The organism is Streptomyces sp. NPDC054757 (genome assembly GCF_053612185.1).
Genome location: NZ_JBSHBW010000018.1, coordinates 1 through 47,166 on the forward strand (window position 1 = coordinate 1; position 47,166 = coordinate 47,166).

The window sequence follows — 47,166 nt, forward strand, 5'->3', positions numbered from 1 at the left end:
CGGCCGGGCGCCTCGTACGGCGCACAGGGGTCGTGCCGTGACTACCTCAGAGCAGCCCGTCCCACATCTGCTCAAGCAGCACCGACCACCAGCTCTCCGGCGAACCGAGCGCCGCCGCGTCCAGCATCATCAGCTGCGCCTGGAAGTCGACCGTCCACCGGCCCGCCTGCTCCGGCGTGAGTCCGAAGCGCAGCCGCCACATCCGGCCCAGCAACGCCAGCGACCGGACGAACTCGGGCAGCCCGGAGTTCACGAACTGCGGCGCCACCGGCCGGCCACCGGGCCCCGCCTCCACCGGCACCGCCACGATGTTCGCGGTGCCGTACTGCACACAGAGCGCCCGGCCGAAGTCGGAGCCCATCACCAGATACGACCCCGCGTCGGACGCGGGCTGCACCTGCCGCTGCGCCGCCAGCTCGGCCAGCGTCGGCACCGGCTGACCCGGCACCGCCTGCGCCCAGAAGAACGGTCCGAAATCGACCGGCAGCCCCGCCCACACCAGCGTCTGCGCCACGATGTCCGGCACACCCTGCCGGGACACCGCCCGCTGGTCGAACCGGAAGACACCCTGCGGCCCGAACGCCTGCGCCAGCTCGTGCGCCACACCCTGCGGCGGCAGCGGCGGCGCCGGCTGCACCGCGGGCAGCGGGGCCCGCACCGGAGCGGGCCGCGCCGGACCGTCCGCGACCTGGTGCAGCTCGCCCTGGTGCGTCAGCAGATGCTGCATCCCCTGCTGACGGCTTGCGTGATCACTGCCGTACGGGGCGACGCTGGTGATCCGTACCTGCGGCCAGGTCTCCCGGATCATCCGCGCACAGTACCCACCCGGCAGCTCGCACGACTCCAGCTCGGTGTGCAGCTCGATGACCTGCTGCGGCGGCACGTTCATGGCCCGCAGCTCGTGCAGCATCTGCCACTCCGGGTGCGGGGTGCCGGGCGCCGAACGGCGGATGAGCTGCTGCTCGGACCCGTCCTGCGCGCGGTAGCGCAGTACGGCCTGATAGCCGGGGCCCACCGTCGGCAGCCCGCCGGGGGGCTGCTGCGGATACCCGTACGCGGCACCCTGCGGCGGTGGTACGGGACCGGGCGGCGGGGTCCGGCCGGGCGGCGGCGTCCCCATCCCGGGTCCTGCCAGCATGGTGGCCGCATGGTGCACGTCACCGCCCATACTGCCCCCGGGCGGCGGAGGCGCGGGCGGACCCGGCTGACCGGGCGGCTGCGGCGCCCCGGCACCGGGGACACCGGGCGGACCCGGCGGCTGCGGCGCACCGGGCGGGCCGGACGGCCTGGCACCGCCGAGACTGCCCTGACCACCCAGACTCGGGCCGGCCAGCATCGTCGCCGCATGGTGCACATCGGCACCCGGACCACCGCCGGTGCTCCCGCCGTTCGGCGGCGGCATCGGCGGTCCCGGCGGCTGCGGCATGCCCGGCTGACCGGGGTGCTGCTGCCCGGGGACCTGGGGTGCGCCCGGGGCGCCGGGGCCGAGGTGCGGGGCCAGCTGTGTCCGTACGTAACCCTCGGGCGGCACACCCGGCGGCAACGGCGGAGCCCCACCCGGCCGCGCACCCGGGGTCCCGGGGGCACCGGGCGGGGGCGGCGGCGGAGGCGGTGTCGCTCCACCACGCGCCGCGCGCGGGGGCGCCATGGCCTTACTGGTCGCGGCATCCGAGATGTCACCGGGACCAGGACCGGGTCCGGCCGCAGGGCCGACGCCCTGGCCCGGGGTCTGACCGGCGGCAGGGGGCAGCGGCGCACCGGCGCCCTGCGGCGGAAGCGGCGGAGGCATCCGCTGACCGGCCGGCGGCTGCGGCAACGACTGCGGCGGCTGCTGGCCCCCTGCGGGCGGCTGCGGCGGCCCGCCGACCGGCGGCGGCTGGGCGGGGGCCGAAGGCGGCGGAGTCTGCTGCGGAGGCGGAGCCTGCTGGGGCTGCGGAGCCTGCGGAGCGTGCTGGGGCTGCGGAGCCTGCGGAGCGTGCTGGGGCGGGGGGAACCCGTCGAGCGCGGGCGCCACGGTCGTACGCGGCAGTCCGCTGCCACCCGACATCAGCGCCGTCTTGGCCTCGGGAGCCACCCCCGGCGGCGGGGCCCCCTCATCGTCCGAACCGGCCAGCGGCGGCGCGAACACGGTCTCGGGCAGCGGCACCGAACCGTCCTGGCCACCCGGCACCGCATTGGTGTCGGTCCCCGCCCAGGGCGTCCCGTCCGCGGGAACACTCCCCCGGGCCACGGACTCACGATCCCCGGCCGAACCGGCCGAACCACCGGAACCGGCCGAACCACCGGAACCGACGGAATCACCCGAACCCCTGGACCCATCGGAACCACCGGCCGCACCCAATGCGCCGGACCCACCAGCAGAACCAGCCCCGGCGAGAGACCCGGCCCCACCGGAAGAGCCGGTCCCAGCGAGAGACCCGGCCCCGGCAGAGGCCCCCTCCCCCGACCGTCGGTCAGGGATACCCAGCTTGTCCGCCGCGTCCTGCAGCCACTCCGGCGGAGTCAGCAGGAACGACGTCTGGTTCAGATCGATCCGCTGCGCCGCCGGCTCCGGCGCAGCCGCCACGGCATCCGCCGCCCCGTACTCCTCCTCGTACCGCCGGACCACCTCGCCCACCGGCAGCCCCGGCCACAGCGTCGCCTCACCGCCGTCCCGCGCGATCACCAGCCGCTGACGGCCGCCACCGCCCGAAGGCCCCTCCGCGCGGTCCTCCGCCCACACCACGAAACCGAGCTCGAACTCCCGCACCCGCACCTCACGGTGCTGATACGCGGGAACGTCCCCGTTGACCCACTCTTCCGCGCGCTCCTGCGCCTGCGCAAAGGTCACCATCGGCTCTTCACCCCTCGGCCGAGACCGGGACGGCCTGCGCGAAGCCGCCGTCCACCATCAGGTTCGCCACTGTCTCCAGCTCCGGCGGATTCCCCGCCAGCCGCTCCAGGAACGCGTCGAAATCATCACCGCACGGCAGCAGCAGCCGCTCCACCCGCTCCGCGGGCGGCCACGCGTCCTGATCACGGGCATCGTCGTACGCACAGAACCAGACCGTGCCCACCGCACCGCCCTTGACCTTCACCGCGACTATCCCGCCCTGAACAAAACCCACACCCAGGTAATCCTTCGTCAGATGGTCCCGCAGGCACTTGTTGACGTACACCAGGTCATTGACGGCCGCCTCGTCGCGCACCGTGAAGAACGGCTGGTCCACCAGCAGCCCCAACTCCGCGTCCAGCGCCGTCCCGACCGGCGCACAGCCACCCGCTGCCTTCAGGAACGACCGGTACGCGCCGGGCAGCCGGTACCCCAGATCCTCCTCGGCGGCCAGCACCAGCTGCTCCCCGACCGCCACCGAACCCCGGGGCAGCCCGAAATGGGCGGGCCGGGTGTCCTGCAACGGACGCGTACCCCGCTTCTCCTGGTCGACGGCCGCCGTCGCGAGTCCGCCATGGTGCCGCAGCAACGCCTTGACCTCGACCGGCACCAGTTCCAGTCGGCGCGTACCCGGCACGTGGTGCCAGGTCCAGCCGTGCGGCGTGGCAACAGCCGGGATCGTGTCCCACAGTTCGTGCCCCGACGCCGCCAGCGCCGCATTGGCCGACACATAGTCCGTCAACCGCAACTCGTCGACACCGAACCCCTCAGGGGGCTCCGCGATCTCCGCGGCGGCGCGCGCGTACGGTGAGAAATCCGGGAATCCGTTCCCGTCCACCCGCACACCGCGGGGGTGGCGCGCGGCCCGGACCGGGTCCGGGAAGCTCACGAGCTGCCCGGCATAGGCCGCGTTCGGTGGCGCGGCTTGCTGCCCGAGCCGACCTGTCGTCATGGCGGTTGCCCCCTGCTGCGAATGGCTTGGAACGACAGCCTATGCGGTGGTGCAAGAGCCGGTCCCGCCCCGTTCACCGCAGACTCGGGCCCCTCCACACCGACGTAACGGACGGTCACGTTCGAGTGACCCGCAGCCGACACACCACCCCGATCACAGGCCCCAGCTTCCCCACTCGGCGCCCCATTTGGCAGGCTGACCCCGCAACACGGGGGCGCGACACCGGCGGCAGCCGCCGCGGGGCGGGGAGGGGCAGCACGACCATGCACACCGCACAGACACCACACACACCACACACATCGCACACAGCACAGCCAGCGGCGGGGGCAGCACAGACGGCTCAGACGGCCCACACGGCGGGGACAACGGGGGCGCCGCAGAAGGCAGCACCGCCGCGCACAGCACACGCGCCACAGGCACCGGCTCAGGCACCGGCTCAGGCACCGGCACCGGCCGTACACGCACCGCAGACTCCGCCCGCCGGCGACCCACGCCTGCGCTGGAGCAGCACCGCGTCCCGCCCGCCCGAACTCCGCCACCGCAGGGACGGCATCCTCCCCACCGTCGCCGCCGCCCTCTCCGTACGCGGAGCCGACACCCTCACCTCCACCGCGGGCAAAGCCGACCAGCCCCCCGCGCTCCACCCCCTGGTCCAGGACTTCCTCACCACACTCACCAGCGGCCAGCGTGAACGATTCACCGGACGCTGCCCCGAGGCGATCCTGCTCTCCCGCCACCTCACCGCCGCCGAAAGCACCCGCTCCAAACGGGCCTCCCGCAAACCCCTCACCAACGGCGAAGCCCGCCGCACCCTCAAACACGCCAAAATCACCGCACGTCACATCCGCGAGGACGGCGACCCCCTCCACGGCAGCTACGCACCCCCCTGCCGCTCCTGTACGGCGATGCTCGCCCACTTCGGCGTACGCGCAGTCGACCCGACCACCGAGAAGGGCTGAACCACCGCCCATGCCGCCCCACCCGCAGGACACGCCGGACACACCCGCCGCCCCCGGCACCCGCTTCACCGAGACCGTGGACACCGCACTGCGCGAAGCAGGCTGGCAGCCCGGCCGCTGGGACATCCGGGGCGCCGAACAGTGGGCCGACACCCTGCGCGCCCACGTCTCACCCGCCGGCCACCAGCACGCGGTCTTCCCCGCGGCAGTCGAAGCCTGGGCCGAATTCGGCGGACTGCGCATCACCGGCCCCGCACCCGGCCGCCAGACTGCACCCGCCCCTGTCACGATCGACCCGCTCAGCGGCCTCCACCTCGCCCGCACCCTCGGCGACCTCGGTCGCGCACTCGACACCGAGATCGCCCCGCTCGGCGACGAAGGGGACGGCCGGGCGCTCCTCGCCATCGACACCGAAGGCCGGATCTACAGCGTCGACCACACCGGCGACTGGTACCTGGGCCCCGACATCGACCAGGCCCTCACCACCCTCGTCACCGGCCTCCAGCCCGTCCGACTGGGCTCGTAACAGACAGGGCGCTCGTGCGGGACCGGGCATGCAACGGACCGGCCCCGGACACGGAAAGCAGCAGAAGACAGCACGGAGCGGCAGGGGAACGCGGCGAACCCAGGTAGCAGCACACGGGAGGCAACAGAGGAGGAACGCGCAGCGCCCCCGCCCCTCACTCCCCCTCAGCGGGCCGCCGCTCCGGCAGCACCGCCGACACCCGGAAACCCCCGGCCTCCGTCGGCCCCGAAACGAACACCCCTCCCAGCGCCATCACCCGCTCCCGCATCCCCACCAGCCCGTTCCCACCACTCGGCAGCCCCGCATCGGCCGCACCCGCATCCGACGGACCGTTCTCGACCTGCAACGCCACCTCGGCCCCGCGATGCGCCAGCCGCACCCGCGTCCTCGCCCCGGCCGCATGCTTGTGGACATTGGTGAGCGCCTCCTGCACCACCCGGTACGCCGTCTGCTCGACCAACGCGTCATACGACCCGGCGGCGCCCTCCACCGACAGCTCCACCACCATCCCCGCCGCCCGCGACTGCCCCACCAGCACATCCAGCTCGTCCAGACACGGCCCGTCCTCCACCGCGGCCGCCGCGGCAGCCGCAGCCGCCACCCCGACCGCAGCCAGCGGAACCGCCGCCGGAGCCCGTACCGACCCGCCCGAACGCAACACCCCCAGCATCTCCCGCAACTCCGTCAGCGCCTGCCGCCCCATGTCTCCCACCAGGGCAGCGTTCTTCGACGCCTTCACGGGATCTTTCAACGCCACCGCCTGCAGAGCCGCCGCATGCACCACCATCAGACTCACCCGGTGCGCCACCACGTCGTGCATCTCCCGCGCGATCCGTGTCCGCTCCTCCGTACGCGCCCACTCGGCCCGCTCCTCCGCACGGTCCGCCAGCAGCGACAGCTCACGCTCCAGACTGTCCGCACGCTCCCGCAGACTCTCCATCAGCCTGCGCCGCGCCCCGGTGTACAGGCCGAACAGCACCGGCGGAGCCGTCAGCCCCAGCGACATGAAGACGGACGCGAGCACCACGAACACCGGGCCCGGAGTCCCGTCCTCCGCACCCACGCCATGGCGCAGCCGTACGAACGTCACGATCAGCGTGCCCAGCGTCGCCATCACCGTCAGCGCACCGGTCAGCCGGCGCGGCACATCGGATGCGGCGAGCGTGTAGAGCCCGACGATCCCCATCAGGAAACCCATCTGGGCGGGCGTGGTGGCGATCGACACCAGCACCACCGCGATCGGCCACCGCCGCCGCAACACCAGTACGAATCCGGCCAACAGCCCGAACACCACTCCGAACGGCACCGGAAGCCCGGCCTGCCCGGAGAAGCCCACACCCTCCAGCGCGCATTCCAGAGCCGAGACGACGCCCAGCCCCACATCCAGGGCGGCACCGCGCCGCCGCTCCCACCACCACCAGCCACGGGCGGTCAGCCCCGTGGCCGTGGTGTCGTACGCCCCCGTTGCGGTCATGGCAACCAGCGTACGGGCGGGCAGAGCCCTGCCCCACGAATTTCGATACGGGAGGTTACGCGCAATACGCCCTGATCACTCGATCCAGTGAATCGAGCATGCTTTCGAACCGGACGTCCGCATTCCGGACGATGCTGTTGCCGTGACCGATATCCGCAGCAGAAACAGCAAGTACGCCGACTTCGAGGGCCTGCGCGAACAGGCCATCGCGTTACGCAGGGAGGGCCTCAGCCGCCGCCAGATCCGCGACCGGCTCTTCGTCGACAACAACGACATCCTCAACCGCCTGCTGGAGGGCGAGCCCGCACCCGAGTGGACCAGACGGCCGAACGCGAAGGACGACCTGCGGGCGAAGGCCCGCGAGCTCCGGGCGCAGGGGATGACGTACGACGGGATCCAGGTGGAGCTGGGGTGCTCGAAGAGTTCGATCTCGCTCTGGGTGCGGGACATGCCGAAGCCGCCCCGGCGCACGCGAGAGGACGCATCGGCGATCGCCAGGCGCGGCTGGGAGGCCACGCTGCAGCGTCGCGAGGTGGAACGCCAGAAGACCAAGCGGGCGGCCAGTGACGAGATCGGCGACCTTTCCGAGCGGGAACTGATGATCGCGGGGGCCGCGCTCTACTGGGCCGAGGGAACCAAGAGCAAGCCTCACCGACCCCAGGAGCGGGTGGCCTTCATCAATAGCGACCCCGACATGATCAAGGTCTTCCTCGCATGGCTGCGCCTGCTGAAGGTCGACCCGGCCAACCTGAGGTTCCACGTACACATTCACGAGACGGCCGACGCCTCCGCGTCCGAGCGGTACTGGGCCGATGTGGTGGGCGGGGTCGGCTCGTTCGGCAAGACGACGGTCAAGAAACACAACCCGTTGACCAACCGCAAGAACACGGGCGAGCACTATCACGGCTGCCTGGTGGTCCGCGTGAACCAAAGTGCCGACCTCTACCGTCGCGTCGAGGGCTGGTGGTACGGCATAGTAGGGGCTGCCTGATCGCCTGATCACTTGAATCAGACATAGAGGGCAGTTCATCCCGGATCGTCTAAAGGCAGGACAATCGGTTTTGGTCCGATGAATGAGGGTTCGATTCCTTCTCCGGGAGCACAAGGTTCGGGTCCTGACCCTCCAGGTCAGGACCCGCCCCCGTTTCCACCCCCCGGCCCCCCGGTATTCTGCGGATATCCACCCACCCGCACCCGAAGGGCACCACCGTGAGCGCCACTCCCCCCCAAGGTCTCGGATCCGCGCAAACAGGGGGAAGGGCTCCCTCGGCTGCCGCCGTCGTCGTTCTCGCGGCGGGTGCGGGGACCCGGATGAAGTCGGCCACCCCCAAGGTCCTGCACGAGGTCTGCGGGCGCTCGCTCGTCGGCCATGTCGTGGCCGCCTCACGCGAGCTGGGGCCGGAGCAGCTCGTCGTGGTCGTCGGGCACGAGCGTGAGAAGGTCCAGGCCCATCTCGCGGAGACCGACGCGGACGTACGGACCGCCGTGCAGGCCGAGCAGAACGGCACCGGACATGCCGTGCGTACCGCGCTCGAAGAGCTGGGCGCGCCCCCCGATGGCACCGTTCTGGTGGTCTGCGGTGACACGCCGCTGCTGACCGGGGCGACGCTGGCCGCGCTCGCCGCCACGCACACCGCCGATGGCAACGCGGTGACCGTGCTGACCGCCGAGGTGCCGGACGCGTCCGGTTACGGGCGCATCGTGCGGGATCACGCCAGCGGTGCGGTGATCTCGATCGTGGAGCACAAGGACGCCTCCGAGGCGGAGTTGGCGATCCGGGAGATCAATTCGGGGGTGTTCGCCTTCGACGGGCGGCTGCTGGCGGAGGCGCTGGACAAGGTGCGCACGGACAACAGTCAGGGTGAGGAGTACCTGACCGATGTGCTGGGCATTCTGCGGTCGGCCGGTCACCGGGTGGGGGCGTCGGTGGCCGATGACCACCGGGAGATCGTGGGGATCAACAACCGGGTGCAGTTGGCGCAGGCACGTGCGCTGCTGAACGCCCGGCTGCTGGAGCGGGCGATGCTCGCCGGGGTGAGCGTGGTCGATCCCGCGTCGGTCTTCGTCGATGTGTCGGTGACGTTCGAGCCGGATGCGGTGGTTCATCCGGGTACGCAGTTGCTGGGTGCGACGCATCTCGCGGAGGGTGCGGAGGTCGGGCCCAACTCGCGGCTGAAGGACACCGTGGTGGGTGCGTTCGCGCGGGTGGACAACACGGTGGCGGACGGTGCGGAGGTGGGTGAGCACGCGACCGTGGGTCCGTACGCCTATCTGCGGCCGGGTACGCGGCTCGGTGTGCGGGGGAAGATCGGGACGTATGTGGAGACGAAGAACGCGACCATCGGTGAGGGTTCCAAGGTGCCGCATCTGTCGTACGTGGGGGACGCGACGATCGGTGAGTTCAGCAATATCGGTGCGGCGAGCGTGTTCGTGAACTATGACGGACAGGACAAACACCACACAACGATCGGGTCGCACTGCCGCACCGGTTCGGACAACATGTTTGTGGCTCCCATCACGGTCGGGGACGGTGTGTACACCGCTGCGGGGTCGGTGATCACGAAGAGCGTGCCGGCCGGTGCGCTGGCCGTCGCCCGGGGCCAGCAAAGGAATATCGAGGGTTGGGTGGCCAGGAAGCGGCCGGGAAGTGCCGCCGCGCGGGCCGCTCAGGCCGTGTCCGACGAGGCCGGTGGCGAAAGCTGACCGGAAACACGTGCGTTCATCTGCGCGTACCGTGATAGACGCATGCTCGGCTTACGGGCCGGGACTCCGGGGTACGCCCCGGTACATACCTCCGGCTGGCTCGCCCAGCAGCAATCAACACGTCTGAGGAGACTGTGCTGTGACCGGGATCAAGACGACCGGCGAGAAGAAACTGATGCTCTTCTCCGGCCGCGCCCACCCCGAGCTGGCCGAGGAGGTCGCCGCCCAGCTGGGGGTCGACCTGGTGCCGACTAAGGCCTTCGACTTCGCGAACGGTGAGATCTACGTTCGCTTCCAGGAGTCGGCCCGCGGCGCGGACTGCTTCCTGATGCAGAGCCACACGGCTCCGATCAACCAGTGGATCATGGAGCAGCTGATCATGATCGATGCGCTGAAGCGGGCATCGGCCCGGAGCATCACCGTGATCGTGCCGTTCTACGGTTACGCGCGGCAGGACAAGAAGCACCGGGGCCGTGAGCCGATCTCGGCTCGTCTGATCGCGGATCTGATGAAGACGGCGGGTGCGGACCGCATCCTCACGGTGGATCTGCACACCGATCAGATCCAGGGGTTCTTCGACGGCCCGGTGGACCATCTGTTCGCGCTGCCGATACTGGCGGACTACGTGGGCGCCAAGGTGGACCGTTCGAAGCTGACGATCGTCTCGCCGGACGCGGGCCGGGTGCGGGTGGCCGACCGCTGGTGCGACCGGCTCGGTGCGCCGCTGGCCATCGTGCACAAGCGCCGTGACAAGGACGTCGCCAACCAGGTCACGGTCCATGAGGTCGTGGGTGAGGTGAAGGGGCGGGTCTGCGTCCTGGTGGACGACATGATCGACACCGGTGGCACGATTGTCGCCGCGGCGGACGCGCTGTTCGCGAACGGTGCCGAGGATGTGATCGTGACGGCGACGCACGGGGTGCTGTCGGGTCCTGCCGCGGACCGTCTGAAGAATTCGAAGGTGAGTGAGTTCGTCTTCACGAACACGCTGCCGGATCCGGACAACCTGGAGCTGGACAAGATCACGGTGCTGTCGATGGCGCCGACGATCGCCCGTGCGGTGCGGGAGGTCTTCGAGGACGGTTCGGTGACCAGCCTCTTCGAGGAGCAGGCGTAGCCGCGGGCCTGCTGACAGCGGCCTGAAGATCGATTTCTGGGACGGCCTTCCCGCCGGGTAGACTCACGGAGTTGCTCGGCGAGGGAGGCCGTACTCATGGGTACGGGACTCCGTTATCGACGCGCTCTTCGTAGCAGGCCGCGATACGTGGCCGGGTGACCGATCCGTTTCCGTCACCTCTGAGGAGTGCCACATGGCTGAGGTCAAGCTCGCCGCTGAAGTCCGTACCGAGTTCGGCAAGGGCGCTGCCCGCCAGATCCGTCGTGAGAACAAGGTTCCCGCGGTCATCTACGGTCACGGTGCCGACACCGTGCACATCACCCTTCCCGGCCACGAGCTGATGATGGCGCTGAAGACGGCGAACGCGCTGCTGCGTCTGGACATCGGTGGCCGTACGGAGCTGGTGATCCCCAAGGCGATCCAGCGTGACGCCATCAAGCGCAACCTGACCCACGTGGACCTGCTCGCGGTCAAGCTGGGTGAGAAGGTCACGGTCGAGGTCTCGGTGCACGCCGAGGGTGACCTGGCGCCGGGTGCCAACCTGCTGGAGTACGTGCAGAACACGCTGACCGTCGAGGCCGAGGCCACGCACATCCCGGAGTCGGTCACGGTGTCGGTCGCGGGCATGGACGCCGGTGACTCGATCCTGGCGAAGGATGTTCCGCTGCCGTCCGGCACGACTCTTGCCACCGACGAGGAGGCCGTGGTCATCCAGGTCGTGGCCGCGCAGGCCGAGGAGCCGGCTGCGGAGTCCGACGAGGCTGCTGAGGGTGCCGAGGCCTGAGCCTCGCGCTGAGGTGTTTCCGCCGGTTGTTCCGGCGGGTCCGGGGCCGTGGTGTTCCGGAGTGTGTGTGAGTCCGCCGTCCGTGCCGCAAGGCGCGGGCGGCGGCTGGCTGTTCACCGGCTTTTACCGGTTCACCGCGGTTCGGCGGGGGCCGGACACGTGCAGAGGGAGACGTGCAGATGACGACGCCCGATCCGACGGCTCCCTGGCTGGTTGTGGGCCTCGGTAACCCTGGCCCCGACTATGCGGCCAACCGCCACAATGTGGGCTTCATGGTGGCCGATCTGCTGGCGGAGCGTATCGGGGGCCGTTTCAAGGCGCACAAGGCGCGCGCTCAGGTGGTGGAGGGCCGGCTGGGTCCGCCGGGGCCGGGCAGCCGGCGGGTGGTGCTGGCGAAGCCGATGTCGTACATGAATCTGTCGGGCGGGCCGGTCACGGCGCTGCGGGATTTCTACAAGGTGGGTACGGCGAACATCGTCGCTGTCCATGACGAGCTGGACATCGGTTACGGGACGCTGCGGCTGAAGCTGGGTGGCGGGGACAACGGGCACAACGGTCTGAAGTCGATGACCAGGTCGCTGGGGGCGGACTATCACCGGGTGCGGTTCGGTATCGGGCGTCCGCCGGGTCGGATGCAGGTTGCCGATTTCGTGCTGAAGGATTTCTCGTCGGCGGAGCGCAAGGAGTTGGGGTACTTCGTGGACCGGGCGGCGGATGCGGTGGAGGCGTTGGTCATCGAGGGTCTGGACCGGGCGCAGACCACGTACAACTCCTGAGGCGGGCTCGGAGGGTTGACCCGGTGTGGTCCGATGGCCAAGGATCGCGCCCCATGAAGCGGAGTCGCGGCGTCCTGCTGTATGCGGGCAGGGCGGCCATGGGGTGTGTCGCGGTGCTGGTCCTGGTGGCCGGTTTCTGGTCGTCGTGGGGCACGGCGCAGCATGTGCTGCTGGCGAAGGGCCGTGATCACGGGACGCTGACGGTGGTGTCGTGTTCGGGGGGTACGTGTACGGGCCCGTTCGTGCCGTCGGCGGGTTCGGCCGCGCACCGGGGGCTGGTCATCGACAAGTCGACGGCGGCCGAGAAGGGCGAGCGGTTGCCGGTGGTGGTCCGCCCCGGCAGTGATGAGGCGATCAGGACGGGCTGGGCGGGCGCGCTGCATGCGTGGGTTCCGTTGGGCGGCGCGTTGTTGCTGGCGGCTCTGGTGATCGGTGGGGGTCTGCGGATGACGCGTACGGCGTGGGCGGCGGGGGTCGCGGGTGCGGGGCTGCTGGTGGCGGCGTTCGTGGCGCTGTGATCCGGCCTCACCGGGTCCGCGCGGCAGCCCCGCCCGCGCATCTCGAGCCCGTCCGGCGATTGAGGACCGAGTGCCGGGCGAGCCGACTCTCCGGCCACCGATTCAAGCCCTCGCCCCGGTCCGCGCATCAAGCCCGTTCAGGGGGCGCTTCCCAGCGAGTCGATGGGCCGGATCACCGGGGGCGGGGAACCGAGGCGACGTCTGCCGCCCCGGGCCCCTGCCCCCGGCCGGAGGTCACCCCGTGTTGCGGAGCCCGGCGGCGACTCCGTTCACGGTGAGCAGCAGGGCCCGTGCGAGGGTCGGGTCCGCCTCCTCGCCGTTTTCGGCCGCTGCCCGCTGGCGGGCGAGCAGGGAGACCTGGAGGTAGGAGATCGGGTCCAGGTAGGCGTCCCGGATGGCGAAGGTCTGCTGGAGCGCGGGGTGGGAGTCCAGGAGCTGCTGGCCGCCGGTGATGCGCAGGACCTCGCGGACGGTGAGTTCGTGTTCGGCCTCGATGTCGGCGTAGACGTGCTTGAGTTCGTCGGGCACGAGGGTGTCGACGTAGTGCCTGGCGATCCGCAGGTCGGTCTTGGCGAGGGTCATCTCGACGTTGGAGATGAAGTTCCGGAAGAAGTGCCACTGTTCGTGCATTTCGTCCAGGACGGTGTCGAGTCCGGTCTCGCGCAGGGCCTTGAGGCCGGAGCCGACGCCGTACCAGCCGGGGACGATCTGCCGGGACTGGGTCCAGCCGAAGACCCAGGGGATGGCGCGCAGTCCGTCGAGCGAGACGCCCGAGCCGGGGCGGCGGGAGGGCCGGGAGCCGAGGTGCATGTCGGCGAGCTGGTCGACCGGCGTGGAGGCGAGGAAGTACGTCGGCAGGTCCGGGTCCTCGACCAGCTTGCGGTACGCGGCGTGCGCGGCGTCGGAGACGACGTCCATGGCCGCGTCCCAGCGGGCGAGTGCTTCGTCGGACTGGCGGGGCGCGGTGTGCAGGGCGGATGCCTGGAGGGTTGCCGCGACGGTCAGTTCGAGGTTCTCGCGGGCGAGTGCGGGGACGAGGTACTTGTCGGAGATGACCTCGCCCTGTTCGGTGACCTTGATCTCGCCTTCGAGGGTGCCCCAGGGCTGGGCGAGGATCGCGTCGTGGGAGGGGCCGCCGCCGCGGCCGACGGTGCCGCCGCGGCCGTGGAAGAGCCGCAGGCGTACGCCGTAGCGGTGGGCGACGTCGCGCAGCCGGCGCTGGGCGCGGTGGATCTCCCACTGGCTGGTGGTGATGCCGCCGAACTTGGAGGAGTCGGAGTAGCCGAGCATGACCTCCTGGACGTCGCCGCGCAGCGAGACGAGGCGCCGGTAGGAGGGGTCGGCGAGCATTTCGTCGAGGATGACGTCGGCGGCGCGCAGTTCGTCGGTGGTCTCCAGGAGCGGCACGATGCCGATCTTGGCCCAGCCGCCGTGCAGGTCGAGGAGGCCGGCTTCGCGGGCGAGTACGGCGGCGGCAAAGACGTCGTCGGCGCCCTGGCACATCGAGATGATGTAGGACTCGATGACTTCGGGGCCGAAGCGTTCGAAGGCCTGCTTGATGGTGTGGAAGACGCCGAGTGTCTTCTCGCCTGCCGCATCGAGGGGGGCGGGGCTGGGTGCGAGCGGGCGCCGGGACCTGAGTTCCTTGGCGAGGAGCTTCTGGCGGTATTCGCGGGGCATGTCGGCGTAGCGCCAGGATTCTTCGCCGAGGCGGTCGAAGAGCTGGCCGAGTGCGTGGTGGTGGGCGTCGGCGTGTTCGCGTACGTCCATGGTGGCGAGCTGGAGGCCGAACGCGGCGAGGGTGCGGATGGTGCGGTCCATGCGGCCGTCGGCGAAGAGTCCGCCGCGGTGGTCGCGGAGGGATGCCTGGATGAGGGTCAGGTCGCTGAGGAGTTCGGAGGTGCCGAGGTAGTCGCGGCCGACGCGGTGGGGGGTGCCCTTGGCGAGGCGTTCGCGGGTGTTGACGAGCTTCTGCCGGATGCAGGTGGCCTTGAGGCGGTAGGGCTCTTCGGCGTTGAGGCGCTTGTAGCGGGGGCTGATCTCGGGGAGGCGTTCCAGGTCGAGCTGGAGGGAGTCGAGGAGTTCCTGGGTGGCGCCGGTGTAGCGGATGGAGTTGGAGAGCAGTCCGCGCAGGTAGTCGATGAGGTCGATGGCGTCGGTGATGCCGTGTTCGTGCTGGAGGATCAGCACGTCCCAGGTGACGGCGGGGGTGACGTTGGGGTTGCCGTCGCGGTCGCCGCCGATCCAGGTGCCGAAGGAGAGCGGGCGGGTGCCGGGGGGCAGTTCGACGCCGACGCGGTCGAGTTCGGCGGCGAGGTCTTCGAGGACGTCGCCGACGGCTCCGGCGTGGAGTTCGTCAAGGTAGTAGATCGCGTTTCGCGCTTCGTCCGCGGGTTCGGGCCGTACGACGCGGAGCTCGTCGGTCTGCCAGATGAGGTCGATGCTCTCGGCGAGCCGCAGGTCGTGGCGGCGCCGGTCGGCCTCGATGACCGGGGTCTCCAGGAGCTCGGCGATGCGGCGCAGCTTGTTGAGTACGGAGCGGCGTGCGGCTTCGGTGGGGTGGGCGGTGAAGACGGGCCGTACGTTGAGGTTGCGTACGGTCGCGCGCAGGTGGTCGGGGTCGGCGTCCTTGAGCCGGTCCGCGGTGCGGGCGAGGAGTCCGCCTTCGGCGGCGCGTACGGCGCGCATCTCGCGGCCGCGGTGTACCTGCTCGGTGACGTTGGCCAGGTGGAAGTAGGTGGAGAAGGCGCGCACCAGCTTGGCGGCGGTCTCCAGCCCGGTGTCTCCGAGCAGCTCGGCGGCTGCTTCGCCGTCCTCGCGGGTGAGGGCGCGGACGCGTTCGACGAGTTCGAGCAGTTCGGGGCCCTCCTGGCGTACGAGGGTCTCGCCGAGCAGGTCGCCCAGGCGGCGGATGTCCGCGCGCAGCTCGGGGCTGGCGGTCGGGGTGGGGGTCAGATCGGCACTGCTCACAGGTGCGGCTCCTTGCAGTGTTGGCACGACTGGCGAAGGGGTCTGGGGGTCATTCCCAGAAGTCACAGAACGGACCGCGCTGTCCGACGACACGCACACAGGATAGGTGTCCGGTTGTCCGGCTCGCCGGGGCGTCCACAGCCCTCTTGCCGCGAGGCTGCTCGCTGACATACTTACGAGGCCGTAGGTTACGGAACCGTAGCCGGGCATCAGCCGCATTCCTCACCCCACGGGGGACGTCCCTTATGACCATTGGTCCCGATCTGATCGATGAAGCCCAGACCCCGACCGGTCCCACCACCCGCTCCGCGACGCTGGGCGGGGACAGCAAAGGCTCCGTGGAGCAGTTCGGTCTGCTGCTCTTCATCGTCGTGCCGTTCCTCGCTCTGGTCGCGGCGGTGCCGCTGGCCTGGCGGTGGGGCGGTGTGAGCTGGCTCGATCTGGGTCTGCTCGTGGTGATGTACTACGTCGGGTGCCATGGCATCACGATCGGTTTCCACCGGTATTTCACCCATGGCGCTTTCAAGGCCAGGCGTCCGCTGCGGATCGTGCTGGCCATGATGGGCTCGCTGGCGGTCGAGGGGCCGCTGGTGCGGTGGGTGGCCGATCACCGCAAGCACCACAAGTTCTCCGACGCGGAGGGCGACCCGCATTCGCCGTGGCGGTACGGCGATACGTTCCCGGCCCTGCTCAAGGGGTTGTGGTGGGCGCACATGGCGTGGATGTTCGACGAGGAGCAGACCCCGCAGCACAAGTACGCACCGGATCTGATCAAGGACCCGGCGATCCGCTGGATCTCGCGGAACTTCATCTACTGGACGGGTGCGTCGCTGGCGATTCCGCCGCTGGTGGGCGGTCTGGTGACGATGTCGTGGTGGGGCGCTTTCACGGCGTTCTTCTGGGGCTCGCTGGTCCGGGTGGCGCTGCTCCACCATGTGACCTGGTCGATCAACTCGATCTGTCATGCGGTGGGCCGGCGGCCGTTCAAGTCGCGTGACCGTTCGGGCAATGTGTGGTGGCTGGCGATCCTGTCGTGCGGGGAGTCCTGGCACAACCTGCACCACGCGGACCCGACGTGCGCCCGGCACGGGGTGCTGCGGGGCCAGCTGGACTCCAGCGCGCGTCTGATCCGCTGGTTCGAGCTGCTGGGCTGGGCGTACGACGTGCGCTGGCCGTCGGCTGAGCGGATCGATGCCCGGCGCAAGAGTGAGCTCACAGAGACGGCATGATGACAGACGTGGCGATCGAAGGCAGCAGTACCAGCGGTGGCAAGAACCGCCCGCCCGCGGCCCGGCGTGCGCGCCGGGTCCGTATGACGGGGAAGGAACGCCGCGAGCAGCTGCTGGACATCGGCCGCACTCTCTTCGCCGCGAAGGGTTTCGAGGGCACGTCGGTGGAGGAGATCGCGGCGAAGGCCGGGGTCTCCAAGCCGGTGGTGTACGAGCACTTCGGCGGCAAGGAGGGCCTGTACGCGGTGGTGGTGGACCGGGAGATGCGTCAGCTGCTGGACCTGGTGACGGGTTCGCTGACGGCGGGCCACCCGCGTGAGCTGTGTGAGCAGGCGGCGTTCGCGCTGCTCGACTACATCGAGGAGTACACGGACGGTTTCCGCATTCTGGTGCGGGATTCGCCGGTGGCCCAGTCGACGGGGACGTTCGCGTCGCTGATCAGCGATATCGCCACGCAGGTGGAGGACATCCTGGGCATGGAGTTCAAGGCGCGGGGCTTCGACCAGAAGCTGGCGCCGCTGTATGCGCAGGCGCTGGTCGGCATGGTGGCGCTGACGGGCCAGTGGTGGCTGGACGTCCGCAAGCCGCCGAAGGCGGAGGTGGCGGCGCATCTGGTGAACCTGGCGTGGCACGGGCTGGACGGCCTGGAGCCGAAGCCGCGGCTGATAGGCCACCGGAAGGGGTGAGCGGCCCTTGGCCAGGGCCGTGGCCTCACTCGTTGTGATGACTCACACGCTTTTCGGCCGCTGGTGTGGTGGGACAGGGCGAGAATCCGCCCATGGCAGAACCCATGGCCGCCGAGCTGCCGGGCGGTGACCGTTTCCGCCGGCCCGTACCACCACCGGACGGACACACCGTGGACGACCTGTTCACGCTGCCCGGTCTCCCGCCGCACACCGAGCTGATCGACGGGAGCCTTGTCTTCGCGCGTCCTCAACGGAATTTCCACAGCACGATGGTCGACCTGTTGATGGCCGGGTTGCGCAGCACAGTGGCCGGGCATCTGAAGGTCATTCGCCAGATGACGGTCGTCCTGGACCGCCGCGATGGACCCGAGCCCGATGTCTCCGTCGTCCACGCGAGTGCTGTCACCAGCCTTGAGCAGAACAGCTTCGTGGCGGCGGATGTCTTGCTCGCTGTCGAGGTCGTCTCCCCCGACTCGGAGGCCCGCGACCGCGACACCAAGCCACGCAAATACGCGGCAGCCGGCATCCCGCATTTCTGGCTCGTCGAGATGGCGGGAGCGAACCAGCACCCCGTGGTCCGTGTCTACGAGCTCGACCCGGTGACCAAGGCGTACGCGCTGAACGGCATTCACCATGATCAGCTGAAACTCGGGGTTCCGTACGACATCCGTATCGACATCACACTGGACGCGCTCAAGCAGCTCTGAACGGGCCCAGGGAGGCGTCAGGCCCCGGTGATGTCGCTGCCGATAGCGAAGCCCTTCGCCGGGCCTTCGGGGAGCACCGCGTCCGTGCCGTAGGGGACGCGGTGCTCGTCCGTGTAGACGGCCTTCTTCGTGTCGGGTGAGGTCAGCAGGACGACCGTGCCGTCGCCGTCGTGGTCGTCCACGAGAACGTAGAGCGCAATGCCCGCACGGGCGTACTCGCGGCGTTTGCGGATCCGGTCCCGCTGCTCGTTCTGCCGACCGGGCGAGACGACCTCGATGATTGCGGACACCCCGGCGGCGTCGACTCCCAGGCCGTCCTCGTCCGGGATCTCGTCCAGATCGAGCGGGGCCACGAAGAGATCCGGGACCCACGTTTTGCGGTGGTGGATCACATTGATGTCATGGTGGACGACCTCGCCGTGGTCTCCGCCGGCCAGGTGAGCGTCCAGCGCGCGGCGGATTCGTCCGATGAGCACGCCGTGACGGCGGCGACCTGTAGGTGACACCTCGATGGACCCCTCGATGATCTCGGCCCGGTAGCCCTCGGGGAGATCCATGGCTTTCCACGCCTGCCAGAGGACCTCGTCCAGGTCGGAGACCGGATCGTCGTCCACAGCCGGGGAAACCTCGTGTGCGAGAGCGGTCATCGTGAAGCACCTCCTCCATCAGTGTGGGCGCGGGCGCCACAGCGGCACAAGCGACACCGCCAAGCTAGGTGTCAGAGGGGCCCCGCGGCGCCCTACACGATGTGATCATCCGAAAGGGTGAGGTCAGCCCACCGGCTCCAGGAACTCGATGCGGTTTCCGGCCGGGTCCCAGGAGTAGAAGCGGCGGTGGCCGGGAAGGTCGCCGTCCCAGACCACTTTCGCGCCGCGGGATTCCAGCAGGGCGCCGTACGCCTCGATGCCGGTGACGCGGAGCGCCGGGTGGGCCTTGACCGAGGGGCGGTGGCCCTCCTCCATACCGAGGTGCAGCTGGACCGGGCCCGACTGGAACCAGCAGCCTCCCCGGGCGGCGAGGGCCGGGGGCTTGGGGATCTCGGTCATGCCGAGCACCCCGGCGTAGTAGGCGCGGAGGGTGTCCTCGGTGCCGGGCCGGGCGGCGAGCTGGATGTGGTCGACCGCGGTGATCATCGCTGCTCCCGGTGGGCGACGGCGAAGATGCGGCGGAACGGGAAGACCGTGCCGTGCGGGCCCGGCGGGTAGGCATCGCGGAGCAGGTCGCGGTATTCGGTGAGGAAGGCGGCCGTGGCCTCCTCGTCGTCGGCGAGGGCGGTGAGGACCGGGCGCAGGGCGGTGCCCTTGACCCAGTCGAGTACCGGGTCGTCGCCGGTGAGGAGCTGGAGGTAGGTGGTCTCCCAGACGTCGGCCGCGCAGCCGAGGGCGGTGAGGCGGGAGAGGTATGCGGCGGGCTCCAGGACGGCTCCCGTGCGGTCTCCGACGCCGGAGAGGCGGGTTTTCCAGCGCGGGGACTCGCGCAGGGCGGCGAGGAGGGTGTGGCTGGGTGCGGTGAAGTTGCCCGGCACCTGGAAGGCGAAGGTGGCGCCGGGGGCGAGGGCGTCCAGCCAGTCGGAAAAGCGGTCGGCGTGGCCGGGTACCCACTGGAGGAGGGCGTTGGAGACGAGCAGGTCGTACGGTTCGGCGGGGGTCCAGGTGGTGGCGTCCGCGGGGGCGAAGGTGAGTCGGGGGCCCGCGTACTGCCGGGCCCGCTCCAGCATCTGCGGGGAGTTGTCGAAGCCGGTGATCCGGGCGTTCGGCCAGCGGTCGGCGAGCAGGGCGGTGGCGTTGCCGGCGCCGCAGCCGAGGTCGGCGATGGTGGCCGGGGTGCCGGGGATCCGGCTCAGGAGGTCGTGGAAGGGTCGGGTGCGGTGGTCCGCGTGGCGCAGGTACTGCTGCGGATCCCAGGTGGGTGCGGTCATGGGAGCAGCATTCCCCGATAATTCTCTTGATGTCAAGATAGTTGCAGTCAAGATGGTTGCGGTCGAGATAGTTGACGCCAAGAGACTTCATGTCGACAGACCCTCTACACTGATCCACATGGAGGATGAGGTCGACCGGCTGGTCGCTGCGTGGCGCCGTGAGCGCCCCGACCTCGACGTGGAACCACTTGAGGTCCTGAGCCGTGTGTCCAGGCTGGCGCGCCATCTCGACCGCGCCCGCCGGCTCGCGTTCTCCGAGCACAGTCTGGAGCCCTGGGAGTTCGACGTCCTGACGTCGTTGCGCCGCGCGGGCGACCCGTACCAGCTCTCCCCCGGACAGCTGCTGACCCAGACCCTGGTCACGTCGGGCACCATGACCAACCGCATCGACCGGCTCGCCACCAAGGGGCTCGTCGAGCGGCTGCCCGACCCCAGCGACCGGCGCGGGGTGCTGGTCCGGCTGACCGACGAGGGGCGGGACCGGGCCGACCAGGCGCTGGCCGGGCTGCTCGCCCAGGAGCGCGCACTGCTCGCCGAGCTCTCCCGTACCCAGCGGGGTGAACTGGCCAGTCTGCTACGCCAGTTGACCGCCCCGTTCGACAACATCCCCGGCTGAGGGCGGTCCTTCGGCGGGCCCGACGCCCGCGCGTCTCGCCAGGGCGACCGCGGCCAGCGTGGAGTGCACGCCGAGCTTGCCCAGTACGTTCTGCATATGCGTACGGACGGTGTGCGGGGAGAGGAAGAGCCGCTCGGCCACCGCCTTGCGGCCCAGGCCCGCGACCATGCACCGCAGCACCTCGCGCTCCCTCGGCGTCAGCGCCTCGACCAGCAACTCGCCCTTGGTGCGGTGCCGTTGGGCGCTGTTCAGCTCCCGCAGTACGCCGGTGAGCAGGGCGGGCGGCAGATGCGTCTCGCCCCGCAGGACGCCCCGGACCACGGCGAGCAGACGCTGGAGCGAACAGTCCTTGGCGACCCACCCCGAGGCCCCGGTCTGGAGGGCCAGCGCGGCCCGGCGCGGGTCGTCGCGCGCCGCGAGGACGACGGTCCGCAGCGCGGGCCGGGCCGCACGCGCCGCGGCTGCCAGCGCGATGCCGTCCCCCGGGGCGCTCTCGGCGGCGCCGGACGCGGCGGCCGGGCGGTGGCTGCCCCACCCCGCCGCGCCACCGAGATCGGCGTCGGCCAGCAGCACATCGAAGGGACGCGCGTCCGCCGCCGCCCTGTCCAGACTGCGCAGTGCGGCCGGAGCGCTGCCCGCGGCCGTGACCTCCACGCCGGGCTCGGCGGCGAGGGCCGCGGCGAGCGACTCGGCGAAGATGCGGTGGTCGTCGACGACGAGAACACGAATATGACCCATAGGAACCCCCACGCCCGCGCACCGGACCCCCACCGGTGGCTCTGGTTCAGGGTACGGGCGCACATCGGGTGCGTCCGGTGATTGGGAACACCGGGCCCGGGGAGCGAGGGGCGGGGAGCGAGGGCAGGGGAACGAGCGACGGGCGGGAAGCACCGGACGGGGCCTCGTGGGCCTCAGTGGCCACGCCCCGCCGCCCCGCCCCCGCCGACGCCTCAGCTCAGCCGGCGCGCCCCCGCCGATGCCGTGGCGGTGAAGATCCGCGGGGCCGTGTACCCGGCCCCGGCGAACGCCTCGGTCACCGCCTTGCTCACCGCCTCCGCGTGCACCTCCTCGACGAGCACGATCGCCGATCCGCCGAAGCCGCCGCCGGTCATCCGGGCTCCCAGCGCGCCGCCTTCGTTGGCCGCCGCCACCACCAGGTCCAGCTCCTCGCAGGAGACCAGCAGGTCGTCGCGGAGGGAGGCGTGGCCGTCGGTGAGGATCGGGCCGACCCCGCGTACGTCGCCCGCGTCGAGGAGCGCGACCGTCCGCGCCACCCGGTGGTTGTCCGAGACGACATGGCGGACATAGCCGCGCACCTTCGGGTCGGTGAGCCGGTCCAGCGCCTCCGGCAGCTGCTCGTACGGCACATCGCGCAGCGCGGGAACGCCCAGGATCCGGGCGCCCTCCTCGCAGCCCGCGCGCCGCTCGGCGTAGGCGCCGTCGCCCAGGGCGTGCTTGACCCTGGTGTCCACGACGAGCAGCCGCAGCCCCTGGGCGGCCAGGTCGAAGGGGACCTGGCGTATCGAGTGGTCCCGGCAGTCGAGGTGCAGGGCATGGCCGTCGGCGCAGCAGGCCGATGCCGTCTGGTCCATGACTCCGCAGGGCACCCCGACGAAGGCGTTCTCGGCGCGCTGGGCGATCAGCGCCAGCTGGTTGCAGTCCAGGCCCAGTCCGAACAGGTCGTTGAGGGCGAGCGCGGTGACGACTTCGAGGGCGGCGGACGAGGAGAGTCCGGCGCCGGTGGGGACCGTGGAGCTGAGGTGGATGTCGGCGCCCGTCACCGGGTGGCCCGCCTCGCGCAGCGCCCAGACGACGCCCGCCGGGTAGGCCGCCCAGCTGGTGTTGGTGAGCGGTTCGAGTTCGTCGGTGCGCAGCTGGACGACGCCGCCCTCGATGTCCGCCGAGAACAGCCGCAGTACGCCGTCGGTGCGCCGGGACACCTGCGCGACGGCGGTGTGCGGCAGGGCGAGCGGCATGACGAAGCCCTCGTTGAAGTCGGTGTACTCACCGATGAGGTTGACCCGGCCGGGCGCGGCCCAGGTGCCCTCGGGGGCCGACCCGTACAGCTCCTCGAAACTCATTGCTCAGCAACTCCCCTGCTGTGGGACCTGTCGTGGGACCTGTCGTGGGACAACTCTGACTACGCCGGTGTGCGGATGTGCTGCGCGAAGGCCCAGGCGTCGGAGACGATCCCGGCCAGATCGGGGCGCGAGGGGGTCCAGCCGAGCCGCTCGCGTGCGGTGTCGGCGGAGGCGACGAGCGTGGCCGGGTCGCCCGCGCGGCGCCCCGCGGCCTGCTCGGGGACGGGGTGCCCGGTGACCTTGCGTACGGTCTCGATGACCTCGCGGACCGAGAACCCGCTGCCGTTGCCGAGGTTGCAGATCAGGTGCTCGCCCGCGGTGGCCGCGTCCAGGGCGAGCAGATGGGCCTCGGCGAGGTCCGCGACATGGATGTAGTCGCGGACGCAGGTGCCGTCCGGGGTGGGGTAGTCCTCGCCGTACACGGAGATGGCGTCGCGGCGGCCCTGCGCGACCTGGAGGACCAGCGGGATGAGGTGCGACTCGGGGTCATGGCGCTCGCCGTACGTCTTGTAGGCGCCCGCGACGTTGAAGTACCGCAGGCTGGCGGCGGCCAGGCCGTGCGCCGCGCACTCGCCGCTGATCATGTGGTCGACGGCGAGCTTCGTGGCGCCGTACGGGTTGGTCGGCGCCGTGGGGGCGCTCTCCCTGATCGGTACGGCCGTGGGCTCGCCGTAGGCCGCGGCGGTGGAGGAGAACACCAGGGTGCGGACACCGGCCGAGCGCATCGCGGCGAGCAGCGCGGTGGTGCCGCCGACGTTGTTGAGCCAGTACTTCTCGGGGTTGACGACCGACTCGCCGACCTGTGAGGAGGCGGCGAAGTGCAGGACACCGTCGTACGAAGAGTCGAGCCAGCGGGCGGCGTCCTGGATGCGGCCCTCGATGAAGGCGGCGCCGTCGGGGACGGAGGCGCGGAAGCCGGTGGAAAGGTCGTCGAGCACGGTCACCTCGTGCCCGGCCTCCAGGAGGTGGGCGGCCACGACACTGCCGACGTATCCCGCGCCACCGGTGACCAGGTACTTCTTGCTCACTTGCTCGCTACCTCTCGCAGTCGCTCGGCCGCGGCCTCCGGCGGCACGTCATTCACAAAGACGTTCATGCCCGACTCGGAACCCGCGAGGAACTTCAGCTTGCCCGAAGTACGGCGAATGGTGAAAAGCTCAAGATGCAGGGCGAATTCGTCCCGCTTGATGCCGTATCCCTCCAGCTCGCCGAAGGGCGCCTGGTGGAGCGCGGAGACATACGGCGTCGGCGGCTCGCCCTCGCCGAAGATCCGGTCGAAGCGCTTCAACAGTTCCAGATACATCTGTGGAAACTCTGTGCGCGCGTCCTCGCCGAGGAAGCGCAGGTCGGGTACGCGCTGCTTGGGGTAGAGGTGCACCTCGTACGGCCAGTGCGCGGCGTACGGGACGAACGCCACCCAGTGCGCGCCCTCCAGGACCACCCGGGAGCCGTCGGCCATCTCGCGGGCGACGGTCTCGTCGAAGAGGTTCCGGCCGCCGCTGCTCTCCTGGAACGCCTCGGCGGAGCGCAGCATCAGCGCGGTGCGCGGGGTGATGAAGGGGTAACCGTAGATCTGGCCGTGCGGGTGGCCGAGGGTGACACCGATCTCGGCGCCGCGGTTCTCGAAGCAGAACACCTGCTTGACGGCGGGGAGTTCGGCCAGCTCGGCGGTCCGGTCGGTCCATGCCTCCAGGACCAGGCCGGCCTGTTCGGGGGTGAGGTCGGCGAAGGAGGCGTGGTGGTCGGAGGTGAAGCAGACGACCTCGCAGCGGCCGGAGTCACCGGTGAGCGAGGGGAAGCGGTTCTCGAAGACGGCGACGTCGTAGTCGGCTTCGGGGACCTCGCTGAGCCGTCCGTCGCGTGAGGGGCAGAGCGGGCACTCGTCGGCCGGCGGGTGGTAGGTGCGCTCCTGGCGGTGCGAGGAGATGGCGACCGCGTCACCGAGCAGCGGGTCGGTGCGGATCTCGGATGCGGTGGCGACGGGGCCGAGGGGGCGCCGGTCCACGGCGTCACGTACGACATCGTCCCGGCTGTCGTAGTAGAGCAGCTCACGACCGTCGGCGAGGCGGGTCGATGTCTTCTTCACTCTGGCGCTCCTCGCCCACTGCTACTACCCAAACAGAACCGCACACAACAAACCACAAGTCAACAGAACAGTCAATGGGGACGCAGCAAGCGCTTTCATCGGGACATACCAACCAGCCCGATCACAATCAAACAAAGAACACCAACCATGTGTTCAATTTTTGAACATGTAGGCGTAGGTTCCACTCCGGAAAAGTTCTGGCAACGAAGCGAGTACTCATGCAATACCTGGCTGCCGGACTCCGGCTCCCCACGAACGGGCTCGACTACACCATTCTGGCGATCTACTTCATCGTGGTCCTGGGCATCGGATTCGCTGCCAGGGCAAGTGTGAAGACGAGCCTCGACTTCTTCCTCTCCGGCCGTTCGCTGCCCGCCTGGGTCACCGGTCTGGCCTTCGTCGCGGCCAACCTCGGCGCCACCGAGATCCTCGGCATGGCGGCGACCGGCGCGCAGTACGGTGTGGCCGTCGTCCACTGGTACTGGATCGGCGCCATCCCCGCCATGGTCTTCCTCGGCCTGGTGATGATGCCCTTCTACTACAAGTCGAAGGTGCGCTCGGTCCCCGAGTTCCTGCTGCACCGCTTCGACAAGTCGGCGCACCTGCTGAGCTCCATACTCTTCGCCTTCTCGGCGGTCCTCATCGCGGGCGTGAACCTCTACGCCCTGTCGATCGTCGTGGAGGCGCTCCTGGGCTGGCCGCAGTGGGTCGCGATCGTCGTCGCCGGCCTCTTCGTCCTCATCTACATCACCATCGGCGGCCTCTCGTCGGCGATCTACAACGAGGTGCTGCAGTTCTTCGTCATCCTCGCCGCGCTGATCCCGCTCACCATCCTCGGCCTCAAGCGGGTCGGCGGCTGGGACGGCCTCTCGGACACGCTCACCAAGAGCAAGGGTCATGACTTCATGACCGCCTGGGGCGGCACCTCGATCGGCCACGCGAACCCGCTCGGCGCGAACTGGCTGACGATCATCCTGGGCCTGGGCTTCGTGCTCTCCTTCGGCTACTGGACGACGAACTTCGCCGAGGTGCAGCGCGCGCTCTCCGCGAAGAACCTCTCCGCCGCCCAGCGCACCCCGCTGATCGCCGCCATCCCGAAGATGTTCATCGTCTTCCTCGTGATGATCCCGGGCCTGGTCGCCGCCGTCATCGCCCCGAAGATCGGCACCTCCGGCTCGGATCTCACGTACAACGACGCGATTCCGCTGCTGATGCAGGAGCTGCTGCCCAACGGTGTGCTCGGTATCGCGGTGACGGGTCTGCTGGCCGCCTTCATGGCCGGTATGGCCGCCAACGTCTCCTCGTTCAACACCGTCTTCACGACGGACATCTGGGCGCGGTACGTGAAGAAGGACAAGCCCGACACGTACTACCTGCGCTTCGGACGGCTGATCACGGCGATCGGTGTGCTGGCCTCCATAGGCACGGCCTTCATCGCCTCCAGCTTCTCCAACATCATGAGCTACCTCCAGACGCTCTTCTCCTTCTTCAACGTCCCGCTGTTCGTGGTCTTCATCATCGGCATGTTCTGGAAGCGCGCCTCGATGAAGTCCGGTGTGTGGGGCCTGCTCGCCGGTACCTGCGCCGCGATGCTCAACTACTTCTGGATCTACAAGCAGGGCATCATCGACATCCCGAGCGACCAGGGCGCCAACTTCGTCTCGGCGATCGTCGGTTTTGTCGCGGGTGCGGTCGTCATGGTGGCCGTCACGCTCTTCACCGCCCCCAAGCCGGTGTCCGAACTGGCCGGTCTGGTCTACGGAACGGAGTCGCCGGACGCACCGGAGGCACCCGCCGAGGGCGACGACGCCTGGTACCGCAAGCCCGCTCTGCTCGGCTGGGGCGCCATCGTCATCGCCGCCCTGTGCTACCTGCCCTACTCGCTCTGATCGGAGGCACCCACCATGTCTGAACTGCAGAACGAAGTCTCCGAACTGGAGAAGAAGTCCGCGACGGCGGCCCGCCTCTTCGACATCCGGCGCATCATCGGCGGACTGTTCGTGGTCTACGGGATCATCGTCACAATCGCCGGGTTCACCACGTCCGACGCTGACCTCAAGAAGGCCCAGGGCGTCAACATCAACCTCTGGACCGGGCTGGCGATGCTGGTGCTCGGCCTGTTCTTCCTGGTCTGGCTGTGGCTGCGCCCGGTGGCGCCGCCCACGCCGGACGAGACCCCGGCCGGGGAGAAGACGCCGTAACGGAGGATTCCCTGACGGCCTCGCGAGGGACCGGACCTCACTTCGGTGAGTCCGGTCCCTCCGTCGTTCCTGGCCCGTCCGCCGTTCCTGGCCCGTCCGCCGTGCCCGGGGCCGCTGCCCTCCCCGGGGCCGTCGCGGATTCCGGGCCGGGCCCGGATTCCGGGCCCGCCGCCGTCTCCGCCCCCTCCCCCTCCCCCTCCCGCAGCGTCCGGGCCTTCGCGTGGTCGAGCAGCCCGGTGCGCGCGGCGAGCGCGGCGGCCTCCAGCCGGGAGCTGACGCCGAGCTTCACCAGGACCCGCTGTACATGCGTACGGGCGGTGCTCGGCGCGATCCGCATTCCGGCCGCGATGGCCCGGGTGTCCGCACCGTCCGCCACCCGGGCCAGCACATCGGCCTCGCGTGCGGTGAGCAGGCCCAGCAGCCTGCGGCCCTCGTCGTCGGGCTGCGCCACCGGGTTGAGCAGCTCCGTGAAGACCGCCCGCAGCAGCTGCGGCGCGACCGCGGTCTCCCCCGCGCACGCCTGCGCCATGGCCCGCTCGACCCCCTCGATACGCTCGTCGTGGCGCACGTAACCGGACGCGCCGGCGGCGAACGCGGCAGCCACACCGGGTGAGTTGGGAACCGGGCCGAGCACCACCACGGCCACCTGCGGCCGTTCCCTCTTGATCCGGGCGACCGGGTCGAAGACTCCGGGCCCGGCGGGCGTGGCCGTCCCGAAGAGGCAGACGTCGGGCGCCCTGCTGACCACGAGGTCGGCCGCGCCCCCGGTGGGAGCCGCCGCCGCGAGCACCCGGTGCCCGCGCAGTCTCAGCGCGGAGGCGAGCGCCTCCGCGAGCAGTCGGTGGTCGTCGACCACCATGAGCCGCACGCCCATGGAGCAGTCCCCCCTGTTCCCCCGCACCGGAGCGGTCCCCCGGGCCCGGTTTCCTGCCCCGGCAAGTTACACGTTCGGCCGCCTCCGCGCGCCCCGGACGGGCAGAGTACGAGGGCCTGTTGGGGCAATCGCCGCCTCGTACGCCGATGGGGGCGCCGCCCGTCGCCGGGTGGCGCCCCCATCGGCGTGTCCGGGAGCGTACTCCCGGGGCCTGCGGTCAGCCGGTGCCGAACGCGATGGCCAGGTAGTGCTTCTCCGAGTCGGACGTGTAGTCGCTCAGGGTGTCGTCGGCCAGATAGAGCCGGCCGTCGGTGAACCGGATCTCGGCGCTGTCCGCCAGGAAGGTGGACTCGGCCCCGCGGACCGCCTCGTTGCCCGGGTTGTTCATCAGCAGGGTCTGCTTGAGGGTGGAGCCGTTGATCGAGACGACCTGACCGCCCTTGTTGTACGGGCCCGTCTTGTACGCGATGACGTTGGAGCCGTCCATCCGCACCGGATAGGCCGTGTAGCCGGGACCGGCGTCGGCGCGGCCCGGGGCCGCCTTGCCGGTGCCCAGGTCGAAGGCGACGATCTCGTTGGTCTGGCCGACCGCGTCACCGGTGCCGTCGTGCTGCTCGGTCGGGATGTACAGCCGGTCGTCGCCGACGGCCACGCCGGTGCACTCCTCGACCGATGTGCTGCCGCACTTGCCCCCGTAGGCGTCGGCGTTGGCCGCGATACGGGCACGCAGCTTGCCGGTCCTGGCGTCGATGGAGAAGTAGTCCGAGATACCGCTGCCGTCGCCCGCGGTGTCACCGACGTCGGCGGCCACGACGAGCGGGTCGGTGGAGACGACGTGGGCGTACTCGACGCCCGACGGCATCTTGTACGAGGAGATCGGCGCGCCGGTCTTAGGGTTCAGGTTCTGAACGCTGACCTGCGGGCTGTTGTAGTCGCCGCACTTGCGGACGGCGACCAGGGTGGTGGCGCCGCCGGCGTACCCGGCGTCCTCGCACTGGTCCGTGGAGACCTTCGGCGCCCAGCGCAGCTCGCCCTTCTCCAGGCCCCAGGCGGCTCCGCCGTGGGTGCTGCCGGTGGCGACGGTGTCGCCGCCGAGGGTGACCTCGTCGACGCTGACCTTGTCGTCGCCGTCCTTGTACGACTTCTGCCAGAGGAGCTTGCCGCTGTCGAGGTCGAGCGCGGCGACCTCCGAGCAGCCCCAGAACTGCTTGGCCTTCGTCGGCACCTTCGGCTGGAAGGCGATGGCCGTCTTGTCGTCCTTGCTGACGTGGCTGGTCGCGGCGCAGACCGGGCCCGGGAGCGGAAGCTTCCAGACCTGGGTGCCCTTGACCGCGTCGTAGCCGTACACCGCGTTGACGCCGGACTTCACATACAGCTTGTCGGTGGTCCAGGAGCCGTTGACGCCGGTGACGTCGCTGACCTTGGGGGCCGGCATCTGGAAGAGGACCTTGGAGTTGGTGTCCGCGGGCACCTTCTCCTTGCCTCCGGTGCCCTTGGCGGTGTCGGAGCCGTTCTTGTCGCCGCCGCCCGTGGGGCCCGCGCTCGACACCTCCGCCCCCTTGTCGTCCTTGCTGGCCGAGTAGACGAAGCCGGCCCCGACGATCAGCACGATCGCGACGACCGCCGCGGTGATGATCTTCGCGTTGATGCCGAACTTCCCGCCACCGCCGCCGTCCAGACTGCCGTTCGCGGGCTGCATGGGCTGCGTCGTGTACGGAGGCGCCGGTACACCTGGCTGCTGCTGCGGGAAGCCGTACCCGGGGCCGCCGGGCTGCTGTTGCTGCTGCGGGGGCGGGAACGCGTATGCGGGAGCGCCGGGTTGCGGTTGAGGTGGCTGCTGCTGGGGCGCCTGTGGCTGCGGTGGCGGCGCCTGCTGCGGGTAGCCGTAACCGGGCTGGGGCGGCGGCGCCTGCGGGTAGCCGTAGCCCGGCCCCTGCGGGGGCTGCGGGCCGGCGGGCGGCGGCGTCTGCGGCGGAGGCGGCGTCTGCGGTGCCTGGTGGGGCGGAACCGGTGGGGCGCCGGGCGGTGGCGAGTTCGGCGGCGGGGGCGGGGTGCCGTACCCGCCCGCCGGGGGCTGCCCGGGCGGGGGCTGCTTGGGTGCGCCGAACCCGCCCTGGGGCGGGCCGTTGGGTGGCTGAGGCGGCCCGTTGGGTGGCTGGGGTGGCTGCGTCATCGTGTCTCTGCCTTCGTGGAGGGGGAGTTGAGGATTTGGGGACAGCTCACTTGCCGAAGACCAGCATCGTCTTCTCGGTGGTGTCGCCCCTCTTGCCCCTGACCTGGCCCGACATCAGGAAGAACCGGCCGTCCTGGTAGGCGACCAGCTTCGAGTAGAAGGAGTTCTCGATACTGGACGTCGACCCCGGGTTCTGCAGGAGCACACTCGCCTTGCCGCCCGTCGACGGGATGGAGACGACCGCGCCGCCAGCGTCGTACGAGGGTTCCTTGTACGCGATGAGGCTGGAGCCCTCCATCCGCAGCGGCAGCATCGTACGGTCGCCGCCCGCGGGCACCCGCCACTTCTCCTTGCCCGAGTTCAGGTCGAAGGCGACCACCGCGTTGGCGCCGCTCTTCACCTGGGTCGGCAGATACAGCGTGTTGGCGTCGGCGGCCGTGCCGACACAGCCCTGGAGATCACGGTCGATGATGGAGAGACCGCACTCGGGCTGGAAGCTGTCCTTCGTGGTCAGCTGGGAGCGCCGGGTTCCGTCGTGCTTGAGGACGGAGATGTTCCAGGACTTCTTCTTCTCGTTGGTCGAGTAGATGACCAGCGGGTCGAGCGAGTAGACCTTCTTGACCTGCCAGCCCGCCGGGAGCCCGAACGTCCACTTGGACTTGCCGGTCGACGGGTTCAGCTCCTGCACCTGCTCGGTCGCATCCGGCTGGCCGCTCTTGGTGCACGACTCGACCGCGATCAGCTTGGCGCCGCCCGCGAACGCGTCGGGCTGGCACGCGCCCGCCATCTTCCCGAAGATCTTGTGTCCGTCGCTGACCGAGAAGGCGCTGGAGGGCCCCATCCGGCTGGCGGTCACGGTGTCGCCCGCGATCGTCAGCTCCAGGGAGCTCATGATGTCGAAGCTGCCCTCCTGCGGGATCTGCTTCTTCCAGCCGCCCTTGCCCGCCTTCAGGTCGATGGCCTGCATCTGGTTGCAGTCGGCCTTGTCGGTGTCGTTGCTCTTGTACGCGATGACGATCTTGCCGTCGGGGGTGGTCTGGCGGGGCGCCGCGCAGATCGCGTGCGGCACAGGCACGCTCCACTTCTCCTTGCCGTCGTTCACGCCGTACGCGGTGACCGTCTTGTACATGGCGCGTACGACGACATCGCCGGCGAACCACATGCCGTAGTTCTGGGCGCCGTTCTGCGGCAGTGCGACCTTGTTGGTCTGGAGCCAGAGGACCTTGTCCTCGCCGGCCTTGCGTCCGGCGTTGAGGTCGTCGTTGGCCGCGCGCCCGTCGCCGCTGCCGTCGCCCTGGTCGACACTGGCGGAAGCGGACGGCTTGTCGTCCGCGTTCTTGCTGTCGCTCGCGACCGGCTTCTTGTCGCCGTCGTCACCGCCCCCGACGGCGAAGAAGACCCCGGCGCCGACCACGAGCAGCGCCGCGACGGCCGCGCCGATGATGACGCCCGGCTTGCCCTTGAAGGGGTTCTTGCCCCCGCCCTGCGGCGGGACCGGGGCGCCCGGGTACTGCTGCTGCGGGTAGCCGTAGGGCCCCTGCTGCTGGCCGTAGGGTCCGGGCTGCTGCTGGCCGTAGGGTCCGGGCTGCTGCGGATATCCGTAGGGGCCGGGCTGCGGCTGCTGCGGAGCCTGTTGGGGGTATCCGTAACCGGGCTGCGGCCCGGACGGCGGCCCCTGCGGCGGCGTGGGCGGCTGGGCGGGCGGCTGCCCCGGCGGTGTCTGTCCCTGCGGTGCCTGTCCCGGTGGTGCCTGGGGCGGCGGCGGCATCTGCGGCGGCTGAGCGGGCGGTGGCGGAGCGCCGAAGCCACCCGGCGGAGGCTCCTGCGGGGCACCGAAACCGCCCTGCGGCGGCTGCTGGTCGGGTGGCTGAGTCATCAGCACATACCTCTTTACGCGGAGTCCACGGCCCGACCGGCCTCCCCCGCGATTCCGGCAGCGGCAGCCACCGGAATGGAGCGAATCGGGTGTGGATCCCACACATCAACGTCAGTCGAGCGGGAGTTCTTTCTATCACCCGGCCAACGCCGCGAGCAGGCCCGGTCACCCCCTGTTCCCAAGGGAGAACCGGGCTGTGATGCCCTCGTTATGCGCGTCGCGCGCCCCCGTGCGCAACCGCTACGCGTCTTCGGCGAGCTCCAGCCAGCGCATCTCCAACTCCTCGCGCTGACCGGTCAGTTCACGCAACTCGGCGTCCAGTTCGGCCACTTTGCCGAAGTCCGTCGCGTTCTCGGTGATCTGTGCGTGCAGCTTGCTCTCCCGGTCGGAGAACTTGTCGAGCTGCCGCTCGATCTTCTGGAGCTCCTTCTTCGCCGCGCGGTTGTCCTTCGCGGACACCGTGCCGGGGACGTCCTTGGCCACCGCCTGCACGGCGGCCGGGGTCTGTGCGTCGACCACCTTCCGACGGCGCTCCAGATACTCGTCGACACCGCGCGGCAGCATCCGCAGGGCCGCGTCGCCGAGCAGCGCGAAGACGCGGTCCGTGGTGCGCTCGATGAAGAACCGGTCGTGCGAGATCACGATCATCGAGCCGGGCCAGCCGTCGAGGAGGTCCTCCAGCTGGGTCAGGGTCTCGATGTCCAGGTCGTTCGTCGGCTCGTCGAGGAAGAGGACGTTGGGCTCGTCCATCAGCAGCCGCAGGATCTGCAGCCGCCGCCGCTCACCACCGGAGAGATCCCCGACCGGCGTCCACTGCTTCTCCTTGGAGAAACCGAACTGCTCGCAGAGCTGGCCCGCCGTCATCTCCCGGCCCTTGCCGAGGTCGACCCGGTCGCGCACCTGCTGCACCGCCTCCAGCACCCGCAGGCTGGGGTTGAGTTCGGCGACCTCCTGGGAGAGGTAGGCGAGCTTGACGGTCTTCCCGACGACGATCTTCCCGGCGGCGGGCTGGGCCTCGCCCTGGGTACGGGCCGCCTCGGCCAGCGCACGCAGCAGCGAGGTCTTGCCCGCGCCGTTCACCCCGACCAGGCCGATCCGGTCGCCGGGACCGAGCTGCCAGGTCAGATGCTGGAGCAGCAGCTTGTCCCCGGCCCGTACGGTGACGTCCTCCAGCTCGAAGACGGTCTTGCCGAGCCGCGCGTTGGCGAACTTCATCAGCTCGGAGGTGTCGCGCGGCGGCGGCACGTCGGCGATCAGTTCGTTGGCGGCCTCGATGCGGTAGCGGGGCTTGGAGGTACGGGCGGGGGCGCCCCGCCGCAGCCAGGCCAGCTCCTTGCGCATCAGGTTCTGCCGCTTGGACTCCTCGGTGGCCGCGATGCGTTCGCGCTCGGCCCGCGCGAAGACGTAGTCGCTGTAGCCGCCCTCGTACTCATGGACGGCGCCCCGCTGGACGTCCCACATCCGGGTGCACACCTGGTCGAGGAACCAGCGGTCGTGGGTGACGACGACGAGCGCCGAGCGGCGGGCGCGGAGGTGGCCGGCGAGCCAGGAGATGCCCTCGACGTCCAGATGGTTGGTGGGCTCGTCGAGCACGATCAGGTCCTGCTCGGCGATGAGCAGCTTCGCCAGGGCGATCCGGCGGCGCTCGCCACCGGAGAGCGGGGCGATGACGGTGTCCAGGCCCTGGGCGAAACCGGGCAGGTCGAGCCCGCCGAAGAGCCCGGTCAGGACATCCCTGATCTTGGCGCTGCCCGCCCACTCGTGGTCGGCGAGGTCGCCGATGACCTCGTGCCGGATGGTGGCCTGCGGGTCGAGCGAGTCGTGCTGGGTGAGGACACCGCTGCGCAGGCCGCCGTTGTGGGTGACGCGCCCGGTGTCGGGCTCCTCCAGACGGGCCAGCATCCGGATGAGGGTCGTCTTGCCGTCTCCGTTGCGGCCGACGACACCGATACGGTCGCCCTCGGAGACGCCGAGTGAGACACCGTCCAGCAGGGCACGGGTGCCGTAGACCTTGCTGACGGCCTCGACATTGACGAGGTTGACGGCCATTGACGCTCCTGGGACGGGGGTGATCGATCTCCCAGGGTACGGCGCGGTGGGCGGGACCTTTGCGTCACCTCCCGAACCCGCGTACAGTTTTCCGTACGTACAACTTTCTGTACATGCCGGAGGGAGCCGCCATGCGGACCATGACGTACACGGAATCACGCGCGAAGTACGCCGATACGCTCAACGCGGTGGTGGACGACCGCGAGGAGGTCGTGGTGACGCGTGCCGGGCACGACCCGGTCGTGATCGTGGCTCTGGACGAGTACGAGTCGCTGAAGGAGACGGCCTACCTGCTCCGGAGCCCGGCGAACGCCCGGCGCCTGCTGGCGTCGATCGAGCGCCTGGAGAGCGACGGCGGCACCACGCGCGAGCTGGCCGAGTGAAGTTCGTCTGGGACGAATCGGCCTGGGAGGACTACGTCTGGTGGCAGGCCCAGGACCGGAAGATCCTCAAACGTATCAACACCCTGCTGCAGGACGTCGCGCGCAACGGCAACGAGGGCATCGGCAAGCCGGAGCCCCTGAAACACGGGTTCCAGGGGTACTGGTCCCGCCGCATCACGGATGAGCACCGGCTGATCTACAAGGTGGTCGACGAAGAGGTCCGGATCGCCGCCTGCCGTTACCACTACGGACGCTGACCCGGGTACCGCTACGGGCGACGCCGACCCGGCGCGTCCCGCAGGACCGTCGCTCCCGCCACCCCCGACACCGCGGCCCGCGCGGAGCGGCAGGTCCCCGAGGCCAGGAGCTCCGCCGCGATCCGCTCGGCCGCTTCCGCGTCCTTCGCCAGGAATGCCGTCGTCGGGCCGGACCCCGAGACCAGCCCGGCGAGCGCGCCTGCGGCGGTGCCCGCGGCGAGCGTGTCCGCCAGGGAGGGGCGCAGGGAGAGCGCGGCCGGCTGGAGGTCGTTGGCCAGGGCGCCTGCCAGGGCCACCGTGTCGCCGGTGCGCAGCGCTTCGATCAGGGCGGGTGCGGCCTGCGGCGGTGCCGCGTCGGGGGTGAGGCGGTCGAACTCGCGGAAGACCGTCGGGGTGGAGAGCCCCCCGTCGGCCATCGCGAAGACCCAGTGGAAGGCGCCGCCCAGCTCCAGCGAGGTCAGCCGCTCGCCGCGGCCGGTGCCGAGCGCCGCCCCGCCGACCAGGCTGAACGGCACGTCGCTGCCCAACTCCGCGCACAGGGCGAGGAGTTCGTCGCGCGAGGCGCCCGTGGACCAGAGCGCGTCGCAGGCCAGCAGGGCGCCCGCACCGTCCGCGCTGCCGCCCGCCATGCCGCCCGCGACCGGGATGTCCTTGTCGATGTGGAGGTGTACGCGGGGCTCGATACCGCGCGCCGCCGCGAGCAGTTCGGCCGCCCGCGCCGCCAGGTTCGTACGGTCCAGCGGGACCAGCTCGGCGCCGGGGCCGGTGCAGGTGATGCGCAGAGTGTCCGCGGGGGTGACGGTGACCTCGTCGTACAGCGACACCGCGAGGAAGACGTTGGCCAGGTCGTGGAAGCCGTCGGGACGGGCACCGCCCACCGCGAGCTGGACGTTGACCTTGGCGGGGACGCGGACGGTGACGCCCGCCCGCTCCCCAGTACCGGTGTGGAGCGTCATGCCTTGCCCTCCGGGGTCCGCTCGGTCTCGGCGGTCCCGGGGGTCCGCTCGGTCCCGGGGGTCTGGTCGGTCTTCGGGGCGGGCCTGCCCTCCGCGATCCGGGCGAACTCCTCCACCGTCAGGGACTCCCCGCGCGCCTGCGGTGAGATCCCGGCGGCGACCAGTGCGGCCTCGGCGGCCGGCGCGGAGCCCGCCCAGCCGGCGAGTGCGGCCCGGAGGGTCTTGCGGCGCTGGGCGAACGCCGCGTCGACGACCGCGAAGACCTCTTCCTTCGTCGCCGTGGTCGCGATCGGTTCGGTGCGCCGGACCATGGACACCAGGCCCGAGTCGACGTTCGGTGCGGGCCAGAACACATTGCGGCCGATGGACCCGGCCCGCTTGACGTGCGCGTACCAGTTGGCCTTGACCGAAGGCACCCCGTACACCTTGCTGCCGGGCTCGGCCGCGAGCCGGTCGGCGACCTCCGCCTGGACCATCACCAGGGTCCGCTCGATCGAGGGGAACCTGGCCAGCATCGTCAGCAGGACCGGGACGGCCACGTTGTACGGGAGGTTCGCGACCAGCGCCGTGGGCGGCGGGCCGGGGAGTTCGGTGACCTGCATCGCGTCGGAGTGGACGAGCGTGAAGCGGTCGGCGCGGGCGGGCAGCCTGGCCTCGACCGTCGCGGGCAGCGCGCCCGCCAGCACATCGTCGATCTCGACGGCGACCAGCCGGTCGGCCGCTTCGAGGAGCGCCAGGGTCAGCGAACCGAGGCCGGGGCCGACCTCCACGACCACGTCGTCCCGGGTCACATCGGCGGTACGGACAATCCTGCGCACCGTGTTGGCGTCGATGACGAAGTTCTGGCCGCGCTGCTTGGTCGGGCGTACGCCGAGCGCGGTGGCCAGTTCGCGGATGTCGGCGGGGCCCAGCAGGGCGTCGGAGACTTCGGATGCCTGGGGGGACGCCGCAGGGGATGCCTCGGGTTCAGTGCTGCTCACCCGTCAAGCCTACGGCCGGGCGAAGGGCTCCCGGTGCGCGCCGGGCTCGTACTGTCCGCGCGGGGTGCGCGCCGTGCACGCCCGGACGGGCGCCCGTCCGGGCACCGGCTCACGTACCGGCGCGCGTACTGGGGCCCGGACCCGCTCACGTACCGGCGCGCGCCCGGCGCTCCCACCACCCGCATCGCCCGCACCCTGCGAACCTCCCGCGCGTCAGACGGTGTCGCCGTCCAGGCCGAACGCCCGCACCGTGTTGGCCATGAGCGCGGCGGCCAGTTCGTCCTCGCCGATGTCCCGTACCGCTGCCATCGCCCGTACCGTCACCGGAATGAGATACGGCGCATTCGGCCTTCCCCGGTAGGGCGCGGGCGTGAGAAAAGGCGCATCCGTTTCGACGAGTACGAGTTCCAGCGGGGCCACGGCGAGTGCGTCACGCAGCGGCTGGGCGTTCTTGAACGTCATATTGCCCGCGAAGGACATGAAATAGCCGCGGGCCGCGCAGAGTTCGGCCATTTCGGCGTCGCCGGAATAGCAGTGGAATACGGTGCGGTCCGGCGCCCCTTCCTCGTCCAGAATGCGGAGGACATCGGCGTGCGCCTCGCGGTCGTGAATGACCAGCGCCTTTCCGTGCCTTTTCGCCATCTCGATGTGCGCCCGGAACGAACGCTCCTGGGCGGCCACGCCCTCCGGTCCGGTGCGGAAGTGGTCGAGGCCGGTCTCGCCGACGGCCCGCACCTGCGGGAGTCCGGCCAGCCGGTCGATCTCGCCGAGCGCCTCGTCCAGCGCGCTGTCACCGCCTGCGGCGCGTGCACCCTGCCGCGACCAGCCTCCCCCAGCCCCGGGGGGCTGGGAGGTGCCCCCATCGTCCCCCAGCACGATGCGGGGCGCCTCGTTCGGGTGCAGGGCGACCGCCGCGTGCACGTTCTCGTACGCGGCGGCCGTATCGGCTGCCCAGCGGGAGCCCTTCAGGTCACACCCCACCTGGATCACGGTGGTCACCCCGACGGACGAGGCCCTGGCCAGGGCCTCGTCCACGGTGGTGTCCTGCATGTCCAGATGGGTGTGCGAGTCGGCCACCGGCACGGCGAGCGGTGCGGGCAGCGGCGGCGGCGCGGTGTCCTTGCTCATGGCGCCCGATCCTATGGGGCGCCTCCCGGCCCCTGGTGCCGGGCCTGCCTCGGGGAGGGCCGCCGTGCGGGGGCCGGTCCTGCCTTGGGGAGGGCCTCGGTGGACGCGGTGGTCCACCCGCGGGGAACGGTCGTCTACCCGCGGTGGTGGAAGGGGTGCAGCAGGTCCCGGAGCTGCCAGTGGTGGTGCTCGGCGGGTGCGGGGGTCGCCCCGCCCGCGGCTGCGGTGTCGTGCGGGGTCCCGGAGCCGGTCTCCTGGTGCGCGGCGTCCCTGCCGGCCCCGAACGGTCCGGCGGGCGGCGTGACGGTGTCCGGGTAATGAAGCAGATTCTGCACCGACGAGACCCGCCCGGACCTCATGATGCGTACGACGTGGCCGCCGCAGTTCAGACAGCTCGGATTGGAAAGCGGCGAGGGAACACGCTCGCCGTCGGCCCGGTATACGACAAAGTTCTCGCCGGAAGCGCCTACGTGGTGCTCGATCTCGTACGACTGCTCCCAGCCATGGCCACACCGCATACAGGCGAAGGAATACGCCTCGTGGGCGGTGCTCTCAACTATCTCACTCATGCCAGCTCCTCTTGTCCGACGGACAAGCCTTCCGTGGGGCGATTCCGTCCCACTTCCCAGTGGACGCCTCCGGCTCCCGGAATGCATCAGGTGCTGCCGACTATTGGACCGGTTTTGGCCTGCTCGTGGCCTAAGGTCCCGTGATCACGTTGCCCGCTTTGCCAACCGCGCGGGTCCTTTACCTCCCGGTGGCACACCTGCGCCGCCGGGCCCCGTGACGGCCACGGTCCGACGCCGTACGGGCACACTCGGGCGTCACACGGGCGCCCTCAGACACCCTCAGGCACCCGCGCCCTTGACCGTCCCGTTGCCCGCTTCCGCTGCCCGGCCCCTCACCCGTGTCCCCCGCCCTTGACCGGCCCCGTACCCGCCTCCTTCGCCGCATTCTTGGCGGCGACCACCGCGTCGAACACCTCACGCTTGGGCAGCCCCGCGTCGGCGGCGACCGCCGCGATGGCCTCCTTGCGCCGCTCGCCGGCCTCCTCGCGCACCTGCACCCTGCGCACCAGCTCGGCGGGGTCCAGCTCCTGCGGCCCGGCATCGGGGGCGCCCTCGACCACGACCGTGATCTCGCCCCGTACGCCGTCCGCCGCCCACTCGGCGAGCGCCTTCAGCCCGCCGCGCTTCACTTCCTCGTACGTCTTGGTCAGCTCACGGCAGACCGCCGCCCTGCGGTCCGCGCCGAAGACCTCCGCCATCGCGGCGAGCGTGTCGTCCAGCCGGTGCGGGGCCTCGAAGTACACCAGCGTCCTGCGCTCGGCCGCGACCTCACGGAGCCTGCCGAGCCGCTCGCCCGCCTTGCGCGGCAGGAAGCCCTCGAAGCAGAAGCGGTCGACGGGCAGCCCGGACAGCGCCAGCGCGGTCAGCACGGCCGACGGCCCCGGGACCGCCGTGACCCTGATGTCCTGCTCGACGCACGCGGCGACCAGCCGGTAACCGGGGTCCGAGACCGAGGGCATGCCCGCGTCCGTGACCAGCAGCACCCGTGCCCCGCCGGTCAGCGCCTCGACCAGCTCCGGGGTACGGGCCGACTCGTTGCCCTCGAAGTAGGAGACGACACGCCCCGTGGTCTGGACGCCCAGCGCCTGGGTCAGCCGGCGCAGCCGCCGGGTGTCCTCGGCGGCGACGACATCGGCCGTCGCCAGTTCCTCCGCGAGCCGGGGCGGCGCGTCCGACACATCACCGATGGGGGTCCCTGCGAGTACCAGCATTCCTGTCACCACTCCATTCTCCCAGCCCCGTGCACACCACTCTCACAGTCCGGTTCCCTACGATGGCGCGGTGACGAGTACAGCGCCTCAAGCCCTGAAGGGCCAAGACCCGGGGGAACAGCCGCCCGCCTGGGGGCGCAGGCTGCGCCGCTTCGGGTACGCAGGCCCGCGCGGGGCAGGACTGCGCGAGCGGCTGGTGCCGCCGTACGCCTCGCCAGGACCGCAGGTGTGGCACGTGCTCGGCATCTCCCCCGCCCTCGCGGAGCGGCTGGTGCGCTGGTCCGCCTGGGGCGGCCCGCTCCTTGTCACGCTGGTCGCCGGGGTGCTGCGGTTCTGGAACCTGGGCAGCCCGCACGCGGTGATATTCGATGAGACGTATTACGCGAAGGACGCCTGGGCGCTGATCCACCAGGGGTACGAGGGCCACTGGCCGGACAACATCAACAACGCGATCCTGGCCAACCCCGCACACGTCTCGGTGCCGTCCGACCCCGGCTATGTGGTGCACCCGCCGATGGGCAAGTGGCTCATCGGGGCCGGTGAGCACTTCTTCGGCTTCACGCCGTTCGGCTGGCGCTTCATGACCGCGCTGCTCGGCACTCTCTCGGTGCTGATGATCTGCCGGATCGGCAGGCGGCTGCTGCGTTCGACGTTCCTGGGGTGTCTGGCGGGCGCGCTGCTGACGGTCGACGGGCTGCACTTCGTGATGAGCCGCACCTCGCTGCTCGACCTCATCGTGATGTTCTTCGTGGTGGCGGCCTTCGGGGCGCTGCTGATCGACCGGGACCGGACCAGGGCCCGGCTGGCCGCCGCCCTGCCGGTGGGCGAAGAGGGCGGGCTGCGGCCCGACAGCGGGGTGGCGAGCACCGTGCGGCTGGGGCTGCGGCCCTGGCGGATCGTGGCCGGTGTGCTGCTCGGACTGTCCGCCGCCACCAAGTGGAACGGGCTGTACGTCCTGGTCTTCTTCGCGGTGATGGCGGTGCTCTGGGACGTGGGAGCCCGCCGCACGGCCGGTGCCGTCCGCCCCTACCGCGCCGTCCTGCGCCATGACGTGCTGCCGGCCTTCGTCTCGACGGTGCCGGTCGCCGTGGTGACGTACATGCTCTCCTGGACCGGCTGGTTCGTGGCCAAGGGCGGGTACTTCCGCGACTGGGCGAACCAGCGCGCCGGGCTCTCCCCCGACCACATCAAGCTGCCGGTGCTGGGCACGGTCCATCTGCCGCAGTTCGACATGAGCTGGGTCCCCGCGTCACTGCGCAGCTTCTGGCACTACGAGGCCGAGGTCTACAGCTTCCACGTCAATCTGACCGAGGGGCACCAGTACCAGTCGAACCCGTGGAGCTGGCTCGTGGTGGGCCGCCCCGTCTCGTACTTCTACGAGTCCCCGAAGCCGGGCGTGGACGGCTGCCCGCAGGGCACCGAGAACTGCGCCCGCGAGGTGCTCGCGATGGGCACCCCGCTGCTCTGGTGGGCGGGGTGCTTCGCGGTGCTGTACATCCTGTGGCGCTGGGCCTTCCGCCGGGACTGGCGGGCCGGGGCCGTGGCGTGCGGGATCGCGGCCGGGTATCTGCCCTGGTTCATGTACCAGCAGCGGACGATCTTCTTCTTCTACGCGGTCGTCTTCGTGCCGTTCCTCTGTCTGGCCGTCGCCATGATGATCGGCGCGATCCTCGGTCCGCCCGGGTCGAGCGAGCGGCGCCGTGCGGTGGGGGCGATCGGTGCGGGTGTCCTGGTGCTGCTGATCGTCTGGAACTTCATCTACTTCTGGCCGCTGTTCACCGGGGACGCGATCCCGCTGAGCCAGTGGAACAACCGGATGTGGCTGAACACCTGGATCTGACGCGGGGATCCGGTGCCTGCGTCCGCCGCTCTCTCCGCCGTCGGGCGTCGGGCGTCGGCATTGGGCGTCGGGCGTCGGGCGTCCGCCGTCGGGCGTCGGGCGTCGGGCGTCGGGCGTCGGGCGTCGCCCATGATTCCGGTCGGGTAACGACGCCCCCGGCGCCACCCCTGTCCCGTACGCTGCTGAACACAACTCTCTTGAACATGTTCAAAGAGACTCCTGGGGAGGGGACGCAGCAGTGCGTAACGGGGCGAAGATAGGCATCGTGGGCGGGGTGTTCGCGGTGGTGGCCGGCGGGGTCGGCTACGGCGCATACAACATCTGGAACGCGGTGGACGGTTCGGGCGGCGGGGGCGGCTCCATCAACACGGCCCAGGCCGCGCCCGCCCGGCGGACCGGCCCGCCGACCGCGGACGAGATCAGCGGTACGGCCAAGGACTTCCTCGCGGCCTGGGCGAAGGGCGACGCGGACGGGGCGGCCGGGCTGACCGACAACGCGGCCGACTCACAGCCGCTGCTTGCCGGTTACCGCACGGACGCCCACGTCAGCAAGGTGACCCTGACGCCCGGTGCGGCCTCGGGTGCGAAGGTGCCGTTCACGGTGAAGGCCACCGTCTCGTACGAGGGGAAGACCAAGCCCTGGTCGTACGCGTCCTCGCTGCGAGTCGTACGCGGGGTGACGACGGGCCGGGCGCTGGTGGACTGGGAACCTTCGGTGATCCACCCGGACCTGAAGAAGGACGAGACGCTCACCACCGGTGAGGCCGAGTCCGCGCCCGTCAAAGCCGTCGACCACAACGGGGCGGAGCTGACGAAGGCGAAGTACCCCTCGCTGGGGCCGGTCCTGGACTCGCTGCGGCAGAAGTACGGCGACAAGGCGGGCGGCAAGCCGGGCATCGAGACGTACATCTCGGGTGACGGTTCGGACGACGCCACCCCCGCCCGGACCCTGCTGACCCTCTCCAAGGGCACCCCCGCCCTGCTGCACACCACGCTCGACGCGGGGGCGCAGGCGGCGGCCGAGACGGCGGTGAAGAAGTTCAGCGAGTCGTCGGTGGTAGCGGTCAAGGCGAGCACCGGCGAGATACGCGCGATCGCCAACAACCGCGCCGACGCCTTCGACGCGGCGACGCAGGGCAAGCTCGCGCCCGGCTCGACGATGAAGATCATGACCGCCGCGATGCTCATCGACAACGGTCTGGCATCCGAGAAGAGCCCCCTCCTCTGCGAGCCTTCGGTCCTCTGGCAGGGCCAGACCTTCCACAATCTGGACAACTTCTCCATCCCGGGCGGCACCATGGAGCAGGCGTTCGCGCGCTCCTGCAATACCGCCTTCATCAAGCCGGTCGGGAAGCTGAACGACCGCGGCATCGCGGACACCGCCCTGCCGGACACCGCGAAGAAGTACTTCGGCATCGGCTCGGTCTGGAACGTCGGCATCCCCACCTTCGACGGCGGCGTGCCGCAGACGTCCGGCCCCAACACCGCGGCGGCGATGATCGGTCAGGGTCTCGTCCAGATGAACCCGCTGAACATGGCGTCGGTCACCGCCACCGCCCGCAGCGGCGCGTTCCACCAGCCGGTCATCGTGCCCAGGTCACTGCGCGAGGGCGACACAGCCACCGCGCAGCCTCTCCCGGCCAACACCGCGCAGCAGCTGCGCGACATGATGCACACCACGGCGACGGCCGGGTACGGGACGGGCACCGCGGCAATGTCGGGGGTCGGCGGGTACAAGGGCGCCAAGACCGGCTCGGCGGAGGTCGACGCCCAGGGCAAGTCCAACAGCTGGTTCACCGGATTCAGCGACGACCTGGCCGCTGCGGCGGTCGTCCAGTCCGGCGGCCACGGCGGCGACGCGGCGGGCCCGGTGGTCGCGGCGGTGCTGGCGGCGGGCTCCTAGGGGCTGTCCGGCGGATCACGCCGCAGACGCGGGGCCTGGCACGCCCATCTGCGGCGTTGTCGTCGGTTGACGACGCTCCGCGTCGCCGCCCTCCTCCGCCTTGCAGCTGGACGCACCAGACCCCGCTCACCAGGACCGATCGGGAACCGGCGACACCTGCGCCCTGATCCGCCGGACAGCCCCTGAGCTTGTCTCGGAAAGTGACAACAAGTTCGCGTGGTACGTACACCGGCCGCTAGCGTGACGGACCATGAGCACTTCCGAACCCCCTGTCAATCCCCGGTTCGCCGAGGCGCTGCGTGAACTGGGCCTGGAGGTCGAGGTCCGCGGATTTCCCGAGGCGACGCGGACAGCGGCCGAGGCGGCGGCCGCGATCGGCTGCGAGCTCAGCGCGATCGTCAAGTCACTGGTCTTCGAGGCCGACGGGGCGCCCGTCCTGGTCCTGCTGGACGGGTCGTCCCGGGTCGACACGGACCTCGTACGGGAGGTGCTGGGCGCCGAGAAGGTCAAGCGCGCCGACGCCGCTCTCGTACGGGAGACCACCGGGTACGCGATCGGCGGGGTGCCGCCCTTCGGCCACCGCAGCCGCACCCGGGTCATCGCCGACCGCGGCCTCCTTGAGCACCCCGTCGTATGGGCCGCCGCGGGCACCCCGCACACGGTCTTCGCCCTGGAGCCGAAGGCGGTGGTCGCCCACGCGGGCGCCACACTCGCGGATGTCCGGGAGTCCGCCGCGTGACACTCACGGTCATCCTCGCCGTCGTCCTCGCGGCGATAACGCACGCCAGCTGGAACGCCATTGCCCACCACATCAAGGACCAGCTGGTCTCCTTCACCCTGATCTCCGGGGGCGGGCTGCTGGTCGGCGCACTGGGCGCGCTGTTCGTCCCCTTCCCGGCCGCGGCGGCGTGGCCGTATCTGCTCGTGTCGGCCGCGCTCCACGTCACGTACATGCTGCTGCTCATGCGGTCGTTCAGCCTCGGCGACTTCGGCCAGATGTACCCGATCGCGCGCGGTACCGCCCCGCTCGTGGTGACCGTGCTGGCCGCGGTCTTCGTCCATGAGGTCCCGAACGGCTGGCAGCTCGCGGGGGTCGCGGTGGCCTGCGCCGGACTCGTCGGCGTGGCGCTCTGGGGCCTGAAGGGGTCCCGCCCGCAGTGGCCGGCGATCATCGCGGCGCTCGCCACCGGCCTGGCGGTCGCCTCGTACACGACAGTCGACGGCGTCGGCGTCCGCGACTCGGGCTCCTCGCTGGGATACATCGCCTACCTGATGATCCTGGAGGGCATCGCCATCCCGGCGTACGCGCTCTACCGGCGCCGGGGCCAACTCACCGCCCAGCTGCGCCCGTACGCCAGCAAGGGGCTGATCGGCGGTGCGATGTCGGTGGTCGCGTACGGCCTGGTCCTGTGGGCCCAGACCCGCGCCCCGCTCGCCCCGATCGCCGCGCTGCGCGAGTCGTCGATCATCGTGGGCGCGGCGATCGGTGCGCTCTTCTTCAAGGAGAGGTTCGGGGCACCGAGGATCGCGGCGGCGGGGCTGATGGTGGTCGGCATCGGGCTGATGCTGCATACGGCTTAGCGGGGAGTCCGGGCGTTCCGGGCATCAGGCGTCGGGCGTCGGGCGTCGGGCGTCGGGCGCAGGACGTCACGGGCAGGACGTCACGGGCAGGACGTCACGGGCAGGACGTACATCGGGGGCAGACGTACAACCGCCTGCGCCGCATCCGCCTACCGGCCGCGGCGCAGGGCGTACACCCGGAGTCTGCTGTAGCCGCGCACCGAGACGGGGCGCAGGGAGCGCAGCCGGTACGGGGCGCCGGGGCCCGCACCACCGGCGCCGCCCCCGCCGTCCGCGCCTCCGTCCGCCCCTCCCCCGGGCGCGGAGCGGCCGATCCCGGTCGCGAAGGACTCGTCGGTGAGGATCGTGCCGGGGCGCGCGACGGAGGTGAGGCGGGCGGCGATGTTCACCACCTCGCCGTACACATCACCGAGCCGGTGCACCACCTGCCCGTAGGCCAGCCCGGTGCGCAACTCCGGCAGTACGGTGTCGCGTTCGGCCGACTCCGTCAGCTCCAGGGCGGTATCGGCGGCTGCGCCGGGACTGTCGCAGAGGAACAGCACCTCGTCCCCGATGGTCTTCACGATTCGGCCGCCGTGCCGCGAGACGGCATCGGCCGCCAGGGATTCGAAACGCTCCAGTACGTCCACGAGCGCCGCCTCACCGACGCGCCGGGTGAGGGCCGTGTACCCGACCATGTCCACGAAGCCGATCACCTGCCCGGAGCGCCCGGCGTCCGGCGGGGCGGCGGTGACCCGGCCCGCGTGCGCGGCGAGGTGGCGGCGCCAGACGTAGTTCTGCAGGTGTTCGAGGGCGGGCAGCGCCTCGGCCGCGGCCTCGGCCGCGCCGCGCGCGCGGGACGTCTCACCGTGCGCCCCGGCCGCCCCGGCCGCCCCGGTGGCCTCGCTGTCCTGGTCCGCGACGACGAGGGACATCTGCCACTCCGCCAGCCGCGCCAGATGGTGTCCGAGGGCCCGGGTGACGGCGGACTCCTGGCCCGGTGCGACAAGACCGGAACCGAACAGCCGGGCCGCAGTGCGGGCGGCGGCCACATCGGCGTCGGTGAAGATCACCGCGTCATCGTCGACGGCGGCGAAGCCGAGGGCCCGCCACAGCCTGCGGAGGTCATCCGGCGGAAGCCCGGACTCCTCGGCGACTTGCTCACGGGTGTACCGGCGGGCGCCCCCGAGGAGCGTCTCCTCCAGCCCGGGGGCGGTCATCCGGGTCTCGGGCATCCGGGCCTCGGACATCCGGGCCTCAGGTGGTGTGCACGATGAGGACATCGGCGTCCGCCTTGCGGGCGATGTCGGACGGCACGGATCCGAGCAGCCGCCCCGCCAGGGTGTTCAGCCCCCGGTTGCCGACGACGACCAGGCTCGCGCTCCGGTCCGTGACCGCACGGGCCAGCGCCGGTACGGGGTCGCCCTCCACGGCCAGCGTCTCGATCTCCCGCGCCCCGGCGGCCTCCGCGCGCCCCCGGGCGATCCGCAGGGTCTGCTCCGCGGGCGCGGAACCCTCGACCTGGTACGCCTCACCGCGCAGCGCGTCCTGAGCGGCGAGGCTGTCCTCCCTGCCGATGGGCCGGTAGGCACAGAGCACGATGAGCCGGGCGCCGTTCGAGACGGCGACGGCGGCCGCCCGGTCCACCGCGGCGTAGGACGAAGTCGACCCGTCGGTGCCGACAATCACGGTCTCGTATGCGGTCATGACGGGTGACCATAGCCGCCCGCGGACCGCCTCACGAGCCCGCGCGGACAGTCCGCTCGGAGGTTGTGCGGCACTGACAAATCCGTTGCGGGGCGGGCCACTCGGATGCTCCCCGCACGCCAAATCCGGTCGGCCGGGACCTGCGTCGCCTCCCGCCGGAATGTCACGGTCCTGTCATACGGCGATCACGCCAGGAACTCCCCTGAACCGCCCGGCATCTCAATTTCCAGAAGCACGGCGAGAGGCCCGGTAACCGGCCGGCCGGCCGGTGTTCCCAAGGTCAGAACCCATTGAGGAGAGAATGATGCTCGTCCGGACGAAGAAGATCTCGATGTTCGCCCTCACCGCTGTCGCCGCCGGTCTGGCGCTCACGGCCTGTGACAACAACGGCACCGACGCGGCCTCGTCGTCCAAGGGCGGCTCGTCATCCTCCTCAAGCTCCGCGAGTACGCACTCCCCCGCTCCCGTCTCCAAGACCGCCAAGGACTCGTCGCCGGGCTCCTCCGCGAAGGACGGGGTGAGCTG

General features: G+C 70.7%; 42 protein-coding genes, 1 tRNA gene and 1 pseudogene. 22 read left to right on the plus strand and 22 right to left on the minus strand.

All coding sequences use genetic code 11. The annotated features are described in order from the left end of the window. Window positions 1-46: 46 nt before the first annotated feature. Together ACWGKJ_RS21105 and ACWGKJ_RS21110 are read right to left on the minus strand one after the other, a co-directional pair. On the minus strand, window positions 47-2,833 hold the full coding sequence (locus ACWGKJ_RS21105) for an SUKH-4 family immunity protein (RefSeq protein ID WP_385030811.1): 2,787 nt from the start codon (window positions 2,831-2,833) through the stop codon (window positions 47-49). 7 nt (window positions 2,834-2,840) lie between these two features. Then, window positions 2,841-3,824, minus strand: a complete 984-nt coding sequence (locus tag ACWGKJ_RS21110) for an SMI1/KNR4 family protein (protein ID WP_385030808.1) — start codon at window positions 3,822-3,824, stop codon at window positions 2,841-2,843. Window positions 3,825-4,318: 494 nt separating this feature from the next. On the opposite strand from ACWGKJ_RS21110, the gene ACWGKJ_RS21115 reads away from it, so the two are divergent. Further along, complete coding sequence (locus ACWGKJ_RS21115; protein ID WP_385030819.1) at window positions 4,319-4,783, plus strand: YwqJ-related putative deaminase; 465 nt, start codon at window positions 4,319-4,321, stop codon at window positions 4,781-4,783. Between the two features lie 10 nt (window positions 4,784-4,793). After that, window positions 4,794-5,309: an SUKH-3 domain-containing protein gene (locus ACWGKJ_RS21120; protein WP_385030805.1), complete on the plus strand. Its 516-nt coding sequence runs from the start codon at window positions 4,794-4,796 to the stop codon at window positions 5,307-5,309. 154 nt (window positions 5,310-5,463) lie between these two features. On the opposite strand, the gene ACWGKJ_RS21125 is transcribed toward ACWGKJ_RS21120, so the two are convergent. Further along, window positions 5,464-6,783 (minus strand): sensor histidine kinase, encoded by a 1,320-nt coding sequence (locus tag ACWGKJ_RS21125; RefSeq protein ID WP_385030802.1) that lies wholly within the window; start codon window positions 6,781-6,783, stop codon window positions 5,464-5,466. Window positions 6,784-6,934: 151 nt separating this feature from the next. On the opposite strand from ACWGKJ_RS21125, the gene ACWGKJ_RS21130 reads away from it, so the two are divergent. From ACWGKJ_RS21130 to ACWGKJ_RS21160, 7 genes are all read left to right on the plus strand, one after another. Further along, window positions 6,935-7,774, plus strand: a complete 840-nt coding sequence (locus ACWGKJ_RS21130; protein WP_385030817.1) for a hypothetical protein — start codon at window positions 6,935-6,937, stop codon at window positions 7,772-7,774. Window positions 7,775-7,812: 38 nt separating this feature from the next. After that, window positions 7,813-7,883 (plus strand) — tRNA-Gln (locus ACWGKJ_RS21135). Window positions 7,884-7,992: 109 nt separating this feature from the next. Continuing rightward, a complete protein-coding gene (gene glmU, locus ACWGKJ_RS21140) occupies window positions 7,993-9,486 on the plus strand; it encodes a bifunctional UDP-N-acetylglucosamine diphosphorylase/glucosamine-1-phosphate N-acetyltransferase GlmU (protein WP_385030799.1) in 1,494 nt (497 codons plus the stop codon). A 139-nt stretch (window positions 9,487-9,625) separates the two neighbouring features. After that, a complete protein-coding gene (locus tag ACWGKJ_RS21145; RefSeq protein WP_385030796.1) occupies window positions 9,626-10,603 on the plus strand; it encodes a ribose-phosphate diphosphokinase in 978 nt (325 codons plus the stop codon). Window positions 10,604-10,796: 193 nt separating this feature from the next. Further along, a complete protein-coding gene (locus ACWGKJ_RS21150; RefSeq protein ID WP_385030793.1) occupies window positions 10,797-11,387 on the plus strand; it encodes a 50S ribosomal protein L25/general stress protein Ctc in 591 nt (196 codons plus the stop codon). A 179-nt stretch (window positions 11,388-11,566) separates the two neighbouring features. Beyond that, complete coding sequence (gene pth / locus ACWGKJ_RS21155; protein ID WP_385030790.1) at window positions 11,567-12,163, plus strand: aminoacyl-tRNA hydrolase; 597 nt, start codon at window positions 11,567-11,569, stop codon at window positions 12,161-12,163. Window positions 12,164-12,216: 53 nt separating this feature from the next. Continuing rightward, complete coding sequence (locus ACWGKJ_RS21160; protein ID WP_385030787.1) at window positions 12,217-12,681, plus strand: hypothetical protein; 465 nt, start codon at window positions 12,217-12,219, stop codon at window positions 12,679-12,681. A 234-nt stretch (window positions 12,682-12,915) separates the two neighbouring features. Here ACWGKJ_RS21160 and ppc read toward each other — a convergent pair whose 3' ends face one another. Beyond that, a complete protein-coding gene (gene ppc / locus ACWGKJ_RS21165) occupies window positions 12,916-15,651 on the minus strand; it encodes a phosphoenolpyruvate carboxylase (RefSeq protein ID WP_385030784.1) in 2,736 nt (911 codons plus the stop codon). Window positions 15,652-15,896: 245 nt separating this feature from the next. Here ppc and ACWGKJ_RS21170 point away from each other — a divergent pair, with 245 nt between their 5' ends. The 3 genes from ACWGKJ_RS21170 (at window position 15,897) to ACWGKJ_RS21180 (ending at window position 18,273) form a co-directional block, all read left to right on the plus strand. Then, window positions 15,897-16,880, plus strand: coding sequence for an acyl-CoA desaturase (locus tag ACWGKJ_RS21170; protein WP_385030781.1), 984 nt, complete (start codon window positions 15,897-15,899; stop codon window positions 16,878-16,880). Continuing rightward, a complete protein-coding gene (locus ACWGKJ_RS21175) occupies window positions 16,877-17,566 on the plus strand; it encodes a TetR family transcriptional regulator (protein ID WP_385030778.1) in 690 nt (229 codons plus the stop codon). The genes ACWGKJ_RS21170 and ACWGKJ_RS21175 overlap by 4 nt, the downstream gene beginning before the upstream one ends. Window positions 17,567-17,670: 104 nt before the next feature. Continuing rightward, window positions 17,671-18,273: a Uma2 family endonuclease gene (locus tag ACWGKJ_RS21180; RefSeq protein ID WP_385030814.1), complete on the plus strand. Its 603-nt coding sequence runs from the start codon at window positions 17,671-17,673 to the stop codon at window positions 18,271-18,273. Window positions 18,274-18,290: 17 nt separating this feature from the next. Here ACWGKJ_RS21180 and ACWGKJ_RS21185 read toward each other — a convergent pair whose 3' ends face one another. The 3 genes from ACWGKJ_RS21185 to ACWGKJ_RS21195 form a co-directional block, all read right to left on the minus strand. Continuing rightward, window positions 18,291-18,920, minus strand: a complete 630-nt coding sequence (locus tag ACWGKJ_RS21185) for a Uma2 family endonuclease (RefSeq protein ID WP_385030775.1) — start codon at window positions 18,918-18,920, stop codon at window positions 18,291-18,293. A gap of 123 nt (window positions 18,921-19,043) precedes the next feature. Continuing rightward, on the minus strand, window positions 19,044-19,406 hold the full coding sequence (locus ACWGKJ_RS21190; protein WP_385030772.1) for a VOC family protein: 363 nt from the start codon (window positions 19,404-19,406) through the stop codon (window positions 19,044-19,046). Continuing rightward, on the minus strand, window positions 19,403-20,191 hold the full coding sequence (locus ACWGKJ_RS21195) for a trans-aconitate 2-methyltransferase (protein ID WP_385030769.1): 789 nt from the start codon (window positions 20,189-20,191) through the stop codon (window positions 19,403-19,405). The genes ACWGKJ_RS21190 and ACWGKJ_RS21195 overlap by 4 nt, the downstream gene beginning before the upstream one ends. Window positions 20,192-20,309: 118 nt before the next feature. On the opposite strand from ACWGKJ_RS21195, the gene ACWGKJ_RS21200 reads away from it, so the two are divergent. Next, window positions 20,310-20,807: a MarR family winged helix-turn-helix transcriptional regulator gene (locus ACWGKJ_RS21200; RefSeq protein WP_385030766.1), complete on the plus strand. Its 498-nt coding sequence runs from the start codon at window positions 20,310-20,312 to the stop codon at window positions 20,805-20,807. Here the strand turns inward: ACWGKJ_RS21200 and ACWGKJ_RS21205 are convergent. The 4 genes from ACWGKJ_RS21205 to galT all read right to left on the minus strand — a co-directional run bounded on the left by ACWGKJ_RS21205 (window position 20,766) and on the right by galT (window position 24,974). Next, complete coding sequence (locus ACWGKJ_RS21205) at window positions 20,766-21,545, minus strand: LuxR C-terminal-related transcriptional regulator (protein WP_385030763.1); 780 nt, start codon at window positions 21,543-21,545, stop codon at window positions 20,766-20,768. The genes ACWGKJ_RS21200 and ACWGKJ_RS21205 overlap by 42 nt on opposite strands. A 212-nt stretch (window positions 21,546-21,757) precedes the next feature. Beyond that, entirely contained in the window at window positions 21,758-22,888 is a 1,131-nt protein-coding gene (gene galK / locus ACWGKJ_RS21210) for a galactokinase (RefSeq protein WP_385030760.1), read from the minus strand. Window positions 22,889-22,947: 59 nt separating this feature from the next. Further along, window positions 22,948-23,916, minus strand: coding sequence for a UDP-glucose 4-epimerase GalE (gene galE / locus ACWGKJ_RS21215; RefSeq protein WP_385030757.1), 969 nt, complete (start codon window positions 23,914-23,916; stop codon window positions 22,948-22,950). Next, complete coding sequence (gene galT, locus ACWGKJ_RS21220; protein WP_385030754.1) at window positions 23,913-24,974, minus strand: galactose-1-phosphate uridylyltransferase; 1,062 nt, start codon at window positions 24,972-24,974, stop codon at window positions 23,913-23,915. Before galT ends, galE begins: the two co-directional genes overlap by 4 nt. 218 nt (window positions 24,975-25,192) lie before the next feature. Here galT and ACWGKJ_RS21225 point away from each other — a divergent pair, with 218 nt between their 5' ends. Continuing rightward, a complete protein-coding gene (locus ACWGKJ_RS21225; protein WP_385030751.1) occupies window positions 25,193-26,863 on the plus strand; it encodes a sodium:solute symporter family protein in 1,671 nt (556 codons plus the stop codon). A gap of 15 nt (window positions 26,864-26,878) precedes the next feature. Further along, entirely contained in the window at window positions 26,879-27,175 is a 297-nt protein-coding gene (locus ACWGKJ_RS21230) for a hypothetical protein (protein ID WP_385030748.1), read from the plus strand. 37 nt (window positions 27,176-27,212) lie between these two features. On the opposite strand, the gene ACWGKJ_RS21235 is transcribed toward ACWGKJ_RS21230, so the two are convergent. From ACWGKJ_RS21235 to ACWGKJ_RS21250, 4 genes are all read right to left on the minus strand, one after another. Then, complete coding sequence (locus tag ACWGKJ_RS21235; protein ID WP_453315786.1) at window positions 27,213-28,049, minus strand: response regulator transcription factor; 837 nt, start codon at window positions 28,047-28,049, stop codon at window positions 27,213-27,215. Window positions 28,050-28,266: 217 nt separating this feature from the next. Further along, a complete protein-coding gene (locus ACWGKJ_RS21240; protein WP_385028627.1) occupies window positions 28,267-29,748 on the minus strand; it encodes an outer membrane protein assembly factor BamB family protein in 1,482 nt (493 codons plus the stop codon). Window positions 29,749-30,268: 520 nt separating this feature from the next. Beyond that, on the minus strand, window positions 30,269-32,098 hold the full coding sequence (locus ACWGKJ_RS21245) for an outer membrane protein assembly factor BamB family protein (protein ID WP_385028630.1): 1,830 nt from the start codon (window positions 32,096-32,098) through the stop codon (window positions 30,269-30,271). Window positions 32,099-32,338: 240 nt separating this feature from the next. Beyond that, window positions 32,339-34,147 carry an ABC-F family ATP-binding cassette domain-containing protein gene (locus ACWGKJ_RS21250; RefSeq protein ID WP_385028633.1) on the minus strand — a complete coding sequence of 603 codons (1,809 nt, stop codon included), beginning with the start codon at window positions 34,145-34,147 and terminating at the stop codon, window positions 32,339-32,341. A 131-nt stretch (window positions 34,148-34,278) separates the two neighbouring features. Between ACWGKJ_RS21250 and ACWGKJ_RS21255 the strand changes: the two genes are divergently transcribed. Continuing rightward, on the plus strand, window positions 34,279-34,530 hold the full coding sequence (locus ACWGKJ_RS21255; protein WP_385028636.1) for a type II toxin-antitoxin system Phd/YefM family antitoxin: 252 nt from the start codon (window positions 34,279-34,281) through the stop codon (window positions 34,528-34,530). Beyond that, a complete protein-coding gene (locus tag ACWGKJ_RS21260) occupies window positions 34,527-34,787 on the plus strand; it encodes a Txe/YoeB family addiction module toxin (protein WP_385028639.1) in 261 nt (86 codons plus the stop codon). Before ACWGKJ_RS21255 ends, ACWGKJ_RS21260 begins: the two co-directional genes overlap by 4 nt. A gap of 11 nt (window positions 34,788-34,798) precedes the next feature. Here the strand turns inward: ACWGKJ_RS21260 and ACWGKJ_RS21265 are convergent, their stop codons facing one another. From ACWGKJ_RS21265 to rsmI, 5 genes are all read right to left on the minus strand, one after another. Beyond that, window positions 34,799-35,743 (minus strand): 4-(cytidine 5'-diphospho)-2-C-methyl-D-erythritol kinase, encoded by a 945-nt coding sequence (locus tag ACWGKJ_RS21265; protein WP_385028642.1) that lies wholly within the window; start codon window positions 35,741-35,743, stop codon window positions 34,799-34,801. Then, window positions 35,740-36,723: a 16S rRNA (adenine(1518)-N(6)/adenine(1519)-N(6))-dimethyltransferase RsmA gene (gene rsmA / locus ACWGKJ_RS21270; RefSeq protein ID WP_385028645.1), complete on the minus strand. Its 984-nt coding sequence runs from the start codon at window positions 36,721-36,723 to the stop codon at window positions 35,740-35,742. The genes ACWGKJ_RS21265 and rsmA overlap by 4 nt, the downstream gene beginning before the upstream one ends. A gap of 213 nt (window positions 36,724-36,936) precedes the next feature. Continuing rightward, window positions 36,937-37,851, minus strand: coding sequence for a TatD family hydrolase (locus tag ACWGKJ_RS21275; protein ID WP_453315787.1), 915 nt, complete (start codon window positions 37,849-37,851; stop codon window positions 36,937-36,939). A gap of 134 nt (window positions 37,852-37,985) precedes the next feature. Next, a complete protein-coding gene (locus ACWGKJ_RS21280) occupies window positions 37,986-38,420 on the minus strand; it encodes a hypothetical protein (protein ID WP_385028651.1) in 435 nt (144 codons plus the stop codon). A gap of 332 nt (window positions 38,421-38,752) precedes the next feature. Next, entirely contained in the window at window positions 38,753-39,640 is an 888-nt protein-coding gene (rsmI, locus tag ACWGKJ_RS21285) for a 16S rRNA (cytidine(1402)-2'-O)-methyltransferase (RefSeq protein WP_385028654.1), read from the minus strand. A gap of 61 nt (window positions 39,641-39,701) precedes the next feature. On the opposite strand from rsmI, the gene ACWGKJ_RS21290 reads away from it, so the two are divergent. The 4 genes from ACWGKJ_RS21290 to ACWGKJ_RS21305 all read left to right on the plus strand — a co-directional run bounded on the left by ACWGKJ_RS21290 (window position 39,702) and on the right by ACWGKJ_RS21305 (window position 44,955). Further along, window positions 39,702-41,471: a dolichyl-phosphate-mannose--protein mannosyltransferase gene (locus ACWGKJ_RS21290; RefSeq protein ID WP_385028657.1), complete on the plus strand. Its 1,770-nt coding sequence runs from the start codon at window positions 39,702-39,704 to the stop codon at window positions 41,469-41,471. Window positions 41,472-41,709: 238 nt separating this feature from the next. Beyond that, on the plus strand, window positions 41,710-43,374 hold the full coding sequence (locus tag ACWGKJ_RS21295) for a penicillin-binding transpeptidase domain-containing protein (RefSeq protein WP_385028660.1): 1,665 nt from the start codon (window positions 41,710-41,712) through the stop codon (window positions 43,372-43,374). A gap of 250 nt (window positions 43,375-43,624) precedes the next feature. Then, window positions 43,625-44,113, plus strand: a complete 489-nt coding sequence (locus ACWGKJ_RS21300; RefSeq protein WP_385028663.1) for a YbaK/EbsC family protein — start codon at window positions 43,625-43,627, stop codon at window positions 44,111-44,113. Next, window positions 44,110-44,955 carry an EamA family transporter gene (locus ACWGKJ_RS21305; protein ID WP_385028666.1) on the plus strand — a complete coding sequence of 282 codons (846 nt, stop codon included), beginning with the start codon at window positions 44,110-44,112 and terminating at the stop codon, window positions 44,953-44,955. The genes ACWGKJ_RS21300 and ACWGKJ_RS21305 overlap by 4 nt, the downstream gene beginning before the upstream one ends. Before the next feature lie 149 nt (window positions 44,956-45,104). Here the strand turns inward: ACWGKJ_RS21305 and ACWGKJ_RS21310 are convergent, their stop codons facing one another. Beyond that, a complete protein-coding gene (locus tag ACWGKJ_RS21310) occupies window positions 45,105-46,217 on the minus strand; it encodes an adenylate/guanylate cyclase domain-containing protein (RefSeq protein WP_385028669.1) in 1,113 nt (370 codons plus the stop codon). Continuing rightward, window positions 46,192-46,641, minus strand: a complete 450-nt coding sequence (locus ACWGKJ_RS21315; protein ID WP_385028672.1) for a universal stress protein — start codon at window positions 46,639-46,641, stop codon at window positions 46,192-46,194. Before ACWGKJ_RS21315 ends, ACWGKJ_RS21310 begins: the two co-directional genes overlap by 26 nt. 304 nt (window positions 46,642-46,945) lie before the next feature. Here ACWGKJ_RS21315 and ACWGKJ_RS21320 point away from each other — a divergent pair. Then, window positions 46,946-47,166 (plus strand): annotated as a pseudogene (locus ACWGKJ_RS21320) (hypothetical protein); the annotation flags it as partial.

Excerpts from the sequence above, each read along its gene's own strand:
- ACWGKJ_RS21200 (WP_385030766.1), top strand. The coding sequence starts at position 20,310 with ATGGAGGATGAGGTCGACCGGCTGGTCGCTGCGTGGCGCCGTGAGCGC.
- ACWGKJ_RS21195 (WP_385030769.1), bottom strand. The coding sequence starts at position 20,191 with ATGACCGCACCCACCTGGGATCCGCAGCAGTACCTGCGCCACGCGGAC.
- ACWGKJ_RS21235 (WP_453315786.1), bottom strand. The coding sequence starts at position 28,049 with ATGGGCGTGCGGCTCATGGTGGTCGACGACCACCGACTGCTCGCGGAG.
- pth (WP_385030790.1), top strand. The coding sequence starts at position 11,567 with ATGACGACGCCCGATCCGACGGCTCCCTGGCTGGTTGTGGGCCTCGGT.
- ACWGKJ_RS21250 (WP_385028633.1), bottom strand. The coding sequence starts at position 34,147 with ATGGCCGTCAACCTCGTCAATGTCGAGGCCGTCAGCAAGGTCTACGGC.
- ACWGKJ_RS21190 (WP_385030772.1), bottom strand. The coding sequence starts at position 19,406 with ATGATCACCGCGGTCGACCACATCCAGCTCGCCGCCCGGCCCGGCACC.
- ACWGKJ_RS21255 (WP_385028636.1), top strand. The coding sequence starts at position 34,279 with ATGCGGACCATGACGTACACGGAATCACGCGCGAAGTACGCCGATACG.
- ACWGKJ_RS21315 (WP_385028672.1), bottom strand. The coding sequence starts at position 46,641 with ATGACCGCATACGAGACCGTGATTGTCGGCACCGACGGGTCGACTTCG.
- ACWGKJ_RS21225 (WP_385030751.1), top strand. The coding sequence starts at position 25,193 with ATGCAATACCTGGCTGCCGGACTCCGGCTCCCCACGAACGGGCTCGAC.
- ACWGKJ_RS21150 (WP_385030793.1), top strand. The coding sequence starts at position 10,797 with ATGGCTGAGGTCAAGCTCGCCGCTGAAGTCCGTACCGAGTTCGGCAAG.
- ACWGKJ_RS21185 (WP_385030775.1), bottom strand. The coding sequence starts at position 18,920 with ATGACCGCTCTCGCACACGAGGTTTCCCCGGCTGTGGACGACGATCCG.
- ACWGKJ_RS21275 (WP_453315787.1), bottom strand. The coding sequence starts at position 37,851 with ATGAGCAAGGACACCGCGCCGCCGCCGCTGCCCGCACCGCTCGCCGTG.
- ACWGKJ_RS21205 (WP_385030763.1), bottom strand. The coding sequence starts at position 21,545 with ATGGGTCATATTCGTGTTCTCGTCGTCGACGACCACCGCATCTTCGCC.
- ACWGKJ_RS21170 (WP_385030781.1), top strand. The coding sequence starts at position 15,897 with ATGACCATTGGTCCCGATCTGATCGATGAAGCCCAGACCCCGACCGGT.
- ACWGKJ_RS21175 (WP_385030778.1), top strand. The coding sequence starts at position 16,877 with ATGATGACAGACGTGGCGATCGAAGGCAGCAGTACCAGCGGTGGCAAG.
- galK (WP_385030760.1), bottom strand. The coding sequence starts at position 22,888 with ATGAGTTTCGAGGAGCTGTACGGGTCGGCCCCCGAGGGCACCTGGGCC.
- ACWGKJ_RS21110 (WP_385030808.1), bottom strand. The coding sequence starts at position 3,824 with ATGACGACAGGTCGGCTCGGGCAGCAAGCCGCGCCACCGAACGCGGCC.
- ACWGKJ_RS21160 (WP_385030787.1), top strand. The coding sequence starts at position 12,217 with ATGAAGCGGAGTCGCGGCGTCCTGCTGTATGCGGGCAGGGCGGCCATG.
- ACWGKJ_RS21180 (WP_385030814.1), top strand. The coding sequence starts at position 17,671 with ATGGCCGCCGAGCTGCCGGGCGGTGACCGTTTCCGCCGGCCCGTACCA.
- ACWGKJ_RS21125 (WP_385030802.1), bottom strand. The coding sequence starts at position 6,783 with ATGACCGCAACGGGGGCGTACGACACCACGGCCACGGGGCTGACCGCC.
- ACWGKJ_RS21120 (WP_385030805.1), top strand. The coding sequence starts at position 4,794 with ATGCCGCCCCACCCGCAGGACACGCCGGACACACCCGCCGCCCCCGGC.
- ACWGKJ_RS21300 (WP_385028663.1), top strand. The coding sequence starts at position 43,625 with ATGAGCACTTCCGAACCCCCTGTCAATCCCCGGTTCGCCGAGGCGCTG.
- ACWGKJ_RS21310 (WP_385028669.1), bottom strand. The coding sequence starts at position 46,217 with ATGTCCTCATCGTGCACACCACCTGAGGCCCGGATGTCCGAGGCCCGG.
- ACWGKJ_RS21245 (WP_385028630.1), bottom strand. The coding sequence starts at position 32,098 with ATGACTCAGCCACCCGACCAGCAGCCGCCGCAGGGCGGTTTCGGTGCC.
- ACWGKJ_RS21265 (WP_385028642.1), bottom strand. The coding sequence starts at position 35,743 with ATGACGCTCCACACCGGTACTGGGGAGCGGGCGGGCGTCACCGTCCGC.
- ACWGKJ_RS21240 (WP_385028627.1), bottom strand. The coding sequence starts at position 29,748 with ATGCAGCCCGCGAACGGCAGTCTGGACGGCGGCGGTGGCGGGAAGTTC.
- ACWGKJ_RS21280 (WP_385028651.1), bottom strand. The coding sequence starts at position 38,420 with ATGAGTGAGATAGTTGAGAGCACCGCCCACGAGGCGTATTCCTTCGCC.
- ACWGKJ_RS21105 (WP_385030811.1), bottom strand. The coding sequence starts at position 2,833 with ATGGTGACCTTTGCGCAGGCGCAGGAGCGCGCGGAAGAGTGGGTCAAC.
- ACWGKJ_RS21230 (WP_385030748.1), top strand. The coding sequence starts at position 26,879 with ATGTCTGAACTGCAGAACGAAGTCTCCGAACTGGAGAAGAAGTCCGCG.